This is a genomic window from Wenjunlia tyrosinilytica (genome assembly GCF_014646055.1).
GTDB classification, from domain to species: Bacteria; Actinomycetota; Actinomycetes; order Streptomycetales; family Streptomycetaceae; genus Wenjunlia; species Wenjunlia tyrosinilytica.
Window position 1 is genome coordinate 115,343 of sequence record NZ_BMMS01000018.1, and the last position, 57,671, is coordinate 173,013.

Sequence of the window (57,671 nt, forward strand, 5' to 3'; positions counted from 1 at the left end):
CCACCGCCCGGGTGCGGCTGGAGGTGATCAACGGCGAGCCGGTGGCCGTCGTGCACACCGCGATGGCAGAGGTCGGGCAGGGCGGTGTCACGGTGCACGCCCAGATCGCCCGTACCGAACTGGGCGTCACCCAGGTCACCATCCACCCCGCCGACACCCAGGTCGGCTCCGCGGGCTCCACCTCCGCCTCCCGCCAGACCTATGTCACCGGCGGCGCGGTGAAGCACACCTGCGAGGCTGTTCGTGAGCGTGTCCTGGAGCTGGGGCGGGCGAAGTTCGGCTCGTACCACCCGGCGTGGGCCACCGCGGAGCTGCTGCTGGAGGGCGGCAAGGTCGTCACCGACGCCGGTGAGGTCCTGACCGGCCTCGTGGACGTCCTCGAGGGCGAGTGCGTCGACGTCGAGCGGGAGTGGCGGCACCGCCCCACCCAGGCGTTCGACCTGGTCACCGGCCAGGGAGACGGCCATGTCCAGTACTCCTTCGCGGCCCACCGCGCGGTGGTCGAGGTCGACACCGAACTCGGCCTGGTCAAAGTCGTCGAGCTCGCCTGCGCCCAGGACGTCGGCAAGCAGCTCAACCCGCTGTCGGTGGTCGGCCAGATCCAGGGCGCCACCACGCAGGGCCTGGGCCTGGCCGTCATGGAGGAGATCGTCGTCTCCGAGGAGGCCAAGGTCAGGAACCCGTCCTTCACGGACTACCTGATCCCGACGATCCTCGACACCCCGACCATCCCCGTGGACGTCCTCGAGCTCGCCGACGAGCACGCCCCCTACGGGCTGCGCGGTGTGGGCGAGGCCCCGACGCTGTCCTCCACCCCGGCGGTGGTCGCCGCGATCCGCGCGGCGACCGGTCTGCCCCTCGGACGCGTTCCGGTGCGTCCCGAACACCTCACCGGAACGTGAGGCCGTGGCGCCCCGCGAGTGCGCGGGGCGCCCCCCACCCCGGGGCGGCGCGCACCTGCCGTGTGCTGCCCCGGGTGTGGCACGGATCGAAGTGGCCCCACCCCGTTGGCCCAGGTCATCCACCCCAGCCGGGTGGCAGCCGCCGCGCTCGTGGGTGATCGGAGCGATGATGATGGGGAGCGCCCGTCACATCGACCGGCCGGACCCGGCCGCGTCGATCCCGGTCTTCCCGACCTTCGTCCTCATGCCGTTCACCTACTCGATCACCGCGGGCAACGCGGCGGGCGTCATCGCCTACGTCGCCGTCAAGGCGGCGCAGGGCGGATGGCGCGAACCAGGCCCGCACATGGGGGTGCTGTCCGAGGTTTTGCTCGTCCGGTTCCCGCTCGGGCCGATCGAGAGCTGGCTGGGAGTCAAGCAGCGATCAGTAGCCTCCATCCATCGGTAAGGACAAGGAGCTCACGATGCTGGACATCGCCGAAGAGTTGCACCGGTGGTGCGAGCAGGGGCGCGCTTTCGCCGTCGCCACCGTGGTGGCCGTCAGCGGCAGCGGTCCCAGGCAGCCGGGGGCGGCGCTCGCCGTGGACGACGCCGGCACCGCGATCGGCAGTGTGTCCGGCGGATGCGTCGAGGCAGCGGTGTACGAGCTGTGCCAGGAGGCGCTGGAGTCCGGTCGCAGCGTGCTCCAGCGCTTCGGGTACAGCGACGAGGATGCCTTCGCCGTGGGCCTGACCTGCGGCGGTGTCATCGACATCTTCGTCCAGCCGGTGCGGCCGCGCAGCGCCGGGCGCCCGCTGATCGCCTCCGCCGTGGACGCCGCCTCGCGGGGGCAGGCGGCGGCCGTCGCCAGGATCGTTGAGGGCCCCGACGAGCTGCTGGGGCGCGCCCTCATGGTGCGCTCCGGCGGCCCGGCCGCGGGCACCTCGGCCCTCGATACTTCGGCCCCCGGCACTTCGGCTTCCGGTGTCTCGGCTTCGGGTGCCTCGGCTTCGGGCAGCCTGGGGGACGACGGGCTCGACCGGTCGGTCGCGGGTGAGGCCGCGGCCCTGCTGGATGCCGGGCGCACCGAGCTGATCCGTATCGGCGCGGACGGCAGCCGCTGCGGAGAGCCCCTGTCGGTGCTGGTCGAATCGAGCGTGCCCCCGCCGCGGATGCTGGTCTTCGGCGCCATCGACTTCGCCTCCGCGGTGGTGCGCGTCGGCAAGTTCCTCGGGTACCGCGTCACCGTCTGCGACGCCCGGCCGGTCTTCGCCACCCCCGCGCGTTTCCCCGACGCCGACGAGGTCGTCGTCGACTGGCCCCACCGCTACCTCGACGGCACCGCGGTGGACGGCCGCACGGTGATGTGCGTGCTTACGCACGACGCCAAGTTCGACATCCCGCTGCTCCAGCGCGCGCTGCGGCTGCCCGTGGCGTACGTGGGCGCGATGGGATCGCGGCGCACCCACGAGGACCGGCTCGGCCGCCTGCGCGAGGCCGGGGTCACCGAGTTCGAGCTGGCCAGGCTCCACTCGCCGATCGGCCTCGACCTCGGCGCCAGGACGCCGGAGGAGACCGCCCTGTCCATCGGGGCGGAGATCGTCGCCCACCGCCGCGGGGGAAGCGGAGCGCCGCTGACCCGCGGCACGGGCCCCATCCACCACGAGGGCCGGTCGCCGACCCGCCGGGTCGGCTCCGTGGCCTGAACCCTCCCTAGCGGGCAGACGGGGCCAGGGCTTGCCTGCCGGCGAGCAGGGGTGCGGGGGTTGCCTCCGGCGGGCAGGGGTGCGGGAGACCGGCGGTGTCGTCGCCCGGCCGCGCCTCCCTCGCTCTCCGGCGGGCAGGGGTGCCGGACCTGCCTCCGGGCGGGCATGCGGGGCCGGGCTTGCCTGCCGGCGGGCAGGGGTGCGGGGGTTGCTTCCGGGCGGGCAGGGGGCTGGACCTGCCTCTGAGCGGCCAGTGGGCGTGGACTGGTCCTCCGGCGGGCAGGGGTGCGGGGGTTGCCTCCGGCGGGCAGGGGTGCGGGAGACCGGCGGTGTCGTCGCCCGGCCACGTCTCCCTCGCTCTCCGGCGGGCAGGGGTGCGGGACCTGCCTCCGAGTGGCCAGGAGGCGTGGACTCGCTCTCCGGCGGGCAGGGGGCCGGACCTGCCTCCGTGTGGCCAGTGGGCGTGGACTGGCCCTCCGGCGGGCAGGGGTGCGGGGGTTGCTTCCGGGCGGGCAGGGGTGCCGGACCTGCCTCCGTGTGGCCAGTGGGCGTGGACTGGTCCTCCGGCGGGCAGGGGTGCGGGGGTTGCTTCCGGGCGGGCAGGGGTGCTGGGCCTGCCTCCGTGTGGCCAGTGGGCGTGGACTCGCCCTCAGGCGGGCAAGGGGTTGCGGGGCCTGCCTCCGGGCGGGCAAGGGGGCCGGGCTTGCCTGCCGGCGGGCAGGGGGCATGGACTCCCCCCTCGGTGGGCAGGAGGGTCGGCTCGCCGCAGGCCGGGGGCGGCAGGGCGTCCTGCCGATCGGACGCCGTCCCGCCGCTCACTGCTCCACATCCACAAGGCAGTCGCCGCTTCCCCGGGACCGGACTGCCGTCCCTGCCGCGGCCCGGCACCGGGGAAGGGGGCCGCCCTCACCGGGACGGGGAGGGCGGCCCCTCTTTGCGCCTCATTTGGGGGTCTTCGCCCGGTCCTGGCCCGCAGGGTCCGCGTGGGCTCGAGCCGGAAGCGAGCGTCAAGGTCACAATAAGCGCTGGTCAAGGCAGCCCGACCGGGGGTGCGGCCGGTCGAGTGGCAACTCGCCCGGTCGAGTTGGGGAGTGCGCAATGCTCGAATTGCTGGGCCTGGACTCGGTGGCCGAGAACGTCTACCGCGAAATGCTCGCCACCCAGGAGGGCGGCGTCGCCGACATCGCGGCCCGCCTGCGCCTGACCGAGGAGGAGGTCCGCGGCGCCCTCGACAAACTCAGCGAACTCGCCCTGCTGCGGCCCTCCTACGACGTGCCCGGCGAGATGCGGGCGATCCGTCCGGAAGTCGGCATGGAAATGCTCCTCGCCCGCCAGCAGGCCGAACTCGCCGCCCACCAGCAGAGGTTCGAGCAGTCGCGGGCCGCGGCTGTGCGCCTGATCGCCGAATGCGCGGAGCTGCGCCAGGTCAAGGGGTACGCGGGCGCCGAGCAGTTGACCGGCCTCGACCAGATCCGCGCCAAGCTCTCCGTCCTCACCCGGGCGGTGGAGAACGAGGTCATGTCGTTCGCCCCCGGCGGAGCCCAGAGCGCCGAGAACCGCGAGGCCGCCAAGCCCCTGGACGAGCAACTGCTGCGCCGCGGTGTGCGGATGCGCACCGTGTACCTCGACAGTGTGCGCAACCACCCGCCGTCCATCGCCTATGCCGACTGGCTCACCCGGCTCGGCGGCGAGATCCGCACCGGGCCCACCCTGCCGGTCCGCATGGTCGTCCTCGACCGCCGTACCGCGATCGTCTCCAACGAGGGCGCCAACGGCGAGCCCTCCGCCACCGTCCTGCACATGTACGGGGCGGTGGCCGCGCTGTGCGGACTGTTCGACATGGTGTGGCACAACGCCACCCCGCTCGGCAGGACCACCAGGCGCGACGAGCGCGGTATCACCCCTCAGCAGGCCGAGGTCCTGCGCCTGCTCGCCCAGGGGCTGACCGACGAGGCGACCGCCCACCGCCTCGGTGTCGCCCCCAGGACCGCCCGGCGCATCGCCGCGGAGCTGATGGAGCGCCTCGGCGCGCGCAGCCGCTTCCAGGCCGGAGCCTACGCCGCCCAGCGCGGCTGGCTCGACCCCAGGCCCAGGCCGAGGAGCGCCGCGCCGGCCCGGCCGGCGGTGCGTTCCGGACCGCGTTCGGCAGCGGGCGGACGGTAGCGTCCGCAGGCGTTTTCCGGCCGCTCTTTATATCCGGACACCGGTCCTGGCCGGTTTTACCGGCTGCATAAATTAGCCCTCCCCGAAAGGGAGGCCTGCCTATCCGTTCCGGTGATGATCGGTGCATGTACCTCATTCATGCCCACGTAAGGATTCCTGACGGGGCGGTATTGTCACCGGATGCCCCGTCGCTCATCATGTCAGCGGCGTGTCCGGGCGACGGACTCGAGCATGTCACCGCCCACCCGTGCACCGGAACGGACCCCGTTCTCGGTCTGTTCATCCTCGCCCCCTCGCTGGAGGCCGCCGAGTACACCGCGACCGCGCTGTGCCGCAGGGCGATCGCCGACCGCGCCGCCTTCGGGGGCGAGGCGGTGCTCCTGGGCTGCGAAGCCGCCTTCCCGGCTCCTCCGTGCGGCCAGCCCCCGCACCCGCCCGATCGCGGTGGACGGCTTATGCCGAGGACGGATCCTGACACCCCGTGCCACTGGAAAGGACCTTGAGGCGGCCGCATGCTCATCACATCGGATCCCTCGAGAACCGGATCCGGCGTCGGAATCACGGAAGGGCCACTCCATGATCCGTCCCGCCGCAGCGGGCTTCCCGACCTGTTCCACGGAGACCTTCACCATGGGCTGGCAGTAGCGAAGTGAGGCGCCGGAGCGTCTGAATCCCTCCGCGCCGCGGAATTACCGAGCACAACACCTCGCAGACGAATTCGGGGGAGACCCGGATCCGCGGCCGAGCCATGCCGAAAACCGCACCAGGACACGAAAGGAACGACCATGGCAGCAGTCACGGCGAAGGAAGCCCAGGACTGGCTGATCGACAAGATCGCGCACCGCCTCGGAGTCTCCAGCGACCAGGTCTCGCCCGAGCAGTACTTCGACGAGTTCGACCTCGACTCCACCGAAGCGCTCATCCTCGCGGGCGAGCTGGAGAGCTGGCTCGGCTTCGAGATCGGGACCACGGCGCTGTGGTACCACCCGACCACGAAGGACCTGGCCGCGTACATCGCCGAGGAGAGCGAGCAGCGTGCGGCCGCGTCGTAGACAGCCCGCGGCCCCGCAGATCGTCCGCCGCCTCAGGACCGCCGCCCCCGGTGGCCGCACCGTCTTCCTCGTCCACCCGGGGGCGCTGCCGGCCGATGTGCACCGGGCCTTGGCCGCCGCCCTTCCCGAGGGCAGCGGACTGACCGTCCTCGACCTCAGCGCGGTCCCCGAGTACTTCGACGCGGCGCTGGCGGGCGGCCGGGCGGACACCACCCTCGAGGCGCTGGCGGCGAAGCTGCGGGCCGAGTTCGAGGCGCTGCCGGAGGGCCCGGTCCACGACGGACGGCCCTATGTACTCGCCGGCTGGTCGTTCGGGGGTGTGCTGGCGCTGGAGATGGCCCGGCAGATGTCCGAGGGCCGACGGCCGCGGCGGCTGGTGCTGCTCGACAGCATCGCGCCGACGCAGGCGTACCAGCAGCCCGACGAAGCGCTCGACCCACCGCTACTGCTCGGCTGGTTCGCCATGTACCTCGGGGCCAAACGGCAGCGCCGGATACGGGTGTTCGCCAGCCGCTTGGCCGGACACAGCGCCGAGGACGGCCTGTTGCAGGTCCTGGACGCGGCGGTCGCCGCGGGGGCGCTCTCCCCCGACACACCGATGCCGGGTCTGCGCAAGCTCTACGACACCTATGTCGACGGGCTGTTGCGCAACAACCGGCTCACCGCCCCCTACCGACCCGGGCCCGCCCATGCGCCGATCGTCCTGATCAAGGCCGAGGGCAGCCTCATCCCCGAAGACCCCACGCTCGGCTGGGAAGAACTCGCCCCCCACGGCCTGGAGCTGCACACCGCTCCGGGCGACCACTACACGATGCTCGCCCGCCAGGACTCCGCCGAGATGATCGCGCGCCTGGTCGGCGTCGTCGACAACCCCGCGGTCGACAACCCCGCGGTCGACAACCCCGCGGTCGACAACCCTGCGGTCGACAACCGCGCGGTCGGCGATTCCCGGGGCGGCGATTCCCGGGCCGACGACTCCGTTGCCGAGTTCTGCCCACCGACAGTCCCCGCCAGCCGAGACCGAGTCGGCTGAACCCCCAGACCGAGAGAGCCCCGCCGTGAACTCTTCGCAGGATTCCGACCTCGATCGTCGGCTCGCCAGAGACCCCGTAGCCATCGTCGGTCTGTCGGCCCTCTACCCCAACTCCCGCGATCTGCGTGAATTCTGGAGCAACGTCGTCGCGGCCGCCGACTGCATCGAGGACGTGCCCGCAACCCACTGGGATGTGGCCGAGCACTACGACCCCGACCCCGCAGCGCCGGACAAGACGTACTCCAGGCGCGGCGGCTTCATCCCGCCGGTCCCGTTCAACCCCCTGGAGTTCGGCCTCCCGCCGAACACCCTGGAGGTCACCGACGTCCTCCAGCTCCTGAGCCTGGTCGTCGCCCGCGACCTGCTCAAGGACGCGCACGCCGACCAGTCCTGGTACGACCCGTCCCGCACTGGAGTGGTCCTCGGCGTCACCGGTGCCAACCAGCTCACCCAGCCGCTGTCCGCCCGCCTCCAGACCCCCGTGCTCAAGGAGGTCGTGCGCAGTTGCGGGCTGAGCGACCGCGACGCCGAGGAGATCGCCGAGAAGTTCAAGCTGGCCTTCGCCCCCTGGGAGGAGAACTCCTTCCCCGGAATGCTCGGCAACGTCGTCGCCGGGCGCATCGCCAACCGCCTCGACCTCGGCGGCACCAATATGACGATCGACGCCGCCTGCGCGAGCTCGCTCGCGGCGACGAAGACGGCCGTCAGCGAACTGCTCGAGGGCCGGGCGGACACCATGCTCGCCGGTGGCTGCGACGCCGAGAACACGATCTTCATGTACCTGTGCTTCTCCAAGACCCCGGCCTTCTCCAAGGCCGGCCGCATCCGCCCGTTCGACAAGGACGCCGACGGCACACTCATCGGCGAGGGCATCGGCATGCTCGCGCTGCGCCGCCTCGCAGACGCCGAGCGCGACGGCAACCGCGTCTACGCGGTCATCCGGGGCATCGGCTCCTCCAGCGACGGCCGGTTCAAGTCCATCTACGCCCCCCGCAAGGAAGGGCAGATGGTCGCGCTGCGCCGCGCCTACGAGGACGCGGACTGCTCGCCCGAGACCGTCGAGCTGTTCGAGGCGCACGGCACCGGCACCGCGGTCGGCGACGCCACCGAGCTGTCCGCGCTGTCCGCCGTGGTCTCCGAGGCCACCGAGAGCAAGGGCTACGCGGCCGTCGGCAGCGTCAAGTCCCAGATAGGGCACACCAAGGCGGCCGCCGGAGCGGCAGGCATGATCAAGCTGGCGCTGGCCCTGCACCACAAGGTGCTGCCGCCCACGATCAACGTCGACGAGCCCAACCCCGCCGTGGACTTCGAGGACAGCCCGTTCTACGTCAACACCGTCAGCCGCCCGTGGATCCGTGACCCGCGGCGCCCCAGCAGGCGGGCCGCCATCTCCTCGTTCGGCTTCGGCGGCACCAACTTCCACTTCGTGATGGAGGAGCACGGCGACGGCGACGACCTGAAGGTCATGTTCCCGGTCGCCAAGGTGCACCTGTGGCACGCCCCGGACACGGCCGGACTGGAACGGGCTCTCGCCGAGGGGGCCGAGCCCACCGGGGGACCGGTCCCCGCCGGCCACGCCCGTGTCGCCTTCGTCGCCCGCACCGGGGCCGAGCTGGCCGGCTTGCGCGAACTCGCCCTGGGCGAACTGCGCTCCCGGCCCGACGCCCGCTCGTGGTCGCACCCCAAGGGCGTCCACTTCCGCCGTGACGCGGCCGAGACCGGCAAGGTCGCCGCGCTCTTCGCCGGGCAGGGCAGCCAGTACGTCAACCTCGGGCACACCGCCGTGCTCGGGGTGCCGCCGCTGCGTGCCGCCTTCGACCGGGCCAACCGGCACTTCGATGGGACGCTGCCGCTGTCCAGGGTCGCGTTCCCCCCGCCCGCCTTCGACGTCTCCGCCAAGGGCGCCCAGGAAGAGGCGCTGCGCCGCACCGACTACGCCCAGCCCGCCATCGGCGCCCTGTCGGCAGGCCAGTTCCGGTACTTGGAGGAGCTCGGCTTCAAGGCCGAGGGCTTCCTCGGACACAGCTTCGGTGAACTCACCGCGCTGTGGGCCTCCGGAGCCCTCGACGACGACGCCTACTTCGCGCTCGCCCGCGCCCGAGGAGCGGCGATGGCGCCGCCCGCGAACGCGGGCTCGGGCCTCGACGCGGGCTCCGACTTCGACGCGGGCGCCATGGCCGCCGTCAGCGCGCCGGAGGAGAAGGTCGCCGAACTGCTCGCCGCCCACCCCGCCCTGGTGGTGTGCAACCGCAACGCCGCCGACCAGATCGTCGTCGGGGGCGCCACACAGGAGGTGGACCGGCTCGTCGCCGCGGCGAAGGAAGCCGGTGTCCGGGCCACCCGGCTGCCGGTCTCGGCCGCGTTCCACACCTCCTTCGTCGGGCACGCGGTGGAGGCGTTCCGCGCCCATGTGGAGGCCGCGCAGATCCGCGAGCCGCGAGGCACGGTGTACGCCAACACCCCCGGCGCGAGCTACGGCGCCGACGTGGAGGCCAACCGGCGCGTGATCACGGAGCAGCTGATCAACCCGGTGCACTTCGCCGACCGTGTCGAGGAGATGTACGCGGCGGGCCACCGCACCTTCGTGGAATTCGGCCCCAAGGGCGTGCTCACCCAGCTGGTCCGCCGCATCCTCGGCGACCGCGAGCACACCGCCGTCCAGCTCGACGCCGGTCCCGACCGTGACGCCGACACCGCGCTGAAGCAGGCCGTGGCCCAGCTCGCGGTCCTCGGACTGCCGCTGGACACCGCGGACCGCTACACCGCACCGGTGCCGGAGGCCGCACCGGCCAAGGGGATGACGGTGATGCTCAACGGCATCAACTACGTCTCCGAGCCGAGGAAGGCCGCGTACCGCGACGCCATTGAGAACGGCTACAAGGTCACCCTGCCCACCGCCCCCGTAGCCGCCCCCGCAGCCGCAGCCGCAGCCGCGCCCGCGCCGACCCCCGCAGCCGCTCCCGCACCCGCCCCGGCAGCGCCGCCGGAGCCCGTGGCGGCGCCCGTACTCGCGCCCGCCCCGGTGGCGCAGGAGCCCCCGGCCCCGGTGGCGGCCCCCGTGCCCGCCGCGCCGCCGACGCGACCCGTCCTGGAGACCACGGAGACCCCGTACATGGACAGCGACCAGAACTCACCGCCACCGGCAGCGGGCGACACCCGCCTGACCGAGCTCGTGGCCGACCACCTCTCCCTGCACGACGACTACCTCAACGGCCAGCTGCGCAGCGCCGAACGCCTCGCCGGCCTGGTGGAGCGGGCCGCGGCCGAGGGACGCCTGGGCGAGGTCTTCGCCGGTGTCTCCGCGGTGAAGGAGCACGGCCTGGCCATCGGCCGCACCCACCTCAAGGCCAACGAGGTCCTGCGCGACCTCGCCGAACTGGAGCTGGGCCGCACCGGCCGCACCGCCGCGGCGGCGTCCCCGGCCGCGGCGCCTGCCGCTCCCGCCGCCCCGGCGGTGGCCCCGGCGGCTGCGCAGCCGCCCGCCGCACTCCCGGTCGCCCAGCCCGCCCCCGCGGCGCTGCCGCCCGCCCCGGTGGCCGAGACCCCGCCCGCCCCGGTGGCCGAGACCCCGCCCGCCCCGGTGGCCGAGATACCGGTGGCCCCGGCCCCCGCCCCGGTCGTGGAGACCCCGGCGCCCGCGGCCGTCGTGGAGGCGCCGAAGCCCACGCCCGTGGTCGAGACCCCGGCCCCCGCAGGAGTTTCCCCGGCGGCTGTGGAGCAGGCGTTGCTGGATGTGGTGGCGCAGAAGACGGGCTATCCGGCGGAGATGCTTGAGCTGGGTATGGATGTGGAGGCTGATCTGGGGATCGACTCGATCAAGCGGGTCGAGATCATGGGTGTGCTCCAGGAGCGTTTCCCCAGTGATGCCGAGGTGGGTCCGGAACAGCTCGGTGAGCTGCGGACTTTGGGCGACATCGTCGGCTTCATGGCCGACCTGTCCGGCGGTTCCGCTGCCGCCCCCGTTGCTTCGGCGGCCCCGGCTGCCCCGGCCGGTCCCTCTTCGTCGGCTGTCGAGCGGGCGTTGCTGGATGTGGTGGCGCAGAAGACGGGCTATCCGGCGGAGATGCTTGAGCTGGGTATGGATGTGGAGGCTGATCTGGGGATCGACTCGATCAAGCGGGTCGAGATCATGGGTGTGCTCCAGGAGCGTTTCCCCAGTGATGCCGAGGTGGGTCCCGAACAGCTCGGTGAGCTGCGGACCTTGGGCGACATCGTCGGCTTCATGGCGGCAGCGACCGGAGGCGCCCCGCAGGCCGACGCTCCAGCCCAGCAGGCCGACGCGGACGCTGCTGCCCAGCAGGCCGTCGCGGACGCTGCCGCCGGACGGCTCGGCCGGGCCCACGCGGCGCTCGCCGAACTGCCCACCCCGGACCTGCTGGCCGACGCCTACCCGGCCGGTTCCGCAGCGCTCCTCCTCGACGACGGCGGTGAACTCGCCCCGGCCCTCGCCGCACGGCTGACCGAGGCCGGATGGCGTGTGCACACGCTGCGCCTGCCCGGTGCCGCCCGGCGCGGCGCGGACGGCGCCGATGACTCCGCTCTCGGCTCATGGGACGCGGACGAGCTGGCCGATCGGGTCAAGGAGGTTCTCGCCCACCAGGTGCGCCTGGTCGTCGGCTTCGCCACGACGGCCACCGACTGGGCCGAGGGCGTCCACCGAGCCGCCCACGCCCTCCTGCTCGCCAAGCACGTGGTCGAGCCGCTGACCGCCGCCGCGGCGACCGGCCGCTCCGCCTTCGTCACCGTCACCCGTCTCGACGGCACCTTCGGTCTCTCCGGGGTGGACGAGGACGCGGTCCCGGCCGGCGGCCTCACCGGGCTGGTCAAGACCCTGGCCGTGGAAGCCCCCGAGGTGTTCTGCCGGGCCGTGGACCTCGCGCCCACCGTGGACACGGTGACCGCCGCCGGTCTCCTGCTGGACGAGGTCAACGATGCCTCGGCCGAGCCCGCGCAGGTGGGCCTCGACGGCCGCCGCCGCGTCACCCTCACCCTGGCCGACAAGCCGCTGACGGCGGCAGGCGCCGACACCGAACTCACCGCCGAGGACCTGCTCGTGGTGACCGGTGGCGGCCGCGGGATCACCGCGCGGTGCGTCGTCGACCTCGCCAGGCGGTACCGGCCCGGCCTGCTCCTGCTGGGCCGCACCGCCCTTGGCGAGGAGCCCGCGTGGGCCCTGGGCGTCGAGGACGCCGCGGCGCTGAAGGCGGCGGCCGTGGCCGCGCTGAAGTCCGGTGGAGAGAAGCCCACGCCCAAGCGTGTCGAGCGGCTCTACCGCGACGTCGTGGGACAGCGTGAGATCAAGCAGACCCTCGCCGAGATCCGCGCCGCGGGCAGCCAGGCGGAGTACCTGGCGGTGGACATCACCGACGCCACCTCCGTGGCCACGGCTCTGGCCCCCATCGCCGACCGGGTCACCGGACTCGTGCACGGCGCCGGAGTCCTGGCCGACCAGCTGATATCCGGGAAGAGGCCCGAGGAGATCGCGCGGGTCTTCGCACCCAAGCTCACCGGGCTGCGCACGGTCGCGGCCGCCCTGCCCACCGACCGGCTCAAGCACGTGGTGCTGTTCTCCTCGGTCGCCGGATTCTTCGGCAACCACGGCCAGTCCGACTACGCCATGGCCAACGAGATGCTCAACGCCTGGGCGTCGGGCTTCAAGCGGCTCCACCCGAGGGCCAGGGTCAGCTCGCTGAACTGGGGCGCCTGGGACAGCGGAATGGTCTCCCCGCAGATCAAGGCGGTCTTCGAGGAGCGCGGGATCACGCTCATCCCGGTCGCGACCGGAACCCGGATGTTCACCGAGCAGTTCGCCGCCGACCGCGGCGACGACGTGGTCACCGTTCTCGGTCCGACCACACCGCTGTCGGTGCGGGAGACCGGCCGCCCCACCGCCGTCGTCCTGGAACGGCGGCTGACGGACCTGGCCGCCGACCCGGTCGTCACCGACCATGTCGTGGGCGGTGTCCCGGTCCTGCCGGCGGCGGTCGCCCTCGGCTGGGCGATCGGCGCCGTGGAGCGGGTCACCGGTGGGATCGTCCGCCAGGTGCGGGACTTCGCGGTCCACAAGGGCGTCCTCTTCGACGGAACCGAGCAGCACCGGTTCCAGCTCGAGGCGACTCCCGCGGGCAGTGACACCACCGAGGTCGTCATACGCTCCATCGACGGCTCGGGGGCCGTCCGCCCGCGCTACGCGGCCGGGCTCGTCCTGGGCCCCGACCCCGCGCTCGAGGCGGCACGGCCGACCGTGGCCGGACTCCCCGCCCTCGGCGGCGGACGGGACGCGGGCGGCTTCTACACCGACGGCACCCTCTTCCACGGTCAGGCCCTGCGCGGTGTGCGCCGGGTGTCGGCCGAGGACGAGAACCGGCTGGTCCTGGAGTGCTCCCTGAGCGAACTCCGCCCGGCCGGTGGGGCGTTCGGCAGCGCGCTCTACGCCCCCGGAAGCGCCGATCTGCTGCTCCAGGCCGCGCTGGTGTGGATGAAGCTGTTCCGCTCCACGGCCTCCCTGCCGCTGTCCGTGGCCAAGGCGGAGCTCCACGAGGCCCTGCCGGACGGCTCCCCGTTCCTGGTGGTCGTCGAACCGGTTACGGCCGCGGGCGGCTCCAGCGCTTCTCTCACGGTCACCGCGTGCGCCCCGGACGGACGGGTCCTCACCCGCCTGACCGGAGTGAACGTGGTCTCGACCCCGCAGCTGGCCGCCAAGTTCGTGAGCAGCTGACACAACTGCCCCGATCGGTCCGGCCGGTCGGCCGTCCCCAGCGGACGGCCACCGCCGGCCGGACCGGTCAACACCCGGAGGGATCACTGCTCGCATGAGCAAGTACGCAATCGTCGGCCTCTCCTGCCTCTTCCCCGGGGCGGGCACCCCGGCCGAGTTCTGGGACAACATCCACGCAGGTGAGGACAGCCGCCGGGAGGGCGGGGAAGAGGTCTTCGGGCCGGCCCCCGACGACCGGGACACCGATCCGGACCACCGGATCTACTGCTCGCGCGGCGGGTTCGTGACCGGCTTCGACTTCGACCCGACCGGGTACCGGATCGACCCCGACCGCCTCGCCCGACTGGACCGGGCCTTCCACTGGTCGCTGCACGTGGCCCGTGAGGCCCTTCGTGACAGCGGTTACGCGGACCGTCCCGACACACTCGCCCGTACCGGCCTGGTCCTCGGCAACTACTCGTTCCCCACCCCCGCATCCGCCGACATCAGCCTTCCCCTGGTGCGCGAGGCCGTCCTCGACGGCCTGCGCCGGGCGGGAGTCCCCACCCCCGAGGGCGCGTTGCTCGACCGGGACTCCCTCCTCGCCGAGAACGCCGCCGTCAGCGGCGGACCCGCCCGGATCGCGGGCGCCGCCCTCGGCCTCGGCGGTCCGCGCTACGCCCTGGACGCCGCCTGCTCCTCGGCCCTGTACGCGCTCAAACTCGCCTGCGGGCACCTCGCGGCGGGCCACGCCGAGCTGGTGCTGGCCGGCGGTGTCTGCGCCCCCGACCCCACGTTGATCCATCTGTCCTTCTCCGACCTGCACGCCTACCCGGAGAACGGCTTCAGCCAGCCGTTCGACGCCCGGTCGGCCGGCATCATCACCGGCCAGGGCGCGGGCATGGTCGCGGTCAGGCGGCTGGAGGACGCCCTGCGCGACGGCGACCGGATCCACGCGGTCGTCGACGGCATCGGGCTGTCCAACGACGGCGCGGGCCGCCATCTGCTGGTGCCCAACGCCGCCGGACAGCACCGCTCGTACGAACTGGCCTACGCCGAGGCGGGGGTGGACCCGGCCGAGGTGGACTACCTGGAGTGCCACGCCACCGGGACACCGATCGGCGACCGCACCGAGGCCGAGTCCGTCGCCGCGTTCTTCGGCGAGCACGGGAAGGTGCCGCTGCTCGGGTCGGTCAAGGGCAACATCGGGCACCTCCTCACCGTCGCCGGGCTGAGCAGCCTGCTCAAGGTCGTCCTGGCGATGCGGAACGGCAGAATCCCCCCGACGACGGGCGTGGACCGGCCGGTCGCCTCCGAGAACGGCAGTGTCGGCGACGGCGTCCTCGTCCGCACCGCGCGGGAGTGGCCCGAGGGCCGGGGTCCGCGCCGGGCCGCCGTCTCCGCGTTCGGTTTCGGCGGCACCAACGCCCATGTCGTCCTCTCCGAGCCGAGGGCCGCCGAGGACGGGTCGGCCACCCCGGACACACAGGCCGCCGACGGCACCGGCCGCACGGTGCCGCCCGCCCTGGACGTCATCGGGCTCGGCGCCCACTTCGGCCGCTTCGAGACCGTCAAGGACTTCGAACGAGCCGTCCACGACGGCACGGACGCCTACCGGCCGCTGCCCGAGCGCCGCTGGCGCGGCCTGGAGCAGACGGCGGGCGGCTCCCTGGAGAAGGCGGGACTCACCCAGGAGTCGCTCCCGGAAGGCGCGTTCGTCGACGCCGTGGACGTCGACCCGATCGACGCCAGGATCCCCCCGGCCGACCTGCGCAACTACAACCTCCAGCACGCGCTCATGTCCCGGGTCGCCGACGAGGCGCTGCACGACGCCGGGTTCAGCCGGGCCGTGCCCGCCGGCCGGGCGGCCCCCGAGCCGCGCCGCGTCGCGGTCGTGGTGTCGATGGAGATCGAGCCCAGTGCCCATCTGCACCTGGCCCGCCACAGCCTGGCTCCCTTCCTTCGCGAGCAGTACGCCAAGGCGGGGCTGGAGTTGACGCAGACTCAGACGCGGGCGCTCGCCGACGCGGCCAGGACGGGAGTGCACGAGCCGATCGTCGCCAACGAGGTGCTCAGCTACATCGGCAACATCATGGCGAGCCGTATCTCCTCGCTGTGGAACCTCACCGGCCCGTCGTTCACCGTCTCCTCCGACGGCGCCGGGACCGCCGAGGCCCTCGAAGTCGCCCGAATGCTGCTGCTCGACGAGTCCGTCGAAGCGGTGCTCGTCGGGGCCGTGGACCTCGCCGCCTCCCCCGAGGGCCTGCTGCTGCGGGCGGGAGAGGAGGGGCCCGTGGCGGGCCCCGGCCTCAGCTTCGGCGAGGGCACCAGGGGCTGGAGGATCGGCGAGGGCGCCGGAGCGGTCGTCGTGACCCGCCCAGGAGGGTCCTCCCGTCGGGCATACGCCCGGCTCGAGTCCGTGGCCGTGCGCCACGCCGAACCGGTCGGGGGCGAACTCCCCGCGGCCGACCCCGCGGCGCTCGCCGCCGCGGCCCGCGAGGCCCTGGCCGCCGCCGGGATCGGCGCCGGTGACATCGGCTACCTGGAGGCGCACGCGGGAGGCACGGCCGAGCAGGACAGCGCCGAACTCACGGCCCTCGCCTCGGTGTACCCCGCCGGAGCCGGTCAGGTCGCCATCGGCAGCGCCAAGGCGCAGATCGGCGACGTCCAGGGCGCGGCCGCGATGGCCGGACTCATCCGGACCGTGCTGTGCCTGCACCACGGCTACCTGCCGGGCGTTCCCGGCTGGAAGCGCCCCGCGGCCGAGCTCGCGGACGAGTTCGCCGCCTCCGCCCTCTACGTCCCCGACGCCTCCCGGCCATGGCTGCGCCGCGACAACCGCTCGCGCCGCCACGCCGCCGTCAGCTTCATCGGGAACGGCGGTGCCCACGGCCACCTCGTGCTCTCGGCCGACCGCATCCGCGCGGACGAGCGGGAGACCGCCTGGCAGGACGCGGCGGGCCCGGTGCTGCTGGCCCTCGGCGCCAAGGACCTGGACGGGCTGCTGGCCGAGATCGGCCGCCACCGCGACCTGCTCGCGGACGGCGCCGACCCGCTGACCCTCGCCAGGCAGGCGGCGGCCCGCCTCGGGGGCAGCGCGCTGAGGGCGGTGCTCGTCGGCCGCGACGCCGGCGAGCTGCGGCAGCAGGTCGAGCTGGCCGCCCGTGACCTCGCCGCCAAGCACGCGGCCGGCCAGGAGTGGGCGACGCCTGCGGGCAGTTACTACACCTCCCGCCCGATCGGCCCCGACGGCAAGGTGGCACTGGTCTACCCGGGGGCGTTCAACTCCTACCCGGGGCTCGGCCAGGACCTCTTCCGCGCCTTCCCCGGGCTGCTGTCCCGCTTCGAGGCCGAGGCCGACGAGCCGGACCGGATGTTCCGGGCGGGGCATCTGTACCCGCGCACCGTCGAGACGCCCAAGCGGCGTGACCTGATGGAGCTCGAGGCACGGCTCGGTGAGGACCTGCCGTTCATGCTGGCCACCGGGACGAGCTTCGCGATGCTCTACACCGACCTGGTCCGCGAGATCCTCGGGGTCCGGGCGCACGGAGCGTTCGGCTACAGCCTGGGGGAGAGCAGCATGCTCTTCGCCACCGGCGGCTGGCACCGCTCCGCCCGCCGGGACGACCGGATCAGTGCCACGCCGCTGTTCCGCGACCGGCTGTGCGGCCCCCGGCGTACCGTCCGTGAGCTGTGGGACCTTCCGGAGCGGACGCCGGACGAGGCGGTCTGGGGAACCTTCGTCGTCCTCGGCGACGCCGAGCGTGTCGCCGAGGCCGTCGGCCGGTACGAGCGGGTCCACCTCACCCACGTCAACACTCCGGGCGAGGTCGTCGTGGCCGGTGACCCGGCCCAGTGCCGGGCGCTCATCGAGGAGTTGGGCGTCAAGTCGGCCCGTTCCCCGGTCAACCCCGTCATGCACTGCGAGGTCGTCGACGGCGAGGTGGAGGGCCTGGCCGAGCTCAATGACCACCCGACCGGTTCCACCGGCGGGCTCGAGCTCTTCAGCGCCTTCGACTACGGGCCCGTGGAAGGGCTCGACCGCCGCGTCGTCGCCGACCGCATCGCCCAGACCCTGCGCAGCACGATCGACTTCCCGCGCCTGGTGCGCACCGCCTACGAGCGGGGGTTCCGCTACTTCATCGAGGTCGGGCCCAGCGCCACCTGCTCGCGGTGGGTGCACGACACGCTCGGGGACGCCGACCACGTGGCCGTTCCCGTCGACCGTCGCGGTGTCGCGGCGAGCAAGTCGATCGCCCAACTGGTCGCCCGGCTCGTCGCCCACGGTGTCGAGGTGGACCTGGCGGCCCTGCTCGGCGAGCCGGAGCCGGCCCCCTCGCGTCCGGTCCGGGCGCGTTTCCCGGTCGGGGGCGGTGCCTCGATCCCCGAAGGCGTCGCCAAGGGCGCCGCGTTGGTGGCTGCCAACGCGTCCGTAGCTGCCGAGGGTGCCTCGGCGGCCGCCGCCGAGGTGGCCGCCGCCACGCCCCCCGAGGTGGCCGCCCCTTCCGAGCCGCCCGCCCCGGCGGCAGCCGCGCCGCCGGCACCCGTTCCCGCCTCATCCCAACGGCCGGTCACCTCTGCCCCGCCCAAGGAGCCAGTCCCCATGCCAGCTGATCCGTCCCTCGCCGAGCCCGAGGTGATCACCTTCGAGGGTGAGCCGATCTCCTTCCTGCCCTGGGCAGAGCCGGAGCCCGCACCGGACCGGGCAACCGCCGTCGACCAAGCGGCCCAGGCCGCCGCCTCGGCCGCCGCCCCCGCCGTCCGGCCCACCCGAGCCGCGTCCCAGCCCGCACCGACGACATCCGCCCCCGCTGCCTCCACCCCGGCCGACGCGGCCGCCGAACTCATCCGTGAGCTGCGCCAGCAGATGGTGGCCACCCACTCCGTGGTGATGGAGACCCAGCGTGTCCTCCAGGAGAGCACCCTCGCCCGCGCCGAGGCCCTGCTGGCCGCACCGCCCGCGCGGGCCCCGTTCCGCAGCGAGCCCCCCGAGCCGCTGACCTTCTCCGTCCAGACCGTGGTCGAGGCGGCCCCGCCCGCCCCCGCGCTGCCGCCCGTGCAGACGCTCCCGCCGACCGCCGCGCCGACCGCCGAGGTGCCCCCCGCGCCGCCGGCGCCGTCCGCCCCCGTACCGCCCGCCCCCGTACCGCCCGCCCCCGTTTCCGCCGCCGGGGCGTCCCGGCCCAAGCCTCCCGGGGTGGTGTGGGACCACGACGACCTGATGGAGTTCGCCACAGGCAGCATCGCCAACATCTTCGGCGCCGAGTTCGCCGAGATCGACAGCTACGGCAAGCGGGTGCGCCTGCCCGCCGAGCCCTACCACTTCGTCACCCGGGTCACCGGACTCGAGGGCGAAACGGGCGTTTACAAGCCGTCGTTCATCCGCACCGAGTACGACGTCCCCGAGGACGCCTGGTACGCCGTCGACGGGGGAGTGCCCCCGGCCGTGGCGATCGAGGCCGGGCAGTGCGACCTGCTGCTCATCAGCTACCTGGGCATCGACTTCAAGAACAAGGGCAAGCGCGTCTACCGCCTGCTCGACAGCTCCCTGGTCTTCCACGGCGACCTGCCCCGCACCGGCCAGACCCTGCGCTACGACATCTCCATCAACCGCTTCGTCCACCAGGGCGAGACCACGCTGTTCTTCTTCAGCTACTTCTGCTACGCCGACGGCGAGCTGATCCTCGAACTCCAGGACGCCTGCGCCGGGTTCTTCACCCAGGCCGAGCTCGACACCCCGCTCGGCGTCGTCATCACCGAGAAGGAGAAGGCGGAGAAGGCGGCGCTGACCAAGACCTGGTTCAAGCCGCTCGCCGCCACCGACAGGAACCACCTCACCGCCGCCGAACTCGACCTGCTCGCCCAGGGCCGCCCGGGCGAGGTCTTCGGCCGCCACCACGCCCAGGACCCGGGGATGAACCCGGCGCTGCGGCTGCCCGACTCCCGGCTGCGCATGGTCGACGAGATCACCATCGACCGCACCGGAGGCCCGCGCGGCATCGGCGCCATCACCGCGCGCAAGCGGCTCGAGCCCGACGCCTGGTACTTCGAGTGCCACTTCCCCGACGACCCGGTGCTCGCCGGATCGCTCGTGGCCGAGGGCGCCGTCCAGGTCCTCCAGACCTACCTGCTCCACCAGGGCATGCACCTGGTCCTGCCCGACGCCAGGTTCCAGACCATCGTCGGCCTCAGGACCGAGGTGCAGGTCCGCGGCCAGATCACCCCGGCCCACCGGGAGATCCGGTACGAGGTCGAGGTCATGGAGCTCACCATGCTCCCCAGGCCCTCCGTGATCGCGGACATCCTCGTTCACCTCGGCGACAAGCCGGTGATCCGGATGCGCAATTTCGGCATCCAGATCCGCGAGAAGGACGGCACGCCCTACCGGCCCGGACAGGGCGGCGTCCCGGCCTTCCTCGGCCGCCGCAACCGCGACGGCGAGCCCGCCATGATCAACGAGCTGCACCTCGCGCACGCCGCCAAGGGCGACCTCGGCACCGCCATGGGCCCGGAGTTCGACGTCTACGCCAACAGCCGCGCCCCGTACATCCCCAACGGCGACTTCCAGTTCGTGGACCGGATCATGTCGCTGACCGGCACCCGCGGCGACCTCAGCCCCGGTTCGGAGATGGTGACCGAGTACGACTCCCCGGCCGACGCCTGGTACTACACGCAGAACTCCCACCCGCACATGCCCAACGCGGTCTACATGGAGACCTCGCTCCAGGCCGCCATCCTGCTCGGCTACTACCTGGGCGCCACGCTCAAGCAGCCGAAGACCGAGTACTCCATCCGCAACCTCGACGGCCGGGCCACCCTGGTCAAGGACATCGACCTGCGCGGCAGGACCATCCGGCACCACTCCAAGCTGCTGATGACCAGCGCGGTCTCCGGAGCCGTCCTGCAGAAGTTCTCCTACGAACTGTCCGCCGACGGCGAGGTCTTCTACGTCGGAGAGTCGCTCTTCGGGTACTTCAGCGAAGCCGCCCTGGCCAACCAGGCCGGCCTGGACAACGGCCAGTACGTCGCCCCGTGGATCGAGCAGGTGACACAGGACAACGGTGCCGCCCCCGCCCGCACGCGCCGCATCGAACTGCCCGTCGACGCACCGGCGTTCAGCGACCCCACCGGCGGGCGCCTGCACCTGCCCGGCGAGCACTTCGCGCTCGTGGACCGCGTCGACCTCGTCGAGGACGGCGGACGCCACGGAGCCGGGTACCTGCACGGCCACCGCGAAGTGCGGCCCGACGAGTGGTACTTCGACTGCCACTTCCACCGCGACCCGGTGATGCCCGGCTCGCTCGGCGTCGAGGCGATCCTCCAGGCGATGCGCCTGTTCGTCATGGAGCAGGGACTCGCCGACGGTGTCGAGGACCCCCGCTTCGCCCTGGCCAAGGGCATCGAGATGGGCTGGAAGTACCGCGGGCAGATCCTGCGGCACGACCGGGAACTGCGCTTCGACGTCCACGTCAAGGAGGTCCGGCGGGAGGCCGGCCGTGTGCTCGTGATCGCCGACGCCGACCTGTGGAAGCCGGGCCTGCGCATCTACGAGCTGACCGACGTCGCCATCGAGGTCCGCCCCGGCGCCGGGGCCTGACCGCCCGCCCCACGACCCACTCGACGCCCTAGGAGCGTGCGTTCACCCATGGACACCCGGATGGACAACCAAGCGACGCCACTGAGGTGGCGCGGAGAGCAGTATCCGAGCACCGACCCGGCCGGGATCTACGCAGCCCTCGTCGACCTCGACCGGCCCGGCTTCATCGTCCGCACCCCGCAGGGGATCGGCGCCGTGGCGGGCGGTCGTACGGCGAGCGCGGGGGACGGCCTGCCCCTGCTGGCCGCGGTCCCCCCGCTGTCGCCCCGCCGACTCGGCTCGAAGGCGTTCCTCGCCGCCCACGGAGTGCGCCTGCCCTACATGGCCGGCGCGATGGCGGGCGGAATCGCCTCGGCCGACATGGTCGTCGCCCTGGCCAAGGAGGGCCTGCTGGCCTCGTTCGGCGCGGCGGGGCTCCTGCCGGAGTCGATCGAGAAGGCGCTCAACCGCTTCGCCACCGCGATCCCCGGCCTTCCCTACGCCGTCAACCTGATCCACAGCCCCAGCGAGGAGCGCCTGGAACGCGAGGCGGTCGAGCTGTTCCTGCGCCACCGCGTCCCCTGCGTGGAGGCGTCGGCGTTCCTGGGCCTGACCCCGCACATCGTGCGCTACCGGGTCGCCGGGCTGCGCCGGGACGCGGACGGCCGCGTCGTCGCGGGCAACCGCGTGATCGCGAAGGTCTCCCGGTCCGAGACGGCGGAGCGGTTCATGCGCCCCGCCTCCGCCTCGCTGGTCAGCTCCCTGCTCGCCCAGGGCCTGATCACCGCCGAGCAGGCGGAGCTGGCCAAGTACGTGCCGATGGCCGACGACATCACCGTGGAGGCCGACTCCGGCGGCCACACCGACCGGCGTCCGCTGCCCGCCCTGCTGCCGACGATCCTGCGGCTGCGTGACACGGTCCAGCGCGAGCACCACTACCCGACGCTGATCCGGGTCGGGGCGGCCGGAGGACTCGGCACCCCGACGGCGGTGGCCGCGGCGTTCGCCATGGGCGCCGCCTACGTCGTCACCGGCTCGGTCAACCAGTCGTGCGTGGAGTCGGGTGCCTCCAAGGCCACCAAGGCGATGCTGGCCGACGCCGGCATCGCCGACTGCGACATGGCCCCGGCGGCGGACATGTTCGAGATGGGCGTGGAGCTCCAGGTGCTCAAGAAAGGCACCCTGTTCCCGATGCGCGCCAAGCGCCTCTACGAGCTCTACCAGACCTACGAGGGCCTGGAGGCGCTGCCGCAGGCGGAGCGGATCCGGCTGGAGACGCAGATCTTCCGCCGTCCGCTGGAGGACGTCTGGCAGGAGTGCGTCGGCTACTTCGAGCGGCGCGACCCCGAGCAGCTCGAGCGCGCCAAGGGCAGCCCCAAGCGGCGGATGGCGCTGGTCTTCCGCTGGTACCTGGGGATGTCCTCGCGGTGGTCCACCGTCGGCGACGCCGACCGGACGCTGGACTACCAGGTCTGGTGCGGCCCGGCGATGGGGAGCTTCAACGACTGGGTGACCGCCAGCTACCTGAAGCCGCCGGGCAACCGCCGGGTCGCCGACGTCGCCGAGCACCTCATGCGCGGCGCCGCCTTCCACACCCGCCTCGCCCAGCTGCGCACGGCAGGCGTCCAACTCCCGGTCTCGGCGGCCGACTACCGCCCCGTGCCGCTGGAGACGGCGGCGGCCTCGCTGGGAGGTGCGGCGTGAGCGGCGCGCGTGAGGCTGCTCGTCGTCGGTCGAGTGTGTGGCCGGGTTTTCGCCGAGTGGGCGGAGAAGCGAACGGGAGAGGTGCGGTGAGCGGCGCGCGTGAGGCTGCTCGTCGTCGGTCGAGTGTGTGGCCGGGTTTTCGCCGAGTGGGCGGAGAAGCGAACGGGAGAGGTGCAACATGACCATCACCGAGACCCCCGTCTGCGGTGCGTCGGGCACCGGGGCGGAGTGGGTGGGGGCCCGTGCCGAGGAGTTGGAGCGGCTCCTCGGTGACCCCCGTGACCCCGACAGCCCGTTCGGGTTCGCCGCGGCCGTCGCCCGCGACGAGCACGACCGGTTCCCGACCGAGCTGGTCCACGCCCTGCGCGGCACCGGCTTCCACCTCAACTACCTGCCCGCCGAACTCGGCGGCACCTTCCGCTCGTTCGCCCACAGCCTCGTCCTGGTGCGCACCGCGGCCCGCCGCGACCTGAACGTCATGCCCGGCACGATGTTCGGCATCACCGCCGCCACCTGCCTGATGCTGCACGGCTCGCCCGAACAGCAGCGCCGCGCCGCCGGGATCCTGCGGCGCGGCGGGGCCGTGGCCTTCGCGCTCTCGGAGGCCGACCACGGCAGCGACCTGCTCGCCAACACCGCCCGGCTGGATCGGGATCCCGACAGCGACGGATGGCGGCTGACCGGCCGCAAGTGGATGGTCGGCCTCGGGCAGCGGTGCGAGGCGGCCTACCTGGTCGCCAGGACCGGGCAACGCGGTCCGGCCGCCTTCTCCGCGGTCCTGCTCGATCTCGGCGGCGCCGCCGACAAACACCTCGAGCGCGGCCCCGACGTGCGCACCGGCGGGATGCGCGGCATCGACTTCGCCGACCTGGACTTCAATGACTTCCCCGTCCCGGCCGACGCCCTCGTCGGCCGGGAGGGCGAGGCGCTGGAGGCCGCCGTCAAGGCCCAGCAGGTGGTGCGTGTGATGAGCACCGCCGGCAGCCTGGGCTGCGCCGACACCGCGCTGCGGCTCACGCTCGACTTCGCCACCGGCCGCCGTGTCGGCCGCACCCCGCTCACCGAGGCCCCCCACCCCCGGCGGGACCTCGCGGTGGCCTCCGCGGCGCTCATCGCCGCCGACGCCGTGGCCATGGCCGCGGCACGGGGGCTGCATGTCGTCCCGGAGACGTTCAGCGTGTGGGGCTGCGCCGCCAAGCACGTGGTGGCCGAGGCCGCCGAGGACGTGATCGGCCGCTGCGCCACGGTCCTGGCGACCCGTTCCGTCCTGCGCACGGGCGGTCCCGGCGCGGGGCTGTTCCAAAAGCTCCAGCGCGACGCCGCACTGGTGCGGGTGGTGGACACCAGCACGGTGGCCAACCTCCGCTCGTTCGCGGGCCAGTTGCCCGCCGTCGCGGCGGCCGCCCACGCCGGCGGCGAGGAGTGGCAGCACGGCAGGGGAGGGCAGGACGGCACACTGCGCACGGTCTTCGCGCTCGACGCCGAACTGCCCGCCTACGACCCGGCCGCGCTCGACCTGAACGCCCGCGGCCACGACCCGGTCACGGCGGGTCTGGGCCGCCTGGTCACCTTCGCCCGCAGGTCGCTGTCCGACGGCGGAGCGAGCGAGACCGCCGCGCTCGTGGACCGGCTGGGCGACGACGTCTCCCGCCTGTCCGGTGATATCGAGCGGGCCCGCTCCGGCGGCGACCCCTGCGAACTGGTCGACCTCGCCGAGCGGTTCGCGTTCCTCCACGCCGCCGCCTGCTGCCTGCACCTGTGGTGGGCCAACCGGCATCTGTCCCTGGTCGGCTGGGCCGAGCGCCACCCGGCGCTGTACGGCACCGCGCCCGGCTCCCCCGAATGGCTCGGCGCCGCCCTGGCCTACCTGCTGGCCAAGGCGGACGGGACCGACCCGCGCCGGCAGGCAGCGATGCTGCTGCCCGCCCTGGACGTCATCACCGATCTGCACGGCACGGACCGCCTCTTCAGCGCCGTCCCCGTCCGACTGGCCCGCCACGCCGACCTCGACGCCGACTTCGACGCCGACTCCCCGGCCCGCAATCCCGGAACCTGACAGGAGCCCCTCCCGTGCCGAAAGCACATCTGACGGAGCTGGCCGAGCGGCTCGAACGCCATCTCGGTGATCCGCACGACCCCGCCAGCCGGATGCCGTACCGGAAGATCCTCGAACACGACGAGCGCGAGGAGTACCCCTACCCCTTCGTCAACCTCCTTCGGCGCTGGGGTGTGCACGAGTACTCCATCCCCATGGCCCAGGGCGGCAAAGCGGGGGACGTCGAGGTCGGATTCAACCTGATGCGGCTGATCGCCAGGCGCGACCCCACCTCCGCCACCGCGCTGATCATCAGCAACCTCAGCTTCATGCCCGCCTGGATCGCCGGCACCGACGAGCAGAAGACGTACCTGGTCGACGCGATCAAGCGGGGAACCCGGTACGCCTGGGGGCTGTCCGAGCGGCATCACGGCAGCGACCTGCTCAGCAATGAGCTGACGGCGCAGAAGGTCGACGGCGGCTATCTGCTGACCGGTGAGAAATGGCTGATCGGCAACGGCACCGTCGCCGACGGGGTCAGTGTCTTCGCCCGCACCAACGCCAAGGGCGGCCCCGCCGGTTACTCGATCTTCCTGTTGGAGAAGCGGAAGACCCCCGCCGGCTCGGTCGACGAGCTCCCCAACGAACGTCTGCACGGGCTGCGTGCCCTGGACATGAGCGGCTTCCGCCTCGACCGGGTCTTCGTTCCGGACTCCGCGCTCCTGGGAGCGGAGGGCCAGGGTCTGGAGATCGCCCTCCAGACCTCCCAGACGGCACGCGCCCTGATCGGCGGCATCGCGCTGTCCGCCGTCGACACCTCCCTGCGGGTCACCCTGGACTTCACCGAGGGCAGGGAGATCTTCGGCAAGGCGGTCAGTGACATCGCCTACTCGCGCCGACAGCTCGTCGAGTGCTTCGCCGACCTGATGCTCGCCGACGCGGTCAGCATCGGCGCGGTGCGCAGCCTCCAGGTGGTGCCGGAGCAGACCAGTGTGTGGTCCTCGGTGGTGAAGTACTTCGTCCCCACGCTGCTCGAGCGAACGATGTCCCAGCTCAACACGGTCCTGGGAGCCCGTTTCTATCTGCGCGGGCACGCCCACTACGGCATCCACCAGAAGATGCTGCGCGACCAGCTGGTGGCGAACTTCGCCGACGGCAACACGGTGGTGAACCTCAAGAACATCGCCCTCCAGCTCGACGGCCTGCTGACCGCCTCCGCCGAGGCCGACGACGCGGCGAGGGCGGCCGCGGACGAGCGGGCCGCCACCCTCTACGGAATCGACCGCGAACTGCCCATGTACCGGCCGTGGGCCCAGGAGCTGTTCAGCCGCGGCCTCGACGACGCGCTGCTGGCCGCCCCCGGCTCCCTGCGGCAGCTGCGCGAACTCGCCGAGCAGGCCAAGGGCGACGAGCGCGACTGGCTCTCACGCGCCGCGGACGTCGCCGCCGAACTCCTCGGCCACGCACCGAGGCTGCGGGAGCGGGCCACGGCTTTGAAGGCCGAACTCGGCCGGGACTACGGCCAGTCGGCCGAGCTGTTCGACCTGGCCAAGCAGTACTGCTTCCTCCACGCGGCCGCGGCCTGCGTGCACACCCACGTCCACTCCCACGGCGCGCTGGAGGACCCGCTGCCCAGCGGGGCCCTGCTCCTGCTCCAGCTCGAGCGTGTCCGCCGTCATCTGCGCCCGCACGAGTCCGTCACCGACGCCGCCGTCGTCGACGAGGTCATGCGGGTCCTGCGCCACCTGCACCGAGGCAACCGCCTCTTCTCGTACTGGCAGTTCCCCCTGGCGGAGCGCGGCGACCTCGCCGCCGCCCGCAGCTGACCACGTCCGCCCCGGAGTATCTGGAGCTTGACCATGCGCTCATCGCCTCCCCTGTGGCGCACCATCGTCGCCACCTCAGTCCCGATGTTCATGGTGGTCCTGGACAACCTCGTGGTGACCACCGCCCTGCCCGCCATCCGCACGGACCTCAACGCCTCGCTCCAGGACCTTCAGTGGTTCGTCAGCGCCTACGTCCTGTCCTTCGCCACGCTGCTGCTGACCGGCGCGGCGCTGGGCGACCGCTACGGGCGCCGCAGGGTCTTCGTCGCGGGCATCTCCCTGTTCACCGCCTCCTCCCTGCTCGCGGGGCTCTCCACCAGCTCGGGGATGCTGATCTTCGCCCGGGCGCTCCAGGGGGCGGGCGGCGCGATGGTCATGCCGCTGTCGCTCACCCTGCTGGCCGCGGCCGCGGGACCAGGCAGAAGGGCCCTGGCGGTGGGAGTCTGGGGCGCCATCAGCGGCGCCGCTGTCTCGGTCGGCCCGGTCGTCGGAGGCGCGGTCACCGACGGTCTGGACTGGCAGTCGATCTTCTGGCTGAACATCCCGATCGGACTGCTGGCCATCCCGTTCGCCTACCGCACCATCGGGGAGAGCAAGGGCAGCGACCGCGGACTCGACCTGTTCGGCCTGCTGCTGGCCGGCGGCGGTGTCTTCTCCCTCGTCTGGGGCATCGTCAGGGCCGAGACGCAGGGCTGGTCCTCCACCGAGACCCTGACCACCATCACCCTCGGCGCCGTCCTGCTGATCGCCTTCGTCGTCTGGGAGCGCCGCGCGAAGACCCCGATGCTGCCGCTGCGCTTCTACCGCAACCCCGCGTTCTCCCTGACCAACCTGCTCTCGATGGCCATGTACTTCGGAGTCTTCGGGTCGATCTTCCTGCTCTCGCAGTTCCTCCAGATCGCCCAGGGCTACAGCGCGTTGGAGGCGGGGCTGCGCACCCTGCCCTGGACGCTGATGCCGGCCTTCGTGGCCCCCGTGGCAGGCATCCTCACCCCGAGGGTCGGCGGTGGGCCGCTCATGGCCGCGGGCCTGGTGCTCCAGGCGACCGGGCTCGGCTGGCTCGCCCTCATCCTCGACCCGGGCACGTCGTACAGCTCGATGCTGGCCCCGTTCGTCCTCGCCGGAACCGGCATGGGCCTGGTCTTCGCCCCCAGTGCCAACGTGGTCCTGGGCGCCGTCCGCCCGTCCGAGCACGGCAAGGCCTCGGGCGCCAACAGCACGGTGCGTGAGATCGGCGGAGCGCTCGGCATCTCCGTCCTCGGCGCGGTCTTCGCCCACCACGGCGGCTACACCACGCCGCAGACCTTCACCGACGGACTCACCCCGGCCGTGTGGGTCGGCGTCGCTGTCGTGGCGGTCGGAGCGCTGCTGGCGGTCTTCGTGCCCAAGCGCCGTCCGCTCACCGAGGACGGGGAGGAGGCGGCGCCGGGTGAGTCGGCCACGGTGGAGCGGACCGCGTCACTGACGCTCGTGGCCGACGGCACCGGCACCGCCGACAGCGCTCACGCCGACAGCACTCACGCCGACGGCTCCACCGCCCACAGCGCTCACGCCGACGGCACCAACGCCGATGGAGGCACCCCGTCGGGCCGGACCCTCGAGGCGGCGGCCGGTTCCGAGGCCGAGGCCACCCGCGGCCTGCACATCGTCCCCTCGCTCAGCGGCAAGGAGTAGCGCGCCATGGCCCGAGACCGTCAGCCCTCGCCCCGCTGGGCGGCCTCCTGTGCCAGCCGGCTGTGCACCTCGGGCCAGTCCAGCCCCGTGGAGACAGTGGTGTTGAAGAACGAGAACACCGAACCCGCCATGTGCGGGCGGTACTTCTCGACGATCTGCTTGTGCGGGGAGGCGGAGTTGAACTCCATCAGCGCCTTGCGGTCGACCCAGGCCGACTGGGTCCAGAAGACCTTCTTGGTCGGCTCGACCGCCAGTGCGTGCCCGACCCCGCCGGCCGAACCCACCGCCTGGCGCCTGATGGCCGTCGAGGCCATCAGGAAGGGCAGTACATGGCGGAACGAACGCAGCTCCAGCTTGGAGATCATCACGTACACCTCCCCGTCGGCCGTGCGCGGTGCGGGCGCCGGGCCCTTGGCCCAAGGCAGCTTCAGCATCGTCCCCTCCCAGGGTGCGGGCGCTGATGTCTAGGACCGACATGATGGCCGGAACCGACGTGGCGACCGCGACCCTACTGCACAATCGTGTTCCGCTCGTGGAGACACGGTCGATCGTCCCCGCCCGCCCGCGCCCCGCGGCGGACCCCGGGCGGGCGGACACCGACCTGTGGCTGCTGCCGGAGAGCGCGGTGGCGCGTTTCGTCAGCCGCGTCGAAGGCGTCGGCCTCTTGAGGCCCGCCGAACGGGAGCGTCTGGACCGTATGCGCACCGAGGGCGGCCGCAGGCGCTTCCTGGGCGGGCGGGCCCTGTGCCGCTACGCGCTCAGCGCCCGCACCGGACTGCCGATGGACTCCTGGCGCTTCTACGAGGACGAGTTCGGGCGTCCGGAGCCCGAACCGACCGGCCACAGCGTCCGGTTCAACCTCTCGCACACCGACGGCCTCATCGCCTGCGTGGTGACCGACGAGGACCGGGCGTGCGGTGTCGACGTGGAGCGGACCCCCGCGGGCCCGCAGGCGCTGCGGCACGTGCCCCGTCATCTCGCCGAGGCCGAGCAGGCCACCCTGGACGCGGCCCCGCCCGGGGTGCGCGCCGCGAAGGTGGCGGCCTACTGGGTGCTGAAGGAGGCGTACCTCAAGGCCCTCGGTGTCGGTATGACCCGGGGACTGAGCGGATTCACCTTCTCCGACCCCGCCGCCGGAAGTATCCGCGTCGACGACCCCGACCACGGCGCGGCGGACCGCGACCGCTGGCTGTTCGACCTTTTCTACCCCAGCCCCGGACATGTTCTGGCCATCGCCGTCAAGGGCGCCCGCCCCGGCTCGCTGCACCGCGTCCCCCTGACGGGCTGACCCCGGCCGCACCGCCCCCACCTCCCGACCTCGAGTGCGCCGAGTGCCCCGTACCGACTTCCCGACATCGAGCCCCTTAAGGAAGACACCATGACCGCGAACTCCTCCACCCACAGGCCCCGGGTCGCCGTCGTCGGCGCCGGAGTCGCCGGTATCTCCGCCGCCTACGCCCTGCGCGAGCACGCCGAGATCACCATGTTCGAGCAGGACGGCAGGCCGGGCGGCCACGCCAACACCATCGAGGTCGAGGAGAACGGGCGGACGCTCGGCATCGACACCGCGTTCGTTGTCTTCAACCGGCCCAGCTACCCCAACATGACCCGGTTCTTCGACGAGCTCGATGTCGAGGCCGTCGAGCACCTCGGCGGGTTCAACTTCTTCGACCTCGACACCGGGACGGAGTACGGCAGCGCCGAGATGAACCTCGGCGAGGCCGACGTGGCCACGCGCTACTCCGAGCGGTTCCGGACGGTCTGGCGCGAGGCCCGCCGCTTCCACGAGGAGGGCCGCCGCGACTTCTTCCGCAAGCGGACCGACATGCCGCTGGGGGAGTACCTCGACCGGGGCGGCTACAGCCAGGAGTTCCGCCACTCGTACGTCGTCCTGCTGGCCACCGCCGTGTGGTCGGTGCCGGCGGAGCTGATCTGGGAGATGCCCGCCACCACCGTCATCGCGTTCTTCATGGCCCACGACGAGGGCGGCCTCGGCGGCCGGCGGGTGGACTGGCGCACGGTGCGCGGAGGCTCGATCAGCTACGTGCGCAAGGCCATCGCCGCGATCAACCCCAAGCTGCGCCTCGGCGAGGCGGTCACCGGAGTGCGCCAGGAGGAGGACGGGGTCACCGTCGCCACGGCGGGCGGCAGCGAGCACTTCGACTACGCGGTCGTCGCCGCCCACGGCGACCAGGCGCGCGCCCTCCTGGACAACCCGACCGACGTCCAGCGGGCCACCCTCGGCAACATCCGCTACAACGCCTCCACCGCCATCCTGCACACCGACCCGACCGTGATGCCGCCCACCCGGCAGCGGTGGGAGAGCTGGAACTACGGCAAGGTGACGGTCGACGGGCAGGTGCGCCCCTACGTGGCCTACTACATGAACCGGCTGCACGGATTCACCGCGGAGAAGGACTACTTCGTCACCCTGGACTACCCGCTGGCGGTGCGCGAGGAGGCGGTCATCAGGGAGATGAGCTACTCCCACCCGGTGATCGACATGAACCTGCGCAACCTCCAGGCCACCATCTACCAGGTCAACGAGGGCACCCGGGTCAAGCTGTGCGGTTCCTACTTCCATTCCAAGCAGCAGTACTTCGACCAGATCGGCTCGCACGAGGCGGCGTTCAGCTCCGGCATGGAGGCGGCCAAGCAGCTGCTGAGAGAACTGGGCTAATCCGATTGCCGCCGTGGCCGGGGCCGGTGAGAATCGGGCGGTGCCCCCTCCCACCGGCTTCGACCACCGAGAACGCGGCGACGGATCCGTCGTCATCCTCCACCACGGCAGCGTGGCGACCGTCCTGCGGGGCGGGCGCGCGGCCCGGTTCCTGGCCGAGGTGCGTGCGGGCGAACCCCAGCTGGTGATGGCCCGCTGGACGGGCAACTACCGGCGGGGCAACGAGCGCACGGCCGCTGAGCACCCGCGCAACTCGCGCCCGCGCCGGTAGGGCCGCGGGCCCCAGCGGTCCGGACGACGAGCCCGGCGGGTGGTGGTCACGTCTCCAGCTCGGCCAGCCGCATGGCGACATTGCGGCGGACGGCGGGGACCCGTCCGATCGCCGCCAGCGCCGCGTTGCGCGCGGCGCGCTGGACGGGGTTGCGCATCGTGGCCATCTTCGTCATCCGGTCGGTGAACGCGACCACCTGCTTGGCGATCGGCCGGCGGGTCGCCTCGTACCGGTCCAGCAGGGTCTCCGGCTCCCCGTGCACGACGGCGGCCAGCGCCCGGCCGAGCTCCACCGCGTCCTGGATGCCGATGTTCATGCCCTGGCCGCCCGCGGGGCTGTGCACATGGGCGGCGTCGCCCGCGAGCATCACCCGCCCGGCGCGGTAGCGGTCAGCGAGGCGGTGGTGCACATGGAAGCGGGAGCTCCACAGCACCTCGGTGACCTTGGCGTCCTTGCCCGGCCCCCGCTCGTCCAGCAGCGCCTGCACATCGGCCGGGCCCGGCTGCTCGGGCGCGTCGCGCACGGTGGCCACGACGCGGTACCGGCCGTGGGGCAGGGGAGCGATCACGGTGACGCCCTCGGGGGCGAGCAGCAACTCGACCGACTGCTCCCGGGGCCAGTGCATCCGCACGTCGGCCAGCACGAACGACTCGGCGTAGGGCGCCCCGGCGAAGCCGATGCGGACCTTGTCCCGCACGGTGCTGTGCATGCCGTCGGCGCCGATCGCGTAGCGGGCGCGGACCGTGTGCTCGGTTCCGTCCTCGCCGGTGGCGGTCACGGTGACGCCCTGGCTGTCCTGTGTGAGCCCGGTGACCTTGTAGGGGCGGTGGACGCTGCCCCCGAGCTCCTCGAGCCGCTCGGTCAGGACCGCCTCGGTCTCGTTCTGCGGGATCATCAGCGCGTACTGGTAGGCGGTGGGCAGCCCCTTGAACGAGATGTGCATCAGTGAGCGGCCGCGGTCGTGGACCGTGAAGTCGGACAGCTCGATACCGCGGGCCTGAAGGAACTCACTGACCTTCAGCGCTTCCAGCGCCTCGAGGGTCCGGGCGTGCACGACGGCCGCACGCGAGGTGTTGGCGCCCTGTGCCTGGGCGTCGAGGAGCACGAAGTCCACCCCGCCGGCGGCGAGCATGCCTGCCGCCGTGAGGCCCACCGGACCCGCGCCCACGATCACGACATCGGTCTCGTTCGGCAGCGCACCCATGTGACTGGTCCTCTCCTGGACTCTTTGCCAACGCTTGTTGGCCTACCGGCTGTCGCTGAACGTATACCCCCGTGTCTGGCCGGTCAACACGTGTTGGCCTACGATCGTTGGCATGGCAGGGACGACATCCACTCCACGGCGCTCCGACCGGACCCGGGCCGCGATCCTGGCGGCGGCCCGCAAGCGCTTCACCGCCGAGGGCTACGAACGGGCGACCATCCGGGCTATAGCGGCCGACGCCGCCATCGACCCGTCGATGGTGATGCGGTACTTCGGCAGCAAGGAACAGCTGTTCAGCGCCGCCGCCGACATAGACCTGCGGCTGCCGGACCTGTCCGGCGTGCCCAGGGAGGAACTGGGCCGCGCCATCGTCGAGCACTTCTTCACGGCCTGGGAGGGCGTGCCCGACGACGACGCGTTCCTGGTTCTGCTGCGCTCGGCCGTCACCAATGAGAAGGCCGCCGAGCGCACCCGTGAGATCTTCCGCGACCAGGTCCGCCCGGCCCTGATGGCGGTCCTGGGCGAGGAGGGGGCCGAACGGGCGTCACTGGTCTCCTGCCAGCTCCTCGGGCTGGCCCTCGGGCGCTACCTGATCCGCCTTCCGGGCGTCTCCTCGATGTCCGCCGACCAGGTGGTGGACGGGCTGTCGCCCTGCATTCAGACGGCGCTGACCGGGTGAGCGCGCGGGGCGGACCGGGAAGGCCTCCGGATGGACGACCGCTGCGCCCTGCCCGGGCCACCGGGCTCCCGGGCGGAGCCGGGGCCCCTACGGCAGGAGGCCTGCTCGGCGGGCGGTCACCACTGCCTCGAGGCGGGTGTGGGTGCCCAGTTTGCGCATGGCGGAGCGCAGATAGCTCTTGACCGTCTCCATGCGCAGGCCCAGACGCTCGGCCGCGTCCGTGTTGGTGCAGCCCGTCGCGACCAGGGCGAGGACGTCCGTCTCGCGGGGCGAGAGCCCCGGACGGCCGGAGAGGACGGGGTGGTCGCCGGGGGTGGCCGACGCCGAGGCCAGCCGGGAGCAGACGCCGTGCAGCCGGGCCCGCAGCCGCGCGTCCTCGATCTCGCCGGCCAGCGCGCGCAGCTCGCTGTGGACCTGCCGGACCTCCTCCCACGCCGGCTGCGCCGCCGGAGCGTCCAGGCGGGTGAGCAGGCGCTCCGTCTCGTAGCGGACCGCCAGGCTCTGCTCCAACCCGCGGGCCGCCGCGACCACCGCGGAGATCGTCCGATCGCCCAGCGGCAAGGGCTGGCGCAGGGCCCCGTAGAGCACCGCCCTCACAGTGCGCCCCACGACCACGGGGACCGCCACCACCGAGCACAGCCCCTCCGCCGTCACCGCGCCGTCGTACTCGTGGCTGATCGTCCGCGCGGAGCGGTAGTCCACTACCGCGAACGGCCGAGCCAGCGCGACCGCCTTGCCGCCCAGGCCATTGCCGGAGACCACGGACAGACCACGCAGGGATTCGGTGGCATTGCCGGTCAACTCGCGGATGCGCAGCGACTCCTGTCCGGTCACCGTCCCCCCGAAGGCCACCGGCAGCCCGCTCGTGCGGCGCAGGGCGAGCAGGGCGGCACGTATCTCCACCGCTTCCTCGGTCATGGCTCGTGCCTCCTCACCCTCGTTCGGGGGTAGTGAGTGATCCGGGTCTCACTGGACGATGCAATGTAGCGCGTGGTCACGAGGAGGAAACACATGGCGGACAGCAGTGCCGGAGTCGAGGGCTTCCGCGAGGCCCGGGACTTCCTGCTGCGGCACCGGGGAGACTACGGCACGGCGTACCGCGACTTCCGATGGCCGCGGCTGGACGAGTTCAACTGGGCGCTGGACTGGTTCGACGCCATCGCCGAGGGCAATGAGCGTCCCGCGCTGTGGATCGTCGAGGAGGACGGGTCCGAGGACCGCTACTCCTTCCGCGAGATGTCCCGCCGATCCTCCCGGGTGGCGAACTGGCTGCGCGAGCAGGGCGTGGGGGCCGGGGACCGCATCCTCCTCATGCTCGGCAACCAGGTCGAGCTGTGGGAGACGATGCTCGCCGCCATGAAGCTGCGGGCGGTGGTCATCCCCGCGACGACCCTCCTCGGCACGGACGACCTGATCGACCGGGTGGAGCGGGGGCAGGTCGCCCATGTGGTCACCGGCTCGGCCGACACGGGCAAGTTCGACGGGGTGCCGGGGGAGTACACGCGTATCGCGATCGGGGACCCGGTGCCGGGGTGGCTGCGGTACGCGGACGCGTACGCCGACCCACCGGACTTCGCCCCGGACGGGCCGACCCGGGCGGACGACACCCTGCTGCTGTACTTCACCTCGGGCACCACGGCCCAGCCCAAGCTGGTCGAGCACACCCACGCCTCGTACCCGGTGGGCCACCTGTCCACCATGTACTGGATCGGCCTCGAGCCCGGCGATGTGCACCTCAATATCTCCTCGCCGGGCTGGGCGAAGCACGCGTGGAGCAATCTGTTCGCCCCCTGGAACGCCGAGGCGACGGTCTTCATCCACAACTACTCGCGCTTCGACCCCGCCCGCCTCCTCACCGAGATCCAGCGCTGCGGGGTGACGAGCTTCTGCGCCCCGCCCACCGTGTGGCGGATGCTGATCCAGGCGGACATGAGCACACTGAAGACCCCTCCGGCCAAGGCCGTTGGCGCGGGCGAGCCGCTCAACCCCGAGGTCATCGAGCATGTGCGGCGGGCCTGGGGGGTGACGATCCGCGACGGCTTCGGGCAGACCGAGACAACCGTCCAGGTGGCCAACTCGCCCGGGCAGCCGCTCAAGACCGGCTCCATGGGGCGGCCGAGCCCCGGATACCGGGTGGTACTCCTCGACCCCGGCACCGGTGAGGCCGCCGACGAGGGCGAGATCTGCCTGGACCTGAGCGAGCGGCCGCTCGGGCTCATGGTGGGCTACCACGGCGACGAGGAGCGCAACGCCGAGGCGATGGCGGGCGGTTACTACCACACGGGAGACGTGGGCTCGCGCGACGAGGACGGCTACATCACCTATGTCGGCCGCGCCGACGACGTGTTCAAGGCGAGCGACTACAAGATCTCCCCGTTCGAGCTGGAGAGCGTCCTGCTGGAACACCCCGCCGTCGCCGAGGCCGCCGTCGTGCCCTCGCCCGATCCGCTGCGCCTCGCGGTGCCGAAGGCGTTCGTCGTGCTCACCGCCGGATGGGAGCCGGGCGAGGAGACGGCCCGTTCGATCTTCGAGCACTCCAGGAATCACCTGGCGCCCTACAAGCGGGTCAGGCGGCTGGAGTTCGCGGAACTGCCGAAGACCGTCTCGGGGAAGATCCGGCGCACCGAGCTTCGCGCCCGCGAGATCGAGCGCCGGTCGGACCGCGAGTTCACCGAGGACGGCGTCGAATGAGCGAGCCCAGCTACGCGAGCGGCGTGGGGGAGGTGCCGCTGCTCGGCGACACCATCGGGGGCAATCTCCAACGGGCCGTCGACGCCTTCCCCGAGCGCGAGGCCCTGGTCGACTGCCCCAGCGGCCGCCGGTGGACCTACGCGGAGTTCGGCGCGGCCGTGGAGGAGGTGGCGCTCGGCCTGCTCGCCAAGGGAGTGGAGAAGGGCGACCGCGTCGGCATCTGGGCCGTCAACTGCCCGGAATGGGTGCTGGTCCAGTACGCCACCGCCCGCATCGGGGCGGTCATGGTGAACATCAACCCCGCCTACCGAGTCCATGAGCTGGAGTTCGTGCTCAAGCAGTCGGGGATCTCCCTCCTCGTCTCCTTCACCGAGTACCGCACCAGCGACTACCGGGGTATGGCCGAGCAGGTCAGGGGCGCGTGCCCGGACCTTCGGGAGATCGTCCACATCGGCGACCCCACCTGGGACCGGCTGGTCGCGGCGGGCGCCGCCGTCCCGGCGGGACGGCTTGCCGAGCGCGAGGCACGGCTGTCCTGCGACGACCCGGTCAACATCCAGTACACCTCCGGCACCACGGGCTTCCCCAAGGGCGCGACGCTCTCGCACCACAACATCCTCAACAACGGCTACTTCGTCGGCGAGACGATCGGGTACACCGAGCAGGACCGGATCTGCCTGCCCGTCCCGTTCTACCACTGCTTCGGCATGGTCATGGGAAACCTCGGGGCCACCACCCACGGAGCCTGCGTCATCATCCCGGCGCCGTCGTTCGACCCCGCGGCGACGCTGCGCGCGGTCGCGCGGGAGCGGGCCACCTCCCTGTACGGCGTCCCCACCATGTTCATCGCCGAACTCGAGCTGCGCGACTTCGCCGAGTACGACCTGTCCAGCCTGCGCACCGGGATCATGGCGGGCTCACCCTGCCCCGTCGAGGTGATGAAGCGGGTCGTCACCGAGATGAACATGGCCGAGGTGTCCATCTGCTACGGCATGACCGAGACCTCGCCCGTCTCCACCCAGACCCGCCGCGACGACGACCTCGAACGGCGCACGGGCACGGTCGGCCGCGTGCTTCCCCACATCGAGGTCAAGGTGGTCGACCCCGCCGACGGCACCACCCTTCCCCGCGGGGAGGCGGGGGAGCTGTGCACCCGCGGCTACTCGGTGATGCTCGGCTACTGGGACGAGCCGGAGCGGACGGCCGAGGCGGTCGACCCGGCCCGCTGGATGCACACCGGGGACCTCGCCGTGATGCGCGAGGACGGCTGTGTGCAGATCGTCGGCCGCATCAAGGACATGATCATCAGAGGCGGGGAGAACATCTACCCGCGTGAGATCGAGGAGTTCCTCCACACCCACCCGGCGATCCGCGATGTGCAGGTGGTCGGGGTGCCGGACGAGAAGTACGGGGAGGAGATCCTGGCCTGTGTGATCCTGCGCGAACCCGGCGGCACACTCGGCGTGGAGGACATCGCGGCGTTCTGCGAGGGCAGGCTGGCCCGCTACAAGGTGCCCCGCCACGTCGAGGTCGTCGATTCCTTCCCGATGACCGTCAGCGGCAAGGTGCGCAAGGTGGAACTGCGCGAGCGGGCTACGGAACGGTTGGCGCGCCCACGCGGATGAGGACCTCCGCCGCCTCGTTGACCGCCTGCGGGGTGCCCGTGAGGTCGAGGACGAACAGCGGGATGGACAGCTGGTCGGCGCGGACGCGGGCGTCGCGCGAGTAGCCGGCCAGCGCGAAGAAGGCCGAGGCGCAGTCCTCGTTGAGGCTGTTCAGCCACAGGCACTCGACCTCCTTGAGCGCCGTCGGTCTGATGTCCCCGTCGACCTGGGCGACCACTCCCTTGCCCCGTATGTCTATCCCGCTGCGGGCGCGGTCCTCGCTCGGCCTGACCTCGGCGAAGCCGAGCCACTTCAGATACTGGACGGCCGCGGTGACCGCGTCCGCCGAGGTGCGGATGGTGACCGGATGGAACGGAGGGCGCAGCGGCGGCAGGGAGGCCGCCGCGGTCGTCTGGCGGCGGGGCCCGGAACGGCCGGACGGCTGGTCGGTGCCGGTGCGCCCGGTGTCCACGGGGAGGCGGACCGTCGCCCCGCAGGCGCAGCCGAACTCCGGCTGCGGCCACTGGTCGCAGCGCCCGCACTCGCCGCAGCGCAGTATCACCCAGGAGTCGTCCCAGGAGCGGTGCCTCACCTGCACGGGGATGCCCGCGCGCAGCAGTGGGACCGTCAGCGGCGCTCCGCAGGCGCAGGGAAACGTGGCCGGAGTGAACGCGTGTTCACGCCGGCATGCCGGGCAGCGCACCGGAACGCTCTCCGCCATGGCTGGGCCTCCCGCAACAATCGCATCGGCTGTCCTGCTGTTCCCATGGTCTCCCATGGTCCACGAAGCGGGCCCGCCGGGGGAACGGGTTCCAGGACACGACATGGCTCGTCACCGTACGGAAGGGGCGATGAGCCGCCCTGCGGCGCTGCGGGCGCGACTGAACTGGTGTGCCGCCGGGCGGAGTTGGTCCCATCCGGTCCACGTCGTGGCCGACGGACCGAAGGGGTGATCGGGAGAAAGGATCAGGAGGGCCGATCAGGAGGGGTGATCAGGAAGGCTGATCAGAAGGGCTGATCAGAAGGGCTGACAGAAGTACTGGCAGGATGCTGATCGAAGGAGCGGTTCAGCCCCGGGCGGGGGCTCGAACTTCCTGACAGCGCCCCATGTACGGGCCATGCGCAGTGTCCGCCTCATGCTCGACGAGTGTCTCGACGAGGACCGGGCGGCCGACGAGGAACGGGCGGGAGGTGGAGACGGCTTTCCTGTTCCTTGCGCGCGCGGTCGATGGCCGGAAGAACCCCTTCCGCTCGTCCCCGTCCGGCTTTCCGTAATGCTCCGTAGTGATCCGTAATGCGGAATGCGTTTTTTGTATGCCGGAGGAGTGCGGGCGGGCTCGGCGCAGTGTCATGGGGGCATTTCGTCGAGCCGTGGGGAAGGGCTACTTTTGCCGCGTGCGATTGAGGGTGGAGTTCACGACCGAGCCGTTCGACTTCGACGAGATCCCGGACCATGCCCGAGTGGCCCGAGAGGTGGTCGCCGAGGCGGGCTTCGACAGCGTGGACGTGGGGCCGTTCGGCAATACGGCGGAAGGTGCCGCGCAGGCCGTGCTGCCCGCCCTCGCCGAATTGCTGACGCGGACGCTCGAGGCCGGGGCCACTCGTGTCTCCCTCCAGGTCAACGTGGTCGAGGGCAGCGAGGGCAGCGAGGGCAGCGAGGGCAGCGAGGGCAGCGAGGGCAGCGAGGGCAGCGAGAGCGGCGAGGGCGGCGAGGGCGGCGAGGGCGGCGGCGCCGAGGGTGGCGAAGCCGAGGATGGCGGCGCCCGCGGTGGGGAGGGCGCCCCGTGACGGCGGCCGAGGGCACCGAGCACCCCTTCGTTTCGGCGGTCAAGCCGCTGGTGGACGCGATGGGTGGCGAGTTCGTCGAGCCCGGCCGCGCCCGCGGCGACGATGTCGTGCTCAGTTGGGAGGGCCGCGAGCTGGTGGCCGTACGGCTGCCGCACCTGTCCGACTCCTTGGAGCATTTGCTCGCCGATCTGAAGCGCAGGCACGGGATGCCCCTGGCCGAGCTGGACCGGGCGACCAAGCGATCCGTGGTCAAGATCCTGGAGGAGCGCGGAGCGTTCTCCGTCCGTCATGGGGTGGAGACGGTGGCGGCGGCGCTCGGCGTCAGCCGGTTCACCGTGTACAACTACTTGAACCGCGAGGACGCGGCGGAAGGCCGGGAATGACCCGTAGTGTGGGCGCCGTTGAGTGAACGAGGGGTCGCTCCGAGCGCCGAAGCCGTCGTCCAGCGGGTCCGGGCGGCGGCTTTTCGGCGCGCCGGACTTCAACAAAGTGTTGACGTGGCGGAGTGTTGGACCTAGCTTCCTTAGCGGCCGCACACCGAGGCGGCCGACCGGTTCGGCCACCCCGTTCCGCCGCCCGGACGGCCGGGCGACGCTCCGTCGGCGATTCTCCGTGCCTTTCACCGCTCCCCCGCAGGAGGCCCCAGTGTCCTCAGCTTCCTCCCTTTCGAACGCCGCGACGACCGGGCTCGCCTGGCTCAACGCCGCCGCCGAGGAGGAGGCCGCGCCGCTGCTCCACGAGGTGTGCTCCGCCCGGGCCTGGGGGCAGGCGGTCCTGTCCGCCCGCCCCTACGCGGACACCGGGGCGCTGTTCGCCGCGAGCGACCGGGCGACGGCGGCGCTCACCGACTCCGGCCTCGAGGAGGCCATGGCCGGGCATCCGCCGATCGGGCGCCCCAAGGCCGGGGACCCGACGTCCGCGCGAGAGCAGAGCGGAGTGCGCGAGTCCCAGCGGGAGGAACTGCTGGAGATGAACCTCCGGTACCAGGACACATTCGGGCATGTCTTCCTGATCTGCGCCACCGGCCGCACCGGGGACGAGATGCTCGCCGCCCTGCGGGAGCGCCTGGGCAACACCCCCGAGCGCGAACGGGAGATCGTCCGGGTCGAGCTGGGAAGGATCAACCGCATCCGGCTCGACCGGCTCGTGACCGAGAAGGGAGGAACGGTATGAGTGAGCACGCGGGAACCTCGGTCTCCACGCACATCCTCGACACCAGCGTCGGCCGCCCGGCCGAAGGGGTGGCGGTGGAGCTCGCCGTCCGCTCCGGCGACGGGACGTCCTGGGACCGCTTCGCCGCGTCCGCGACCGACACGGACGGCCGATGCAAAGACCTTCCCGAACTGCCCCTGGGCACCAGGGACGTGCGACTGCGCTTCGAGGTCGCGCCGTATTTCCTGAGCCAGGACAGGCGATCCCCGAACGTGCACGGGCATTTCCCGCAGGACGCCGAGGACGAGCAGGCCGAGGGCAAGCAGGCCGAGGGCAAGCAGGACGCCCCCCGCACAAGGGACAGCGCCCCTGAGAACAGGGACCGTGGGGTCTTCTTCCCGGAAGTGTCGGTGGCCTTCACCGTCGAGCCGGGCGAGCACTACCACGTACCGCTGCTGCTCAACCCGTTCGGCTACTCCGTATACCGAGGGAGCTAGCAGCGACATGACCGATCAGTCCCGCCCCGTACTCCTGGGCCAGAACCAGTACGGCAAGGCGGAGAACCGCGTCGTCAGGATCGTCCGGGACGGCCGTATCCACCACATCAAGGACCTCAGTGTCTCGGTCGCCCTCTCGGGTGACATGGAGGAGGTCCACACTTCCGGCAGCAATGCCACGGTGCTGCCGACCGACACGACCAAGAACACCGTGTTCGCCTTCGCCAAGGAGCACGGCATCGAGTCGGCCGAGCGGTTCGGTATCGCCCTCGCCCGCCACTTCGTCACCAGCCAGGAGCCGATCGAGCGGGCCCGTATCCGGATCGAGGAGTACGCCTGGGAGCGGATCGAGCCGAACCGCGGCGCCCGCTCCGACGGCGGCGCCGAATCCAATGGCGCTGAATCCAATGGCACTGAATCCAACGGCGCCGACTCCACCGGCGCCGACTCCGAAGGCGCCGACGAGGCCAAGCACTCGTTCGTCAGGAAGGGCCAGGAGACCCGGATCGCCCAGATCACGTTCGACGGGGAGGACTGGGAGGTCCTTGCGGGCCTGAAGGACCTCACGGTCCTCAACTCCACCGACTCGGAGTTCTGGGGCTACGTCAAGGACAAGTACACGACCCTCCAGGAGGCGTACGACCGCATCCTGGCCACCGAGGTCAGCGCCCTGTGGCGGTACAACTGGACCGGCGGCGAGGACGGGCAGCCCGACTGGGAACGCTCCTACGGCGAGGCGAGGAAGCACCTGCTGGAGGCGTTCGCCGAGACCTACAGCCTCTCGTTGCAGCAGACCCTGTACCAGATGGGCTCACGGGTGATCGACCACCGCGCGGAGATCGACGAGGTGCGCCTGTCCCTGCCGAACAAGCATCACTTCCTGGTCGACCTCACGCCCTTCGGGCTGAAGAACGACAACGAGGTCTACTACGCGGCCGACCGGCCCTACGGCCTCATCGAGGGCACCGTGCTGCGCGCCGGCGCACAGCAGAGGATCCCCGTGGACATGACCAACCTCTGACCCCTCGGGGCGAACCAGCACCGCCGACGGGCTCGGCGGCCGTCCGGTCCACCGGCCGCGAGGCTCGTACCCTTGAATGAGAGAACCGAGGAAGAACCATGGCAGCACCCGTCGCACGGGACCGCGCCCCGGAGCGGATCGTCGTCGAGAACGTCGCCGTCGCCACCGTGGACGCCGAGGACACCGAGTACGACTCGGGCCACGTCGTGGTCGCGGGCAACCGCATCGAGTCGGTCGGCCCCGGCGCCGCCCCGGCCGTCGACAACGTGGTGCGGCGCGTCGACGGCACGGGCCACCTCGTCACTCCGGGCCTGGTCAACACCCACCACCACTTCTACCAGTGGATCACCCGGGGGCTGGCCCAGGACGCCAACCTCTTCGACTGGCTCGTTGCGCTCTACCCCATGTGGTCGCGGATCGACGAGCCCATGGTCCACGCGGCCGCGCAGGGGTCGCTGGGCATGATGGTGCGCGGCGGAGTGACCACCGCGATGGACCATCACTACGTCTTCCCGCGGGGCGCGGGCGACCTGCTCGGTGCGGAGATCCGCGCCGCCGCCGAGATCGGCGTGCGGTTCAGCGCCACCCGTGGATCCATGGACCGCGGTGAGTCCCAGGGCGGCCTGCCGCCGGACTTCGCCGTCGAGACCACCGAGGCGGCGCTGACCGCCACCGAGGCGGCGGTCGACAAGCACCACGACGCCTCGTTCGACTCGATGCTGCGCATCGGCGTCGCCCCGTGCTCGCCGTTCTCCGTCTCCACGGAGCTCATGCGCGAGGCCGCGGTGCTCGCCCGCCGCAAGGGAGTGCGCCTGCACACCCATGGCTCGGAGACGATCGAGGAGGAGGAGTTCTGCAAGGAGCTCTTCGGTATGGGGCCCACCGACTACTTCGAGAGCACCGGATGGCTCGGCGGCGACGTGTGGATGGCGCACTGCGTCCACATGAACGACTCCGACATCGCCGCCTTCGCCCGCACCGGCACCGGGGTGGCGCACTGCCCCTCCTCCAACGCCCGTCTGGCGGCGGGCATCGCCCGTGTCCCGGACATGCTGGCGGCGGGGGTCCCCGTGGGCATCGGGGTGGACGGCACCGCCTCCAACGAGTCCGGTGAACTCCACACCGAGCTGCGCAACGCCCTGCTGATCAACCGCCTCGGCGGCCATCGCGAGAAGGCGCTCAGCGTCCGTCAGGCACTGCGGCTGGGCACCTACGGCGGCGCCCAGGTCCTCGGCCGCCAGGACGAGATCGGCTCCATCGAGCCCGGCAAGCTCGCCGACCTGGCCCTGTGGAAGCTCGACGGCATCGGCCACGCCGGGATCGCCGACCCGGTCGCCGCCCTGGTCCTGGGAGCCGCGGCCCCGCTGACCCTCCTGCTCGTGAACGGCCGTGCCGTGGTCGAGGAGGGCCGTCTGACGACCGTGGACGAGGACACCGTTGCGCGCAACGCCGGGCGCGAGGCCCGACGCCTCGCGGCGATCATGGCGGGCTGACTCCCGGCACTCGCCGACTCCCCGTCACGCACGCACATACCGCGCAGGTCACGCACAGAGTCCGGCCGGGCGGGACAGCGTTTCGGACGGGTCGCTCCGGCCCCAGGGAGCCCGGAGCCGCCGAGCCCGGAGCCGCCGAGCCCGGAGCTGCCGAGCCCGGCGCGTGGGCCGACCCGCCCCCGCCCCCTCGGGGGTGGGGGCGGGGGCCATGGCGGTCCGGTCGGCCCATGAGCACTTCGAGGACACCGGGAACGAGGTGGGGCCGCAGCCGTGGCGACCGTCCGGATGCTTCCCGGCGGGGGCCGCGGCGCCCCGCCGGGAAGCCCCGTCCGGCGGCCGGAGTTCAGCGCGCGGCCGCCAGGCGTGCGGGCGCGGCCGGCGCACCGCCGTGCTGGGTGTCCGCGTGCTGCGTGTCGCTGTGCCGCGTGTCGGCGCATTGGGTGCCGCTGTCTGCGCGCTCGGCCGCGTACAGCAGCGCGACGAGGTCCTCGCGGGCGCGGGCCACCCTGGACCGGATGGTCCCCAGGGGGCACCCCGCCACCTGTGCCGCCTCCTTGTAGGGCAGGCCGAGCAACTGGGTGAGGACGAAGGCCTCGCGGCGGGGCCCGGCGAGCCCGTCCAGCAGTTCGCCCAGCGCCACCCCCTCGTCGAAGCCGGGCAGGTCGCGGGGCTGCCTGCGCTCGGCCGCCTCCTGCCAGTCCGCCATATCCGCCGTACGCGGGCGGGCGGCCGCGGAGCGGTAGCGGTCCACGACGGTGCGGCGCGCGATGGACAGCAGCCAGGTGCGGGCGCTGGAGCGCGCCGCGAAGCCGGGCAGGCTGCGCAGCGCCCGGAGGAAGGTCTCCTGTGTCAGATCGTCGGCGCTCTGCACATCGCTCAGGTGCGCGACGAACCGCCACACATCGCGGTGGGTGGCTCTCACCAGGCTCTCCACGGCCTCGTCCTCGCCGTCGCGGGCGGCCAGGGCCAGGGCGGTCACCTGCTCGTCGTCCATCCGGCGCACCTCCCGGATGGCACCCTCGCCGGGGCATCGGCGACGATCGAAGGGTGAACTGCTCCGACTACCGCACCGCCCTGTCCTGCCGCCTCGACGGCGAACCGCTGCCGGAGGGGATCGACGAGCGGTCGCTCGAGGAGCACCTGGCGCAGTGCCCCAGGTGCCGGGAGTGGGAGCGCCGGGCGAAGCGGCTGCGCGAGGAGACCCAGGAGCGGGCCGCGGGGGACCACATCCCGCAGGCGCCCGATCCGGAGGTCGTCCGGCGCATCCTCAAGGCGCTGCAGTCGGAGGAGCCCGAGCAGCCCGAGCAGCCCGAGCAGTGAGCCTGTCGGGATCCGGGTGCTGGGGGCTTGGACGGTCGGGGCCGCAGGGGTGGGGGCCGGACGGTTCGGGGCCGGAGAGGTCGGGGTCACAGGGGGCGGGGCCAGAGGGTTCGGGGCTGGCGGGGGCGTGGCTCGGGATGCCGGGGCTTGTGCGGTCGGGGCATGGGTGATCGAAGAGGTCGTCAAGACGCGTCCTCACATCGTGGAGGGCATGCGGTGAAGGCATGCGCTGAACGGCATGCGCGGGAAGGCACGGTCGGCGGCCCCACCGCCGACGGACAGGACGCGGCAGGGGGCGGTCAGCTCGGAACCGGCGACGCCGGAGGACCCCTCAGTGAGACGGCGTGGGCGAGCAGGACCCCACGGGCCCGGAACGGCCTGCGGGGCACCGGCCGCCGCTGGGGCGGCTTGGCGCCCTCGACGCGGCGGAGCAGGAGCAGAACGGGGGCGAACACCACCGCGAGCAGGGCCTGGCACAGCCGGAACGCGGCCGTCTCACCGCGCCACAGCCACAGCCCGCACAGCACCGCGGCCAGCAGGTGGGCCAGGACCATGCCGGATCCGGATCCGGAGTGGGCCATGGGCATCCCGTGCGCGGCCATGCTCTGCGCGGCCATCTCGTGCACGCTCGTGCCATGCAGCTCGTGGACGGCCGAGGCCTCGTGCGGGCGGGTGAGGATCACCACCGGATCCAGGGCGCGGGGGCGGTCGGACATGCCCTGGCCGGACGCCTGACGGAACAGCGAGTGCAGGCCGTACTGGGTGACCAGCGTCGCCCCGACGATGCCCGCGGGCCCGCACCGTCGCCCCGCAAGGGCCCACGCGGCGCCAAGCGTGGCGCACCATCCCGCCGCGAGCGACCACCACGGCAGCGGCCGACCGGACATCACCGCGTGCCCCAGGGCCGCGAGCGCCACGCAGACCGCGGCGAACACGGCGGCTCGCGCGGTGCGGGGAACGGGTCGGTCGGCAGTCATGTCCGGGTCATCGTCGCATCCAAGGTCAGCGGCCGGAGGGCAGGGTGCGCAACACGAGCTTTCCGCGGTTTGCCCGCATTGTTACCGCGACCACTTGATTCGTGGGGTCCGCGGGCGAATAGTGGGGCCTCAGCGGCGCTGAACGGGGGCGCCGAGGTGGAGGGAGAGACCCCATGTCTCGATTTCCCGTGGTCACCGGAACGGCCGACGGCAGCACCGTCGTGGAGCTGTCCGGCGACATCGATCTGCTGACCGCCCCCACGGTTGCCCGGTGCATCGACGCCGTGACCCGCAATCCGCACCCGCGGGTGGTCCTGGACCTGCGGCCGGTCACCTTCATGGACTGCCGCGGTATGTCCCTCCTGGTCCGGGCGCGGCGCCGCATCAGAGAGCGGGCCGGCATGCTCGTGGTGGTGACCGACGACAGCCGGATCCTGCGGACGATGCGCACGACCGGCCTGCTGGAATCGTTCGTCGTCCACTCGGAGCTGCGCTCGGCACTGGCCGCGGTCTCCTCGCCGCTGCGCAACCCCGCCGCGTCCGCCTGACCCCCTCGCCCCGGTACTCACACCCGCCCCACGCCCCGCCGTACACCCTGCCTCACCGTTGCTCGGGGACGCCTTCGCCGGAGAGTCCGTAGACCCGTGCCGCCGTGCCGCCGAGCACGGCGGCCTGCTCGTCCGGGCCCAGGGACGCCGTCAGCTCCACCGCGGCCTTGAGCACATCCGCGTAGGAGGCCGCGACCAGGCACACCGGCCAGTCCGAGCCGAACATCAGCCGGTCCGGACCGAACGCCTCCAGCACCGTGTCGGCGAACGGCCGCAGCGCCTCCACCGTCCAGGTGCGCCAGTCCGCCTCGGTGACCATGCCGGACAGCTTGCAGACGGTGTTCGGCAGCTCCGCGAGCGCCCGGACGTCCCGCGCCCAGGGCTCCGGCTCCCCGGCGGCGATCGGCGGCTTGCCCAGATGGTCGAGAACGAAGGTCAGCTCCGGCACCGCCGCGGCGACCTCCACGGCCGCCGGAAGCTGGTGCGGCAGCACCACCAGGTCGTAGACCAGTCCGGCACTCGCCACCGCCTGGAGCCCCCTCAGCGCCTCGGGGCGCACCAGCCAGCGTGGATCGGGCTCGGCCTGCACCTGGTGGCGGATGCCCACCAGCGGGCCCGTCCCGGCGAGGCGCGCCAGGTTCTCTCCGACATCGCGCGAGGTCAGATCGGTCCAGCCGACGACCCCGGCGATCAGCGGACTGGAGGCTGCCAGCTCCAGGAACTCCGGGGTCTCCCGCGCCACCGTGACCGTCTGCACGAGAACGGTGGCGTCCACCCCGGCCGCCGCGGCCTCACGCTGCAGCTCCTCCACCGTGAATGTGCGCCGCAGCGGCTCCAGCTCCGGACCGGCGATCCAGTCCTGGGCGCGGACCGCGAGGTCCCACACATGGTGGTGCGCGTCGACGATCACAGCTGCCACACCACCGGCAGGCATGCCCCGGTGCCGTCCCGCGAGTAGTCGTGGGAGACCTCCAGCAACTCGGCCATACGCGCCTGCCACGCCGCGTTGACCGGCAGCCCCTCCAGCTCACCGATGAGCCGGGAGTAGTCCTCGCAGTCGATCACGTGGAACAGATCCGTACCGCTGCGCCAGATCGTCCACGACGTCGCTCCCGCCGCGCGGATCGCATCGGTCAGCTCCTGCGGAACCTCCCGGTGCGCCGCCTCGTACTCCTCGATCCCGTCGGCGCGCACGCGGGTGTGCAGGGCCACTCTCATGTCGGGCTCCCTCCCGGGACGGGGACCTCCACGGGCAGCAGACCCCCGGTGCGCAGCGAGGTCCACAGCCGCTGCGGCACCGCTCGGCACAGCATGGCCGCCGCGTCCCTGACCTCCGCGGCGGTACGGGCGCCGAGCAGGACGCTCGCGACCGCCGGGTGCCCGAACGGGAAGCGCAGTGCCGCCGCGCGCAGCGGCACCCCCTCCCGTGCGCACACTCCCTTGAACCGCAGCGCGCGCTCCAGCACGGACTCCGGCGCGGTCGCATAGTCATAGGTGGCGCCCGGCCTCGGGTCGGCGAGCAGGCCGGAGTTGAAGACCCCGCCGACCACCACCGAGGCCCCCCGCTCACGGGCCAGCGGCAGGAGTTCGTCCAGGCCGCTCTGGTCGAGCAGGCTGTAGCGGCCGGCGAGCAGGACCACGTCCATGTCGGTCTCCCGCAGGAAGCGGGTCAGGAGTGCGGCCTGGTTCATCCCGGCCCCGATCGCCCCCACGACGCCCTCGGAGCGCAGCCGCTCCAGCGCCGGGTACGCCCCGCTCAGCGCCTGCTCGGGATGGTCGTCGGGATCGTGCAGATAGACGATGTCGACGCGGGAGAGGTCCAGGCGCTTCAGGCTCGCCTCGATACTGCGCATCACCCCGTCCGCGGTGAAGTCCCAGCGGCGGTGGTGGGTGGCGGGGACGGCGAACCCCTGCGCCAGATCGTCCCCCTCCACCCGGTCGACCGGCTCCAGCAGGCGCCCGACCTTGGTGGAGACGGTGAACTCCTCGCGCGGTCTGCCCCGCAGCGCCAGGCCCAGCCGCCGCTCCGCCAGACCGAGTCCGTAGTGGGGCGCGGTGTCGAAGTACCGCACCCCGACGTCCCACGCGGCGTCCACGGTCGCCCGCGCGTCGTCGTCCGAGACGGGGGAGTAGAGATTGCCGATCGGGGCGGTGCCCAGGGACAGCACGGTCACCTCGACGCCGCTGCCGCCGAGCCCCACGCTTCTCACGGCGGCCGGCTACTTCGCCGGGCGCGGTCGAAGGCCCTGCATCCCGCCGTCGACGGCGAGCGCCGTGCCGGTGACCGAGGCGGCGTCGGGTCCGGCGAGGTACACGATCGCGGCGGCGACGTCCTCGGCGGAGACGAGGCGGCCCATCGGCTGACGGGCGTTCAGCGCGGCCCGTTCGGCCTCGGGGTCGTCGGCGGCGTCCAGCAGGCGGGCGATCCAGGGGGTGTCGGCGGTGCCGGGGTTGACGCAGTTGACGCGTATGCCCTCGCGGACGTGGTCTGCGGCCATGGCGAGGGTCAGTGAGAGCACGGCGCCCTTGCTCGCCGAGTACAGCGCGCGCTGCGGCAGGCCCGCGGTCGCGGCGATGGAGCAGGTGTTGACGATGGCGGCCCTGCCGGGGCGGCCGGCCGCTGCCCGGCGCAGATGGGGCAGAGCCGCCCGGGAGGTGCGGACCATGCCGAGGAGATTCACCTCCAGGACGCGGTGCCACTCCTCGTCGTCGTTGTCCTCCACGGTCCCGATGGCGCCGATGCCCGCGTTGTTCACCAGGACGTCGATGCCGCCGAGTTCGGCGGCGGCGGTCTCCACGGCCGCGGTCACGGAGACGCCGTCCGAGATATCGGCGTGGAACGCGTGCAAGGGCTTCTCGGCACCGCTGGGATCGAGGTCCAGCACGGCGACCTCTGCACCGCGCTCGGCGAGCAGCCGCGCGGTCGCCTTCCCGATACCGGACGCGCCGCCGGTGACGACAGCTTTCAGCCCACGGAAGTCCGCCATGACCGGCGACTCTACAAGAAGTTCTCCGACCAATCCATGGGCCGTAGGGCGCGATCCGGGGGAATGGGCGGCGCATTGTGGGCCGCTTAAATCAAGTGATCCGATCACTGAGTGTTGGGGGCAGTGGAAGGACCCGCCCTTTTCGGCGAGGGCGGGTCCTTCCGGAAGGAGCTGAGGTGTCGCCGGGCTCCAGCCGTCGTCAGCCGAGCTGCTCGTACGCGGGCAGGGTGAGGAAGTCCACGTACTCCTCGTCGAGCGCGACCTGGAGGAGCAGGTCGTGCGCCTGCTGCCATCGGCCGGCCGCGAATGCCTCCTCGCCGACCTCCTCGCGAACGGAGGCCAGCTCCTCGGCGGCGACCTTGCGCACCAGCGCCGCGTCCACGGTGTCGCCGGTGTCGAGCACCACGCGGTTGTTGACCCACTGCCAGATCTGGGAGCGGGAGATCTCCGCCGTGGCGGCGTCCTCCATGAGATCGAAGATGGCCACCGCGCCCAGGCCGCGCAGCCAGGCCTCGATGTAGCGGGTGCCCACCTGGACGGCGTTGCGCAGGCCCTGGGCCGTCGGGTGCGCTCCCGTGGAAGCGACATCGAGGAGCTGGTCGGCGGTGACGTGTACGTCCTCGCGCAGCCGGTCCTTCTGGTGGGGCCGCTCGCCGAGCACCGCGTCGAACGAGGCACGGGCGACTGGCACCAGGTCCGGGTGGGCCACCCAGGAGCCGTCGAAGCCGTCGGCGGCCTCGCGGTCCTTGTCGGCCTTGACCTTCTCCAGTGCCGTGGCGTTGACCTCGGGGTCGCGGCGGGAGGGGATGAACGCGGCCATGCCGCCGATCGCGTGGGCGCCGCGCTTGTGGCAGGTGCGCACCAGCAGCTCGGTGTAGGCGCGCATGAAGGGCGCGGTCATCGTCACCGCGTTGCGGTCGGGGAGGACGAACGCGGGGCCCGCGTCACGGAAGTTCTTCACGATCGAGAACAGGTAGTCCCAGCGGCCCGCGTTGAGCCCGGAGGCGTGGTCGCGCAGCTCGTGGAGGATCTCCTCCATCTCGTACGCGGCCGTGATCGTCTCGATGAGGACGGTGGCGCGCACGGTGCCCCGAGGGATGCCCAGGTACTCCTGCGCGAAGACGAACACGTCGTTCCACAGGCGGGCCTCGAGGTGGCTCTCGGTCTTGGGCAGATAGAAGTACGGGCCCAGGCCCCGCTCCAGCAGCCGCCGGGCGTTGTGGAAGAAGTACAGGCCGAAGTCCACCAGCGCTCCGGGAACGGGCCGTCCGTCGGCCGTGAGGTGCCGCTCGTCCAGGTGCCAGCCGCGCGGGCGCATGACGACGGTGGCGAGTTCGGAGTCGGGCCCGAGGGCGTAGCTCTTGCCTTCGGGGCTGGTGAAGTCGATGCGGCGCTCGTAGGCGTCGATGAGGTTGAGCTGGCCCAGGACGACGTTCTCCCAGGTGGGGGAGGAGGCGTCCTCGAAGTCGGCGAGCCAGACGCGGGCGCCGGAGTTGAGCGCGTTGATGGTCATCTTCCGGTCCGTGGGGCCGGTGATCTCGACTCGGCGGTCCTCGAGCGCGGGCGGCGCGGGAGCGACCCGCCAGTCGCCGGAGCGGATCGCGGCGGTCTCGGGCAGGAAATCCAGCGTCCCGGTGCGGGCGATCTCGGCGCGGCGCTCCTTGCGGCGCGCCAGCAGCTCGTCCCGGCGGGGGGTGAACCGGCGGTGCAGCTCGGCCACGAACGCCAGGGCCCCGTCGGTCAGCACCTCCTCAGAGCGTTCCACGGTGCCGGTATCGACGATGGCCAGCGGGGACGGCGCTGGTGCGGACATGGATGTCACTCCTTTGCGGGCGGTGCCGGCGGCGACCCAGCCGCGACATCCGGCACGCGGTGCCGGATGTGGACCGGGGGCGGTCGCGGGCGCCGCCCGAGTCCGCGGCGCTTCTGACCAGTGGAGAATAGTTTTTGCATTGCGGAACTTCAATGGTTTGTTGATGGTGGGTCGTGACTGAGGGGGCCGCTGTGACGCACAGTGCCGGCCGCCGCTCAACCCTCCAGCAGGGTGAGGGCGTCCGGGGTGTCCACATCGTCGGGGGCGGCGATGTCGGAGCACTCGACGAGCGCGAGATCGCGCGCGTGGGCGAGCAGGAAGTCACGGGCGCCCCGGTCGCCGCGGGCGCTGTCCGCGACCTCGTCCCAGTAGCGGGCCGCGACCAGGACCGGGTGACCGCGCTCGCCCCCGTAGGAGGCGGCGACGAGATCCGCGCCCGCCCGGTGCGCGGCGATCAGCCGCGCCACGACTCCCGAGCCGATGCGCGGCTGGTCCACGAGCATCACCACGAGGGCGGACGCCTCGACCCCGCGCAGGGAGACCAGTCCCGCCCGCAGAGACGAGCCCATCCCGGACTCCCAGTCGGGGTTGTCGACGAGGAGTGAGCCGGTGAGCCGGGCGCGCTCTCGGACCTTGTCCGCCGAGGCCCCCACCACGATGTGCACGGGCGCGCACCCGCCCTCCCGCAGCACGGCGTCGGCCCGCTCCACGAGCGGCCGCCCCCGGTGGTTCAGCAGCGCCTTGGCCCTGCCCCCGAGCCGCCGCCCCCCACCAGCCGCCAGCACCAACCCCGCCACCCGCTCAGGAGACCCCATGTCCCCACAGTGCCACGATGTCCCCACAGTGCCACGCACCGGGACGCAGGGCTCACCCCCGTCCCTCGGCGCCGCCCCCTCCGCCGGCACCGACGGGTGACGGGAAAGGTGCCGCACGGACGAAGGGTGTGCGGACGCGCCGCTACTTTCTCCGGGACACCGCCGGGTACGCGGCCAACGTCCCCGACGTCTGGAACAGGCCTGTGTCCTTCGAGGTGAAGACCGGCACCGCCGTGTTCTTCGGCTGCGGGGTGGTCACCCCGGTTCTCAGGTCGGTCTCCACCACCCGCGTGGGCACGGCCTCCTCCTCGGTGCCGAAGTCGAACGGGAAGGCCCCATAAGCCGTGTCCGCCCAACGGGACGTGCTGCGGGTGACCCCGAACGCGCGGCCGGAGTCGTCCACCGCCGTCAGGGTGATGCCCTTGCTCTTCGCCGAACCCGCGAAGCACGATCCCCGCTTCGCCGCCAGGTCGAACCCCACCTGCCCCGAGACCAGGTACTCCCCGCTCGGCGAGAGCTGCGTCGTGGACTGCGCCGCCAGCTCCCGCACCGAGCCATTGCCCACCGCCGGGTCGGTGATGTCGCAGGCGACCTGCGCCACCAGCTCGCCGTCGTCCAGGTCGTGCACGGCCACGACGTCCTTCTTCGACCCCTCCGCCGTCCGCGCGTCCGGGAAGAGCGTCCAGTCGACGACGATGTAGCCACCGGCGACCGCCAGCGGGGTGGCGCTCGCGGCGCGCTTGGGGGCCACCTTCCCGGTGTTCCAGGCCGTGCCGACGGCGAACCCGTCCGCGCAGGGAAGGTACGCGTCGGGCTTCCAGCGGAAGTCGCAGTAGCTGGACTGCTCGAAGGAGGACACCGGCCCGGCCGCCGTCATGAACTGCGCGGTGCCCTCCGCCGAGCACGACGCCCCCGGCGGCATGTCCTGTTCGCGGCACCGCGGCAGCTTCACCGACGTGGGCCGCTGCCCGACCCTTCGCTCCTTGCCGGTGACCGGATCGAGGGCGACCACCCGGGACTCCGCCCGCTGCGTGATCAGCAGTCCCCCCGCGAAGTCGCCCACCTCACCGCCCGCGTACGTGTAGTGGCGAATCGCCTTCGCCGTACCCGTGGCGGTCGCGTGCACGGTGTCCACGGTGAGCAACGGCCCGTTCTCCGTGCGCCCGTCGCGCACGATCACCACGATCTCCTCGCCGTCGGTGTCCGAGGCGATACGGATGTCGGTGCTCGCCCCGCTCATCGCGGTGGGCGCGCTGAACGTCCACGCCTGCCTGCCCCCGTCCAGCGAGCGCGCGTGCACCTTCCCGTCGTTGTTCATCGCCTGCACGAACACCCCGCTGTGCGGGGCGACCACCCATGAACCATGGGTGCGCGACTGAGGCGAGGTGACCGCCTCGGTCCAACCGTGCTTGTTGTCGAATCCCTTGGGCACCGTGAAGCGGCTCTGCGCGGGCAGCGCCGGGCGGCCGCTCGCCGACGCCGAGGCCTTCCCCCCGCCGAACAGCGGCCCTTCACCGTCCGAGGAGTGCGAGCCACCGGACGAGGTGCAGGAAGCCGCACCCGCCAAGGCCACGCAGACGGCGGCCGCGGTGAACGGGGCGCGCCTGCCGACAGCCCTCACGGCGACACCTTCCTCGCACCGGGAGCGGGACCGGACCCCGGCGCTCCTGGCCCGTCGGCCCCTGTCCCCGGCCTGCCGGCCCCTGCGCCGATCGCGGCCGCAGCGGCCGCCTGCTCCAACGCGGCCGGGAAGCCGGTGGGGAACAGGCACAGCCAGCGGTCATCGCCGATCCTCAGCCGCTGCGCCGCCATCACCCCGTTGCCGATCATCACACCGGCGACCGCGACCGTGGCCTCCGTCGAGCGGCTGAGGCTGTCCAGGCGGTCCGCGGTGTAGCTGATGTCCCTCGGCGTCAGCGCGGCGCCGAGCGAATCGGCGCGTGCCGCCACCGCGTCCTGGCAGTGCGTTCCCCACGCGAACTGCTCGGCCAGTCCGATCACCAGCCCGCTGATCCACTGCGTGGTGGCAGGCGCGGGCGGTACGACGATCCGCAGGGTGTCGACCGTCCTGCCGTCCTTGACGACGTCGAACACCGCGAGCAGCGCCTCGCCCCGCAGATCCACGCGGGTGACGGAGTGACCGTCGAGGTGGACGCGGGACGTGCCCCACGCCCGGCCGCCGCCGACTCCCATCATCCCCCCGGAGCCGCCCAACTGCCCGGCCATGACGCTCACCGACCGGAACGAGTGCCGCATCCAGCCGTCGATCGCCATCGTCGTCTGCTGGTCGAAGTGCCGCTGGACGGTGATCGGCCGCAGGGAGGTGACCAGGGTGCTGCCCGTGTGGTCGCCGTAGGCGAGGTCACCGCGCGCCGCCGTGGTGTCGAGCCCGCCGCCGAGGCGCCGACTCGCCGCGTGGTCGGCCGCGTTGTCCGTCCGGACACGCGCACCGCGCGTGAACCAGACGCACAGCGCGGCGACGCAGACGCAGGCGAGGAAGAAGATGATGAGCACGTCCAGGGCGCCCAGGCCCACGGTCTTGCCGTGCTCGTCGGTGAACACCCCGCCCACCCCGGCGAACACGAGCAGCGCGCCGAAAGCCCCCGACAGGATCGACAGAACCAGAGCCGCCCTCGGCATGCGCACCTTCGCCGCCCTCGACAACGGCACCGACATGCTTTCCCCCAACTGCGTCGTCCTGTGCGAACCGGCGGACCGTGTCCGGCCGCGACTGCCAGTCAACACGATCCGGAGCCCCCGCGGGTCGGCGCCCGGGCCTCGTGCGGGGATGTCGAGGGGTCGGGGCGCAGGTCTCCGGGTCGGAGGGATCCGGGGGAACGAAAGCGGCAGTCGGCCGCGTCCTTGGCAACTGGTGCCGCGAGAACCGGTGCCGCGAGAACCGGTGCCGCGGGAACTGGTGCCGCCGAGGCTGAGGAGACAAGAAGGGCGACCACGGTCGGGACACGGCTCGACACGGCAGGACACAGCAGGACACGGCACAGGACACGGCACCGATCGAGTCCGCCATCGACCAGCACCCGAAGGCCGAGGACCATGGGAACGGGACCACTGGATTCCCTGAGCTACAGCGAGTTGACCGCCCGTCGGATCGCTGACGCCGTGCTCCGGAGGGAGCTGTCAGCCGTCGAGGTCGCTGGGGCTGCTCTTGGGCGTATGGACGATCTCGACCCCTGGCTGTGCGCCTTCACCGAGGTGTGGCCCGCCCGGGCGCGGACGGTGGCGCTCGAGGTGGACCGGGCCGTCCGTCGAGGGGAGGCACTGCCGCTCGCCGGCGTGCCCCTTGGGCTCAAGGCATCGGAGGGGGCCGGCTCGCTTCAGGCCCAGCGGCTGATCGCTGCCGGGTGCGTTCCCGTGGGGACCACTTCCGTGGCGGGGAAGGGCACCGACTGGCAGACGTGGGGGTGGACGGACCGGGGGCCCACGGTCAACCCGTGGCGGCCCGATCTGTCGCCCGGAGGGTCCTCGGCCGGGTCGGCCGCCGCCGTCGGGGCCGGGTGCGTGCCGCTGGCGACCGGCAGTGACGGGGCCGGGTCCGTGCGGATCCCCGCGGCGTGGTGCGGGATCGTCGGGGCGAAGCCGACGAACGGCGCGCTGCCCGCCCGCGACCGGGCGGGCCTCAACGTGGGTGGGCCGCTGGCCAGGACCGTCGAGGACGCCGCGGCCTACTGGCAGGTGGTGATCGGCGAGGATCCGCTGCGCGTGCGGCCCGCCGAGCCCCCGCGGGCGGCCTGGTCGGCGACATTGGGGTACGCGGCTACGCAGGACGAGGTGCGCGGGACGGCCTGGCGTGCCGCGCGGGCGCTGTTCGCGAGCGGTTGCGTCGAAGAGCGGGAGACGGAAGTGGCGCTCCTGGACCCCGAGCCGGCGTGGCGCGGTCTGCGCTCCGGGCATCCGGACGCCGAGGCGGTCAGGGTGCGGGAGGAGAACGAACGGCGGCTGGAGCGGCTGTTCGGGGACGTGGACGTTCTCCTGACCCCGACCACGCCCAACCGCCCCCATGGGCACCGTGGGCCGGGTGGGGCGATGAGCGTCGCGATGGCCTGGGTGTTCAATGTCAGTGGGCACCCGGCCGTCACAGTCCCCGCCGGGCGCACCGAGGACGGCTGCCCGGTCGGGCTCCAACTGGTCGGGCGGCGCGGCGAGGAGGCGACGGTCTTCTCCGCGGCGCTTGCCGTCGAGAGATCGGGAAGAGGAACCACATGATCCAGCCACCCATCACCCTCGCCGACGTCGACGCGCTCGCCGCACGGGCCCACGCCGGGCAGAAGGACAAGATCGGTGTCGACTACATGGAGCACGTCAGGGCGGTGGCGGCCGGCCTGGAGCCGTTCGGCGAGCGCGCGCAGATGGCCGGACTGCTCCACGACGTGCTGGAGGACACGGAGTTGACCACCGTCGACCTGCTGGCGGCGGGCGTGCCCGGCACGGTCGTGGAGACGGTCGAGCGGGTGACCCGCCGACCGGGACTCGACTACACCGAGATGATCCGCGTGGTCGCGGCGGACCGCTGGGCGTGCCTGGTGAAGATCGCCGACAACGCGCACAACAGCCGGGCGGACCGTGCCGCCGGCCTCGAGCCCGGACTACGCGAACGGCTCGCCCGGCGGTACGCCGAGGCCCGCGCGGTGCTGTGGGCGGCGGTGCCGGAGGAGGATGTGCGGGCGATCGTCTCCCTGGTCAACCCGGACCTGCTGGAAGCCCGCCCGTCCGCCCCCGCCTCGCAGGACGCAGCCGCCTCGGACGGCCCGCGAGACGCTCTCGACCACCCGCGAGCTCTGGACTACCCCGGAGCCTAGGCGGCGCCGTTGCCGGCGAGCGCCGCCGACAGCTTGACGGCCACGTCGTGGAGCACGGGCACGATCTTGCCCGTCGCCGCCTCGGTCACCCGGCCGGCCGGGCCCGAGATGGAGATGGCCGCGGCCGTGGGGGAATCGGGCACGGTCACCGCGAGGCAGCGGACGCCGATCTCCTGCTCGTTGTCGTCCATCGCATAGCCGAGTTCGCGCACCCGCGCCAGCGACTCCAGGAACCGCTCGGGGTCGGTGATGGTCTGCCCGGTCGCGGCGGGCATCCCGGTACGGGCGAGCAGCGCGCGCACCTCCTGCGCGGGGACGTTCGCGAGCAGCGCCTTGCCGACACCGGTGGAGTGGGGCAGCACCCGGCGGCCCACCTCGGTGAACATGCGCATCGAGTGGCGTGAGGGCACCTGGGCCACGTACACGACCTCGTCGCCGTCGAGCAGGGCCATGTTCGCCGTCTCGCCGGTGGCCTCGACCAACTCCGCCAGATACGGCCTCGCCCAGGTGCCCAGCAGGCGGCCGGCGCTCTCACCGAGCCGGATGAGACGGGGGCCGAGGGCGTACCGCCGGTTGGGCTGCTGGCGGACGTAGCCGCATGTCACCAGCGTCCGCATGAGGCGGTGAATGGTGGGCAGAGGCAGGCCGCTGCCGGCCGACAGCTCGCTCAGACCGACTTCGCCCCCGGCGTCAGCCATCCGCTCCAGCAGGTCGAAGGCGCGCTCGAGGGACTGGACGCCCCCGGAGCCGCCGGTCGGCTTGCTGTCGGAGGAGCTGTTGGTGCTGGCAGGCGGCAATTTCGGTCCTCTCGGGGCCCGCTGTTCGGTAGCCGCAGCTTACCTGTCCACCGATCGCACTCAAGGTCGTGCGGTGCGATGAACGGCCATGGGCTGGAGGAAAGCACATTCCCTGATCCGAAATATACCTTCCGTTCAGTGGAATCGCCCAAAGTTGAGGCGAGCGCTCC

At 72.3% G+C, this 57,671-nt stretch carries 42 protein-coding genes and 2 pseudogenes (1 of these 44 cut by a window edge); 29 read left to right on the forward strand and 15 right to left on the reverse strand.

What is annotated here, in order from left to right; all coding sequences use genetic code 11:
- The 13 genes and pseudogenes from pucD to IEY86_RS21110 all read left to right on the forward strand — a co-directional run.
- Positions 1-902, forward strand: the end of a protein-coding gene (gene pucD / locus IEY86_RS21050; RefSeq protein WP_189133340.1) for a xanthine dehydrogenase subunit D. 1,477 nt of this gene lie to the left of the window's left edge; only the last 902 of its 2,379 coding nucleotides appear in the window; its start codon lies beyond the left edge, outside the window; its stop codon occupies positions 900-902.
- A 99-nt stretch (positions 903-1,001) separates the two neighbouring features.
- Positions 1,002-1,350 (forward strand): annotated as a pseudogene (locus IEY86_RS21055) (NCS2 family permease); the annotation flags it as partial.
- Positions 1,351-1,366: 16 nt separating this feature from the next.
- Entirely contained in the window at positions 1,367-2,587 is a 1,221-nt protein-coding gene (locus IEY86_RS21060; RefSeq protein WP_189133342.1) for an XdhC family protein, read from the forward strand.
- Positions 2,588-3,685: 1,098 nt separating this feature from the next.
- The gene (locus tag IEY86_RS21065; RefSeq protein ID WP_189133343.1) at positions 3,686-4,750 is read left to right on the forward strand and encodes a helix-turn-helix transcriptional regulator; all 1,065 of its coding nucleotides are present in this window, start codon (positions 3,686-3,688) and stop codon (positions 4,748-4,750) included.
- A gap of 197 nt (positions 4,751-4,947) precedes the next feature.
- Positions 4,948-5,253: a hypothetical protein gene (locus tag IEY86_RS21070; protein WP_189133344.1), complete on the forward strand. Its 306-nt coding sequence runs from the start codon at positions 4,948-4,950 to the stop codon at positions 5,251-5,253.
- A gap of 282 nt (positions 5,254-5,535) precedes the next feature.
- Complete coding sequence (locus IEY86_RS21075; protein WP_189133345.1) at positions 5,536-5,802, forward strand: acyl carrier protein; 267 nt, start codon at positions 5,536-5,538, stop codon at positions 5,800-5,802.
- Positions 5,786-6,835 carry an alpha/beta fold hydrolase gene (locus tag IEY86_RS21080; RefSeq protein WP_189133346.1) on the forward strand — a complete coding sequence of 350 codons (1,050 nt, stop codon included), beginning with the start codon at positions 5,786-5,788 and terminating at the stop codon, positions 6,833-6,835. Before IEY86_RS21075 ends, IEY86_RS21080 begins: the two co-directional genes overlap by 17 nt.
- 25 nt (positions 6,836-6,860) lie before the next feature.
- On the forward strand, positions 6,861-13,553 hold the full coding sequence (locus IEY86_RS21085; RefSeq protein ID WP_189133347.1) for a type I polyketide synthase: 6,693 nt from the start codon (positions 6,861-6,863) through the stop codon (positions 13,551-13,553).
- A 94-nt stretch (positions 13,554-13,647) separates the two neighbouring features.
- Complete coding sequence (locus tag IEY86_RS21090) at positions 13,648-21,129, forward strand: beta-ketoacyl synthase N-terminal-like domain-containing protein (RefSeq protein WP_189133348.1); 7,482 nt, start codon at positions 13,648-13,650, stop codon at positions 21,127-21,129.
- 60 nt (positions 21,130-21,189) lie between these two features.
- Positions 21,190-22,812 (forward strand): PfaD family polyunsaturated fatty acid/polyketide biosynthesis protein, encoded by a 1,623-nt coding sequence (locus IEY86_RS21095; RefSeq protein WP_229698632.1) that lies wholly within the window; start codon positions 21,190-21,192, stop codon positions 22,810-22,812.
- Positions 22,813-22,990: 178 nt separating this feature from the next.
- On the forward strand, positions 22,991-24,868 hold the full coding sequence (locus tag IEY86_RS21100; protein WP_189133350.1) for an acyl-CoA dehydrogenase family protein: 1,878 nt from the start codon (positions 22,991-22,993) through the stop codon (positions 24,866-24,868).
- A 14-nt stretch (positions 24,869-24,882) separates the two neighbouring features.
- Positions 24,883-26,673, forward strand: coding sequence for an acyl-CoA dehydrogenase family protein (locus tag IEY86_RS21105; RefSeq protein ID WP_189133351.1), 1,791 nt, complete (start codon positions 24,883-24,885; stop codon positions 26,671-26,673).
- A gap of 33 nt (positions 26,674-26,706) precedes the next feature.
- The gene (locus tag IEY86_RS21110; protein ID WP_189133352.1) at positions 26,707-28,347 is read left to right on the forward strand and encodes an MFS transporter; all 1,641 of its coding nucleotides are present in this window, start codon (positions 26,707-26,709) and stop codon (positions 28,345-28,347) included.
- A gap of 20 nt (positions 28,348-28,367) precedes the next feature.
- Here IEY86_RS21110 and IEY86_RS21115 read toward each other — a convergent pair whose 3' ends face one another.
- The gene (locus IEY86_RS21115) at positions 28,368-28,781 is read right to left on the reverse strand and encodes a hypothetical protein (protein ID WP_189133353.1); all 414 of its coding nucleotides are present in this window, start codon (positions 28,779-28,781) and stop codon (positions 28,368-28,370) included.
- A 26-nt stretch (positions 28,782-28,807) separates the two neighbouring features.
- On the opposite strand from IEY86_RS21115, the gene IEY86_RS21120 reads away from it, so the two are divergent.
- The 3 genes from IEY86_RS21120 (at position 28,808) to IEY86_RS21130 (ending at position 31,298) form a co-directional block, all read left to right on the forward strand.
- The gene (locus tag IEY86_RS21120) at positions 28,808-29,635 is read left to right on the forward strand and encodes a 4'-phosphopantetheinyl transferase family protein (RefSeq protein ID WP_229698633.1); all 828 of its coding nucleotides are present in this window, start codon (positions 28,808-28,810) and stop codon (positions 29,633-29,635) included.
- A gap of 90 nt (positions 29,636-29,725) precedes the next feature.
- Positions 29,726-31,027, forward strand: coding sequence for an NAD(P)/FAD-dependent oxidoreductase (locus IEY86_RS21125; RefSeq protein ID WP_189133354.1), 1,302 nt, complete (start codon positions 29,726-29,728; stop codon positions 31,025-31,027).
- A gap of 40 nt (positions 31,028-31,067) precedes the next feature.
- Positions 31,068-31,298 carry a hypothetical protein gene (locus IEY86_RS21130; protein WP_189133355.1) on the forward strand — a complete coding sequence of 77 codons (231 nt, stop codon included), beginning with the start codon at positions 31,068-31,070 and terminating at the stop codon, positions 31,296-31,298.
- Positions 31,299-31,344: 46 nt separating this feature from the next.
- Here IEY86_RS21130 and IEY86_RS21135 read toward each other — a convergent pair whose 3' ends face one another.
- Entirely contained in the window at positions 31,345-32,502 is a 1,158-nt protein-coding gene (locus IEY86_RS21135) for an FAD-dependent monooxygenase (RefSeq protein ID WP_189133356.1), read from the reverse strand.
- Positions 32,503-32,614: 112 nt separating this feature from the next.
- Between IEY86_RS21135 and IEY86_RS21140 the strand changes: the two genes are divergently transcribed.
- Positions 32,615-33,181 carry a TetR/AcrR family transcriptional regulator gene (locus tag IEY86_RS21140; protein ID WP_189133357.1) on the forward strand — a complete coding sequence of 189 codons (567 nt, stop codon included), beginning with the start codon at positions 32,615-32,617 and terminating at the stop codon, positions 33,179-33,181.
- Between the two features lie 87 nt (positions 33,182-33,268).
- Here the strand turns inward: IEY86_RS21140 and IEY86_RS21145 are convergent, their stop codons facing one another.
- Positions 33,269-34,099, reverse strand: coding sequence for a helix-turn-helix transcriptional regulator (locus IEY86_RS21145; protein ID WP_189133358.1), 831 nt, complete (start codon positions 34,097-34,099; stop codon positions 33,269-33,271).
- Positions 34,100-34,192: 93 nt separating this feature from the next.
- On the opposite strand from IEY86_RS21145, the gene IEY86_RS21150 reads away from it, so the two are divergent.
- Positions 34,193-35,872, forward strand: a complete 1,680-nt coding sequence (locus IEY86_RS21150) for an AMP-binding protein (RefSeq protein ID WP_189133359.1) — start codon at positions 34,193-34,195, stop codon at positions 35,870-35,872.
- Positions 35,869-37,497, forward strand: coding sequence for an AMP-binding protein (locus IEY86_RS21155; RefSeq protein WP_189133360.1), 1,629 nt, complete (start codon positions 35,869-35,871; stop codon positions 37,495-37,497). Before IEY86_RS21150 ends, IEY86_RS21155 begins: the two co-directional genes overlap by 4 nt.
- On the opposite strand, the gene IEY86_RS21160 is transcribed toward IEY86_RS21155, so the two are convergent.
- Positions 37,466-38,197 carry a hypothetical protein gene (locus IEY86_RS21160; protein WP_189133361.1) on the reverse strand — a complete coding sequence of 244 codons (732 nt, stop codon included), beginning with the start codon at positions 38,195-38,197 and terminating at the stop codon, positions 37,466-37,468. The two genes, IEY86_RS21155 and IEY86_RS21160, sit on opposite strands and share 32 nt — an antisense overlap.
- A gap of 674 nt (positions 38,198-38,871) precedes the next feature.
- Here IEY86_RS21160 and IEY86_RS21165 point away from each other — a divergent pair.
- From IEY86_RS21165 to IEY86_RS21190, 6 genes and pseudogenes are all read left to right on the forward strand, one after another.
- A pseudogene (locus tag IEY86_RS21165) lies at positions 38,872-39,111 on the forward strand (hypothetical protein); the annotation flags it as partial.
- A gap of 212 nt (positions 39,112-39,323) precedes the next feature.
- Positions 39,324-39,647, forward strand: coding sequence for a helix-turn-helix domain-containing protein (locus IEY86_RS21170; RefSeq protein ID WP_189133421.1), 324 nt, complete (start codon positions 39,324-39,326; stop codon positions 39,645-39,647).
- 262 nt (positions 39,648-39,909) lie between these two features.
- Positions 39,910-40,437 carry a 2-oxo-4-hydroxy-4-carboxy-5-ureidoimidazoline decarboxylase gene (gene uraD / locus IEY86_RS21175; RefSeq protein WP_189133362.1) on the forward strand — a complete coding sequence of 176 codons (528 nt, stop codon included), beginning with the start codon at positions 39,910-39,912 and terminating at the stop codon, positions 40,435-40,437.
- Positions 40,434-40,913, forward strand: a complete 480-nt coding sequence (locus tag IEY86_RS21180) for a hydroxyisourate hydrolase (RefSeq protein ID WP_189133363.1) — start codon at positions 40,434-40,436, stop codon at positions 40,911-40,913. Before uraD ends, IEY86_RS21180 begins: the two co-directional genes overlap by 4 nt.
- A gap of 7 nt (positions 40,914-40,920) precedes the next feature.
- Positions 40,921-41,934 (forward strand): factor-independent urate hydroxylase, encoded by a 1,014-nt coding sequence (gene pucL / locus IEY86_RS21185; protein ID WP_189133364.1) that lies wholly within the window; start codon positions 40,921-40,923, stop codon positions 41,932-41,934.
- Between the two features lie 98 nt (positions 41,935-42,032).
- Positions 42,033-43,427: an 8-oxoguanine deaminase gene (locus IEY86_RS21190; RefSeq protein ID WP_189133365.1), complete on the forward strand. Its 1,395-nt coding sequence runs from the start codon at positions 42,033-42,035 to the stop codon at positions 43,425-43,427.
- Positions 43,428-43,770: 343 nt separating this feature from the next.
- Here the strand turns inward: IEY86_RS21190 and IEY86_RS21195 are convergent, their stop codons facing one another.
- Entirely contained in the window at positions 43,771-44,421 is a 651-nt protein-coding gene (locus IEY86_RS21195) for a sigma-70 family RNA polymerase sigma factor (protein ID WP_189133366.1), read from the reverse strand.
- A 53-nt stretch (positions 44,422-44,474) separates the two neighbouring features.
- Here IEY86_RS21195 and IEY86_RS21200 point away from each other — a divergent pair, with 53 nt between their 5' ends.
- Entirely contained in the window at positions 44,475-44,747 is a 273-nt protein-coding gene (locus IEY86_RS21200; RefSeq protein ID WP_189133367.1) for a zf-HC2 domain-containing protein, read from the forward strand.
- A 299-nt stretch (positions 44,748-45,046) separates the two neighbouring features.
- Here the strand turns inward: IEY86_RS21200 and IEY86_RS21205 are convergent, their stop codons facing one another.
- The gene (locus IEY86_RS21205) at positions 45,047-45,724 is read right to left on the reverse strand and encodes a hypothetical protein (protein ID WP_189133368.1); all 678 of its coding nucleotides are present in this window, start codon (positions 45,722-45,724) and stop codon (positions 45,047-45,049) included.
- 173 nt (positions 45,725-45,897) lie between these two features.
- Here IEY86_RS21205 and IEY86_RS21210 point away from each other — a divergent pair, with 173 nt between their 5' ends.
- Positions 45,898-46,272, forward strand: a complete 375-nt coding sequence (locus IEY86_RS21210) for an STAS domain-containing protein (protein ID WP_189133369.1) — start codon at positions 45,898-45,900, stop codon at positions 46,270-46,272.
- 52 nt (positions 46,273-46,324) lie between these two features.
- On the opposite strand, the gene IEY86_RS21215 is transcribed toward IEY86_RS21210, so the two are convergent.
- The 8 genes from IEY86_RS21215 to IEY86_RS21250 all read right to left on the reverse strand — a co-directional run bounded on the left by IEY86_RS21215 (position 46,325) and on the right by IEY86_RS21250 (position 54,563).
- Positions 46,325-47,206: an amidohydrolase family protein gene (locus tag IEY86_RS21215; RefSeq protein ID WP_189133370.1), complete on the reverse strand. Its 882-nt coding sequence runs from the start codon at positions 47,204-47,206 to the stop codon at positions 46,325-46,327.
- Positions 47,179-47,490 (reverse strand): L-rhamnose mutarotase, encoded by a 312-nt coding sequence (locus IEY86_RS21220; RefSeq protein WP_189133371.1) that lies wholly within the window; start codon positions 47,488-47,490, stop codon positions 47,179-47,181. The genes IEY86_RS21215 and IEY86_RS21220 overlap by 28 nt, the downstream gene beginning before the upstream one ends.
- Entirely contained in the window at positions 47,487-48,482 is a 996-nt protein-coding gene (locus IEY86_RS21225) for an aldo/keto reductase (protein ID WP_189133372.1), read from the reverse strand. The genes IEY86_RS21220 and IEY86_RS21225 overlap by 4 nt, the downstream gene beginning before the upstream one ends.
- A 9-nt stretch (positions 48,483-48,491) precedes the next feature.
- Entirely contained in the window at positions 48,492-49,259 is a 768-nt protein-coding gene (locus tag IEY86_RS21230; RefSeq protein ID WP_189133373.1) for an SDR family NAD(P)-dependent oxidoreductase, read from the reverse strand.
- Positions 49,260-49,458: 199 nt separating this feature from the next.
- Positions 49,459-51,072, reverse strand: a complete 1,614-nt coding sequence (aceB, locus tag IEY86_RS21235; protein WP_189133374.1) for a malate synthase A — start codon at positions 51,070-51,072, stop codon at positions 49,459-49,461.
- 215 nt (positions 51,073-51,287) lie between these two features.
- On the reverse strand, positions 51,288-51,887 hold the full coding sequence (locus IEY86_RS21240; protein WP_189133375.1) for a nucleotidyltransferase family protein: 600 nt from the start codon (positions 51,885-51,887) through the stop codon (positions 51,288-51,290).
- Positions 51,888-52,029: 142 nt separating this feature from the next.
- Complete coding sequence (locus IEY86_RS21245; protein WP_189133376.1) at positions 52,030-53,508, reverse strand: hypothetical protein; 1,479 nt, start codon at positions 53,506-53,508, stop codon at positions 52,030-52,032.
- Entirely contained in the window at positions 53,505-54,563 is a 1,059-nt protein-coding gene (locus IEY86_RS21250; RefSeq protein WP_189133377.1) for a hypothetical protein, read from the reverse strand. The genes IEY86_RS21245 and IEY86_RS21250 overlap by 4 nt, the downstream gene beginning before the upstream one ends.
- 498 nt (positions 54,564-55,061) lie before the next feature.
- Here IEY86_RS21250 and IEY86_RS21255 point away from each other — a divergent pair, with 498 nt between their 5' ends.
- Both IEY86_RS21255 and IEY86_RS21260 read left to right on the forward strand, forming a co-directional pair.
- Complete coding sequence (locus tag IEY86_RS21255; RefSeq protein ID WP_229698634.1) at positions 55,062-56,111, forward strand: amidase family protein; 1,050 nt, start codon at positions 55,062-55,064, stop codon at positions 56,109-56,111.
- A complete protein-coding gene (locus IEY86_RS21260; RefSeq protein WP_229698635.1) occupies positions 56,108-56,704 on the forward strand; it encodes an HD domain-containing protein in 597 nt (198 codons plus the stop codon). Before IEY86_RS21255 ends, IEY86_RS21260 begins: the two co-directional genes overlap by 4 nt.
- On the opposite strand, the gene IEY86_RS21265 is transcribed toward IEY86_RS21260, so the two are convergent.
- Positions 56,701-57,501, reverse strand: coding sequence for an IclR family transcriptional regulator (locus tag IEY86_RS21265; RefSeq protein WP_189133379.1), 801 nt, complete (start codon positions 57,499-57,501; stop codon positions 56,701-56,703). The genes IEY86_RS21260 and IEY86_RS21265 overlap by 4 nt on opposite strands.
- Between the last annotated feature and the right edge of the window lie 170 nt (positions 57,502-57,671).

Bases quoted from the DNA above. Each gene is read 5' to 3' on its own strand.
- IEY86_RS21060 (WP_189133342.1), top strand. From the start codon at position 1,367: ATGCTGGACATCGCCGAAGAGTTGCACCGGTGGTGCGAGCAGGGGCGC.
- IEY86_RS21065 (WP_189133343.1), top strand. From the start codon at position 3,686: ATGCTCGAATTGCTGGGCCTGGACTCGGTGGCCGAGAACGTCTACCGC.
- IEY86_RS21070 (WP_189133344.1), top strand. From the start codon at position 4,948: ATGTCAGCGGCGTGTCCGGGCGACGGACTCGAGCATGTCACCGCCCAC.
- IEY86_RS21075 (WP_189133345.1), top strand. From the start codon at position 5,536: ATGGCAGCAGTCACGGCGAAGGAAGCCCAGGACTGGCTGATCGACAAG.
- IEY86_RS21090 (WP_189133348.1), top strand. From the start codon at position 13,648: ATGAGCAAGTACGCAATCGTCGGCCTCTCCTGCCTCTTCCCCGGGGCG.
- IEY86_RS21095 (WP_229698632.1), top strand. From the start codon at position 21,190: ATGGACAACCAAGCGACGCCACTGAGGTGGCGCGGAGAGCAGTATCCG.
- IEY86_RS21100 (WP_189133350.1), top strand. From the start codon at position 22,991: ATGACCATCACCGAGACCCCCGTCTGCGGTGCGTCGGGCACCGGGGCG.
- IEY86_RS21110 (WP_189133352.1), top strand. From the start codon at position 26,707: ATGCGCTCATCGCCTCCCCTGTGGCGCACCATCGTCGCCACCTCAGTC.
- IEY86_RS21115 (WP_189133353.1), bottom strand. From the start codon at position 28,781: ATGCTGAAGCTGCCTTGGGCCAAGGGCCCGGCGCCCGCACCGCGCACG.
- IEY86_RS21120 (WP_229698633.1), top strand. From the start codon at position 28,808: ATGTCTAGGACCGACATGATGGCCGGAACCGACGTGGCGACCGCGACC.
- IEY86_RS21125 (WP_189133354.1), top strand. From the start codon at position 29,726: ATGACCGCGAACTCCTCCACCCACAGGCCCCGGGTCGCCGTCGTCGGC.
- IEY86_RS21135 (WP_189133356.1), bottom strand. From the start codon at position 32,502: ATGGGTGCGCTGCCGAACGAGACCGATGTCGTGATCGTGGGCGCGGGT.
- IEY86_RS21140 (WP_189133357.1), top strand. From the start codon at position 32,615: ATGGCAGGGACGACATCCACTCCACGGCGCTCCGACCGGACCCGGGCC.
- IEY86_RS21145 (WP_189133358.1), bottom strand. From the start codon at position 34,099: ATGACCGAGGAAGCGGTGGAGATACGTGCCGCCCTGCTCGCCCTGCGC.
- IEY86_RS21150 (WP_189133359.1), top strand. From the start codon at position 34,193: ATGGCGGACAGCAGTGCCGGAGTCGAGGGCTTCCGCGAGGCCCGGGAC.
- IEY86_RS21155 (WP_189133360.1), top strand. From the start codon at position 35,869: ATGAGCGAGCCCAGCTACGCGAGCGGCGTGGGGGAGGTGCCGCTGCTC.
- IEY86_RS21160 (WP_189133361.1), bottom strand. From the start codon at position 38,197: ATGGCGGAGAGCGTTCCGGTGCGCTGCCCGGCATGCCGGCGTGAACAC.
- IEY86_RS21170 (WP_189133421.1), top strand. From the start codon at position 39,324: ATGGGTGGCGAGTTCGTCGAGCCCGGCCGCGCCCGCGGCGACGATGTC.
- IEY86_RS21180 (WP_189133363.1), top strand. From the start codon at position 40,434: ATGAGTGAGCACGCGGGAACCTCGGTCTCCACGCACATCCTCGACACC.
- pucL (WP_189133364.1), top strand. From the start codon at position 40,921: ATGACCGATCAGTCCCGCCCCGTACTCCTGGGCCAGAACCAGTACGGC.
- IEY86_RS21190 (WP_189133365.1), top strand. From the start codon at position 42,033: ATGGCAGCACCCGTCGCACGGGACCGCGCCCCGGAGCGGATCGTCGTC.
- IEY86_RS21195 (WP_189133366.1), bottom strand. From the start codon at position 44,421: ATGGACGACGAGCAGGTGACCGCCCTGGCCCTGGCCGCCCGCGACGGC.
- IEY86_RS21205 (WP_189133368.1), bottom strand. From the start codon at position 45,724: ATGACTGCCGACCGACCCGTTCCCCGCACCGCGCGAGCCGCCGTGTTC.
- IEY86_RS21210 (WP_189133369.1), top strand. From the start codon at position 45,898: ATGTCTCGATTTCCCGTGGTCACCGGAACGGCCGACGGCAGCACCGTC.
- IEY86_RS21215 (WP_189133370.1), bottom strand. From the start codon at position 47,206: ATGCCTGCCGGTGGTGTGGCAGCTGTGATCGTCGACGCGCACCACCAT.
- IEY86_RS21220 (WP_189133371.1), bottom strand. From the start codon at position 47,490: ATGAGAGTGGCCCTGCACACCCGCGTGCGCGCCGACGGGATCGAGGAG.
- IEY86_RS21230 (WP_189133373.1), bottom strand. From the start codon at position 49,259: ATGGCGGACTTCCGTGGGCTGAAAGCTGTCGTCACCGGCGGCGCGTCC.
- aceB (WP_189133374.1), bottom strand. From the start codon at position 51,072: ATGTCCGCACCAGCGCCGTCCCCGCTGGCCATCGTCGATACCGGCACC.
- IEY86_RS21240 (WP_189133375.1), bottom strand. From the start codon at position 51,887: ATGGGGTCTCCTGAGCGGGTGGCGGGGTTGGTGCTGGCGGCTGGTGGG.
- IEY86_RS21250 (WP_189133377.1), bottom strand. From the start codon at position 54,563: ATGTCGGTGCCGTTGTCGAGGGCGGCGAAGGTGCGCATGCCGAGGGCG.
- IEY86_RS21255 (WP_229698634.1), top strand. From the start codon at position 55,062: ATGGACGATCTCGACCCCTGGCTGTGCGCCTTCACCGAGGTGTGGCCC.
- IEY86_RS21260 (WP_229698635.1), top strand. From the start codon at position 56,108: ATGATCCAGCCACCCATCACCCTCGCCGACGTCGACGCGCTCGCCGCA.